Genomic DNA, 53,797 nt, shown 5'->3' on the forward strand with positions numbered 1-53,797 from the left:
CTCCCGCATACCGGGGGTTACGCGAATGTCGGGTCAGTGGTCGGAGTAGCTGAAGTCGCCCATGGTCCAGGCGCTGACGTCCGCGATCGAGACGCGGTACATCCCACCCGTCTCCGGGATCCCCACCGTGCCCTGCAGGATGCGGGCCACATGGAAGTGCAGATGAGTGGGCGGCCCCTCGTGGAGTGTCGTGGCGGTGAAGATGGCGGCGAACTCGCCCAGGCGGGCGGAATCCGTCAGGACCTCCGACACCCGCTGCCTCCACACGGCTTCAGGTGCCAGCCGACCGGTGATGACAGCGCCACCGGTGACCACGGTCAGGGACATCTGATTGCTCTGCCCGGACTCCACCAGGGTGGCAACGTCAACGAGCAGCTCGTCAGGCTTCGACATGGGAGCCGATTTTATGCACCGGTCGTCCGGTTCTCTCGACCGGGAGGACTACCGGTCGAGAAGAGCGCTCACCGTCTTCCCGCCGGAGGCCCGACGGGTGACAGTGGTCGCTCGGGCGAGGCGGTTGACCATGGGCCAGCCGAATCCACCGGTACCGCCGTACAGGTCAGGGGTGCGCATACGCGGCGCGTGCGGGCTGGAGTCGTGCACGGCCACCTCGATGCTCTCCGCGTGGGCCGTCAGTTCCAAGGTGCAGGTGCCCCCGCCGTGGCGCACGGCGTTCGTGGCGAGCTCGGACACGACCAAGACCACGGTGTCTGCGGCTTCTGTGGCCATCGCCGGCTGAAGAAGACGGTCGAGGAAGACTCGCGCGGCATCGCGTGCATCTGCAACAGCCGCCGTGGAAAGCACGGTTGTGACGCTCTCGGCCATCGTGTTCATCAGGTCACCCTGGTCTCTCCATCGCCCACGTCCGGCCCTTGCCTACCTGATCCCTGTGCCCCACCCCAGGGCACGCCAACCCAACTCCGGTCTCCAAGAAGGGATCGAAGAGCAGTCGAAGCGCGACGCCAATCGACGAGACGTGGGGGACCCCGCGCGCTCGGCTGCGAACCTCCCGGGCCCCTGACCTGCTGTGCATGCTGCTCTGCACATCCTGGGCCAGCTGTGAAGGTCTAGCTCTCCTCGACGGGCTCGAAAATCTATGACGGCCGGAGTAGACATTGCGCGGTGGCGTGGTTATGGTTTCTCTCGTAGCCCAGAGAGACAGCAGGGCCTGGCAGAGACGAACTGCCGGGCAGCAGTATCCGCAGTTGCAGTTCGCAGGACGGTGCGGTGGTGGAGTTCCGAAGCCAGGGTTGTTGCAGGACGGCGACGGGGCTGACGACCGGACCGGGTGGCCCGCAGTGATCAGGGGCCGCCGAGAGAAGTACCGCAGTTAACGCAGTGGCAATACCCGTAAGTGCAGTGCGCAGTACCCAGCAGTGAAGTAAGTGAGCAGCACCTCGGTGAAGGCGTCGGCTGCGGACGCGCGCACCGGGAAGTTCGGCAGTGGGGTTCTAAGCCAGAGCAGACGCAGGACGGGCAACGGGGCTGGCTGCCGAAGAGTGGCGCTGACGCAGGCCACCAGCAGTACGCAGTACCGCAGTGAGTGCAGTTCCCGCAGTCCAGCAGTAAGCGCAGCAACCCGCAGTTCGCAGTCTCTTTGGTAAGCAGTTGATCACCGAGGGAAGAACGGAGGAGTTGAGGCGCCATCAGGATCGCCCGGGCGTAAGTCGTGAGTCCGGGTACCGCAGGACATCGATAGTGAGGTGGTCTCCGGTCAAGCAACCGCGATCCCCGCACAGCCTGTCCCCGTTCGGACGGGTCGGCGGAAACAGTAGGCCGGCGCAGGACTAGGGCCGGCAGATGGTGTAGCAGTTCCTTCGGGGCCCTGGTGTCGTACGCGCCAGGGCCCCTCCCCGCGTTCCGACCCCTTTCCCTACCTGTTTCGCAGTGAGGTGCGATGACAGCAGACGATTCGTTCGGCCGTCTCGACGACGACGGCTACCCCGCCTACACGATGGGCCGGGCCGCGGAGATGCTCGGCACCACCCAGGGCTTCCTCCGTGCTATCGGCGAAGCCCGACTGATCACCCCGCTCCGCTCCGAGGGCGGCCACCGCCGCTACTCCCGGTCCCAACTGCGGATCGCCGCCCGCGCCCGCGAACTCGTCGACCACGGCACCCCCATCGAGGCGGCTTGCCGGATCGTGATGCTCGAAGTCCGACTCGAGGAAGCGCAGCGCGTCAACGCCGAGTACCGTCGCGCAGCGGCCGAGGTGCATCCACGGACAGCGGCTTGAGGTGGGCGTGCCCGCTGGTCTCGGCGGGCACGCCCACCGTGCATGTCGGGTCGCGACGCGTGCTCGTTTCCCTCTGGTGACAGCCCGTTGTCGGCGTGTAGCGTCTGCGTCAGCTGTCGTGGTTCGGAAGTTCCCTTTGCCCACGCCTTCGTTGTGGGCGTTTTGCTGTGCTGTGCCGCAGGAACCAGGGCGATCACCTCCGCCTTCCGCACGTTGTGGGAGGCGTTCATCGACTGGAAGGCATGAGACATGGCTACGGGAACTGTGAAGTGGTTCAACGCGGAGAAGGGCTTCGGCTTCATCGCCCAGGACGGCGGCGGCCCGGACGTCTTCGCCCACTACTCTGCGATCAACTCCTCGGGCTTCCGTGAGCTCCAGGAGGGCCAGGTCGTGACGTTCGACATCACCCAGGGCCAGAAGGGCCCCCAGGCCGAGAACATCAACCCGGCCTGATCTTCACCACCCGCGGGCGCGGAGACCTGCGCGTAAGGCTGCCCCTGCAGCCCGTACCGGTCGACCCGAACAGCGGACGCCTGCGATGTCGGCGGGATCCGACGCGTACCGAATCAGGGCCGCGCAGCTGTTGCTGCGCGGCCCTGATCTGTGTCCAGGCCGGGGCCCGACCAGGTGCCCCGCACGCTCGAACGGCTGCGCGGCGTCGGCTCGGTGCGGTTCGTATTCCGGGGTCAGGTGCTGCGCCGGCCGCGGCTGTCCCGGCAGAGGTGGTCGGTGTGTCGGGTCATGGCGTCGAGGTGATCGACGAGAGCCGAGTCCTCGGGGCGCAAGTGAGGCCGGGTGTCGGTCAGAGGCCGGACGAGGCGGGCTGCGTCGTTGTCGGCCAGGGCCCGGTTCAGTTCGCCGACGGCCGCCGCGGCGGCGCCGGGAAGGCCGGTGAGGGCGGTGATCTGGCCGGCGAGCCGGCGTAGGTCGGCCGCGTTGTCACGGGCCCAGGCCGTGACAACGCGGTCTGCGGCACGTGTGTCACGGGTGGCCTGGACGCGCTCCTCGCCCGTGCTTCCGGCCGTGCCGGGGCGCAGTCGCAGGTAGCGGCGTTCGGCGGCCTGGCGGCTCGCGACCCCCAGGGGTCCGGCGAGGTCGGCCCAGCTCGCGCCCTGACCCCGGGCTGTTTCGATCAGGCCGCTCTCCCAACCGGCGAGCTGTTCACGGACCTCGCGCAGCATCAGCAGCGCGGCCAGCGCCGGGTGCGGGCCCGCGCCTGTCGGCTCGGTCGGGGGCGTTCCGGCAGAGGACCGCTGCGCGTGCCTCACGGCCTGGTCGATGGCCCGCAAGGCCGTCGCCGTAGCGGGAAAAGGGACCGGCGCGGCCGGCTGGCTGGCTTCGTTCATGACACTCTCCGCTGCTTGTCATCCTCCAGATGACGTCTTGCTTGTCATCGTTCCGATGACATGTTACAACGGGAGCACGTTGAAGCGCATTGGCAGTTTCTGCCTGAACCAACTGGAGGTGTTTCGCGATGTTGATGCGCACCGACCCGTTCCGCGAGATGGACCGGATCGTCCAGCAGCTGTCGGGTGCGTCCGGCACGTGGTCGAAGCCGTCTGTGATGCCGATGGACGCCTACCGCCAGGGCGACGTGTACGTGATCGCCTTCGACCTCCCCGGCGTGAGCACCGAGGCGATCGACATCGACGTCGAGCGGAACATGCTGACGGTGAAGGCCGAGCGCCGGCCCACGGGGAAGTCCGACGGAGTGCAGATGGAGCTCTCCGAGCGGCCCCTCGGTATCTTCTCCCGCCAGGTCATGCTGGCCGACACCCTCGACACCGAGCACATCGAAGCGGACTATGACGCGGGTGTCCTGACCCTGCGCATCCCGATCGCCGAGCGCGCCAAGCCCCGCAAGATCAGCATCGGCGGCGAGTCCGGCCGCAAGCAGATCTCCGGCTGATCGGCCCCACAGCGGCGGAGGACGGGGAACCGATCCCCCTCCGGCACCCCCGTCCTCCGCGCCCCTCGCCCCTTCACCCCTCCCCGGAGGTGACGTGATGTCGATACGCAGGGAGGCGTTCCTGGCCCACGTCCAGGAACGCGGCGAGTACACGACCCTGCTGGAAGCCGAACGGACGGCCCGCGTCGTCCTGGCCCTACTGGGCGCGCACCTGGTCGGCACCGTGCGGGCCGAACTCGCCGCCCGGCTCCCCGAGACGTACGCCCTGATCCTCCTCAATCCCCTACAGGCCGCCGAACCGCTCTCACCCGAACGCTTCGTCCGCGCGACCGCGGCCTGGATCGAAGGCGCCACCGAGAAGACAGCCCCGTGGGACATCGGTGCGGTCCTCTCCACCGTGGCCGCCGCGGCGGGTGACGTCCTCATGCGCGAGGTCCTGCTCCAGCTCCCGCCTGGCTACGACCTCCTCTTCGGCCACCCCCAGCCCACCTGACCGGCGCCGGCGGCCGGAACTCGAACCTTCGAAGAGAAAGGCAACCGCAGCACCATGTACGACCAGCCTCGACCGGACCGGCCCACCACCGCCATGACGTTCGACCAGATGCTGGAACGCGTCCGCTACGAGGGCGCCTACCCCACCCGTGAACGCGCGGAAGAGGCCGTCCGCACCGTGCTTGCCGCGCTCGGCCGGCAGGTCACCGGTGACGAGCGCGTCGACCTCGCCCAGTGCCTGCCCGTCGAAGCCGCCCTCACCCTGACCGCCCAGATCCCCGACATCGAACACCTCACCGGCTGGGGCTTCGTCAAGGACCTGGCCGCACGAACCGGCGTGAGCCCGGCCATCGCCCGTTGGGACACAGGCGCCGTACTCGCCACCGTCACCGTGCTCGCCGGACCCGACCTCCTTGCCCGCGTCCTCCATCGACTCCCCGACGACTACGCGCTCCTCTTCGGACAAGCGCAACTGCGCCGGCCTCAGCACGCCGCCGCCTGACCGGAACCGACTGCGCGCGGACACGCAAACGGGGCCGGGACCGCTCCTGCGGTCCCGGCCCCGTGCACACGAGCGGTCAGTGCTTGAAGGTGTCCTTGATCTTTTCCTTGGCCTCGCGGGCATCGCCCTTGGCCTGCTCCGCGCGGCCCTCCGCGGTCAGCCGCTCATTGCCCGTCAGGCGGCCAGCAGTCTCCTTGAGCTTGCCCTTGGCCTGCTCGCCCTTCGCCTCGGCCTTCTGCTCACCAGACACAGCTGATCACTCCCTGTTCGATGGAAAGGTCTTACAGAACCCCGTATGGCCTGCGGGGTCTCTCCTAAACAGACGGGCTGGCAATGGGGTGACGCTCGGGGCGAAGCGTTCGGCCATGGGCCAGCCGGCCTGGATGCCGCAGCGGTCCGCGCGGGGCCTCAAGGAGGTGACCGTGCCAGCGAGCCGGAGCGCGGTGGTGACTAGCCGAGCCGGGATCGTGTCAGGCCGGCCCGGTCAGGACGTGGCCGGCGTCGGGGAGCTCGTGGACGTGGGCGGCCGCGCCTTCCAGCGGCAGGAGAGGGAACAGGGGACAGTCGGCCGGGGTGTGGTCGTGGTCGACTTCCCACGTGGGCAGGGGTGCGGCGGGGGCGCAGTTGGTGGAGACGGCGTAGAGGTTGCCGAAGCAGCCCCGGCACACCAGTGCAGCGTGGTTCACGTGTGTACCTCCGGTTGAAACGACTCGGCTGCGCCATCCACGGAGCGGGCCTCCCCCGCCAGGTGGAGCTGGCGCAAGGTGCTTTCCGTCTCGCGCCTGAAGTGTTCGGTAGAGGCCAGACTCTGCCACAGCGGGTCGGGGAGGCAGGGGACGGTGGCGCCGCGGGCAGCCCATTCCTCGGCAAGCTGCGTGTACAGGGGTGTGCACTGATCCGGGGTTCCTCCGGGAATCCACCACGGGCGTGTGCCGGGCTACGGGAAGGCCTTCGGCGCGCTTGTTCCAGAAGACGGCCAACCGCTCTGCGCTTGCCGCTGCCGACCTGTCCGCCGCGGTTGGAGTCCGTCCAATGATCGTCCGTCACGTTAGTCAAAACGATTCTTCCCTCCTCCAGGACACCGTTTCCGGTGTGCGCGACGGTCTCGACCATTGCTCCGGCCCTCGACGAGGCACACAGTTGACCGCCCCAGCTGCTCCCTGTGCTGCGCTTCGACAGCTCCTAGGAGCCCGCGCGTTCGGAGTCGATTACCTTCTCGCCCGCCACGCGAAAATCTATGACGGCTGGAGTAGACATTGCGCGGTGGCGTGGTTATGGTTTCTCTCGTAGCCCAGAGAGACAGCAGGGCCTGGCAGAGACGAACTGCCGGGCAGCAGTATCCGCAGTTGCAGTGCGCAGGACGGTGCGGTGGTGGAGTTCCGAAGCCAGGGTTGTTGCAGGACGGCGACGGGGCTGACGATCGGACCGGGCGGCCCGCGGTGATCAGGGGCCGCCGTGAGCAGTACCAGCAGTTAACGCAGTGGCAGTACCCGTAAGTGCAGTACGCAGTACCCAGCAGTGAAGTAGTGAGCAGCACCTCGATGAAGGCGTCGGCTGCAGGCGCGCGCACCGGGAAGTTCGGCAGTGGGGTTCTAAGCCAGAGCAGACGCAGGACGGGCAACGGGGCTGGCTGCCGAAGAGTGGCGCTGACGCAGGCCACCAGCAGTAAGTAGTTGATCACCGAGGGAAGAACGGAGGAGCCGAGCACCATCAGGATCGCCCGGGCGGAAGTCTGAGTCCGGGTACCGCAGGACATCGATAGTGAGGTGGTCTCCGGTCAAGCAACCGCGATCCCCGCACTCCCGGCAGCGTGTCGGCCGGGTCGGCGGAAACACAGGGTCGGCGCAGTATCAGGGCCGACAGATGGTGTAGTAGTTCCTTCGGGGCCCTGGTGCCGTACGGCACCAGGGCCCCTCCATGCGTTCCATGAGAGAGGTTCAATGACAGCAGACGACTCGTTCGGCCGTCTCGACGACGACGATTACCCCGCCTACACCATGGGCCGGGCCGCGGAGATGCTCGGCACCACCCAGGGCTTTCTCCGTGCTATCGGCGAAGCCCGACTGATCACCCCGCTCCGCTCCGAGGGCGGTCACCGCCGCTACTCCCGCTACCAACTGCGCATCGCAGCCCGCGCCCGGGAACTCGTCGACCAGGGCACCCCCATCGAGGCCGCCTGCCGCATCATCATCCTCGAGGACCAGCTCGAGGAAGCCCAGCGCATCAACGCCGAATACCGCCGCGCCGCCGAATCAGCCGCGCCGCCGCCCTCGGCCTGAACCGAGCATGCCCGTCGACATCGGCGGGCCTCGGTCGTCGAAGGAGGGCTACTCGGGCGCGGACGCCTCCGCCAGGTCCGCCCCGGCCTCAGCACTGCGTGTGACCTGGTGGGTACCGTGCCAGTCCAGGCACATGACCGTCGCGTCGTCCTGGAGACGGCCGCCGTGGGCGTGAAGAATCTCCGCGACCAGAGCACGGGAGGCCTCGCGGGGGTGGAGATCGCCCGTGCGCACGATCAGGGAGGGCAGGTCGACCTCCACGGCGCGGCGCTCAAGCATGCCGTCAGTGAGCATCACGAGGCGGTCACCCGCTTGCAAGTCCAGCCGCTGCACCCGGTAGGGGCTACGCAGCTGGATACCGAAGGGGAGATCCACCTCGGGAACCACCTCCTCAACCCTCTCCTGTCTCAGGAGCAGCGGCCAAGGATGCCCCGCGTTGACGAACTGAGTGGTCCCGTCGAGCAAGCTGATGCGCAGCAGCTGCCCGGTGACGTAGCCCCGCCTACCATGGTCGATGACGGCCCGGTTGGCCTCCAAGGCCTGCACTTCGAGCTCGGCGCCGGCACGCCTGGCCCTGCGAAGGGCGCCCACTGCGAGGGTGGCGAGTAGCGCGGCTTCCACGTCGTGACCCATGGCATCGGTGACGGAGAGCTGCATGGTGTCGCGGTCTACGACGTAGTCGAAGGTGTCACCACCGACGTGCGTCGCCGGTTCCAGTGCTCCGGCGACCGTGAACTGAGCTGCTTCACATGCCAGTGAGGTGGGGAGGAGCCGGTGCTGGATCTCGGCCGCCAGGTTCAGGGGCCTCGTACGACGGCCCCACTGGTAGACGTCGGTGAAAGACCGGTTCGCGATAACGATGTAGGCCAGGGCATGCGCGGTCGCACCGATCTGCCTCATCGCGTCTTCGTCGGGGCGATCCGGTAGAAAGAGTTCGAGGAGGCCGATGGCGTCGCCGCGGTTGGTGACGGGCGCCACGACCCTGACCAAACTGTTGCTCTCCCGCTGGAGGGCTGGCCGCTGTGTGCGCAACACGTCCGCGTAGAGGGTGCCGGGCAGAGCGACGCGCTCAGGGGGCTCGTCGGACTCCACGCTGTCGGCTGCCCCGAGCCGCACCACTGACGACCCGGTGAAGTCGACGATCAGGAACGAAACCGCAGCAGCGTTCAGGCGGTCCCTGAGCATCCGTGCGACGACGTCCAGTGACTCGACGGGGGAGGCGGATTCCGCTGCCGCGAGCGTGCCCGCGAGGTCCATTTCCACCGACTGCTCGCCGCCGGCGCGCCCCTGATGGACGCCTGGATCTCGCTCCTCGGTTGGGGGCATGACCACTCCTCTCCTCCTCCGACACCGTGGGCCCGGCCCCTCCACGAGAACTGTTCCCTGACGCGCTTTCCGAGCGCCCGAGGCCTTACGGTCGGCCCCCACTGCCTCGTCGAGGCCATCCCGTCTGGGGTCGCAGCCTGTGACCACGGCCGGCACAGATCCGAGAAGCCCGCGGGGCCGACCGTCCTCAACCCTGCCCGAGGACCCGCACGCCAGGAGGCTGCTGCTGCCCGTGCGGGCCGCACTGCCTGACTGGTTCACCCGAACAGCAGGCATCGGCCCTACTCACGCACGCCGCCCGGCCACCGGCACAGCGCTCACGCCCGGAATCCTCTGAGGACCCGGTTGCGCGGCAAGCACCGGGGCATGGGGATGGACGAGTCAATCCGGCGGTGTGGCTGTGGCCGCCGCCTTCGGGCCGAGAGTGAGGAGACGGGGTTGTGAGCGGTGTGTGGATGTACGCACAGGACAGCGGCTACACGTCCCGGCAGTCACTGGTGGGGTTCACGGTTGAGGCGGCTGACGGAACCATCGGGCACGTGGACCGCCAGCAGGACCAGCCCGGCATGCAACATCTGGTCGTCGACACCGGCGTTTGGGTGTTCGGCAAAAGCATTCTGATCCCGGCCGGCGCCGTCGCCGGCATCGACGCCGAAACACGGACGGTAAAGGTGTCAGGGACCCGGGAAGAGATCAAAGCCGCTCCCCAGTTCACCACCGACAGCGAAACGGCTGACCACCGCTACCTGTCCGCCGTAGGCAACTACTACCTCTCCCTCCGCCGCCCCCTCGCACCCTGACCCGAAGCCAGCCGCCAACTCACCCGCCCAGGGCGACAGCAGCCCCGGCAAAGCATTGCCGTGCTCAGTAGACGGTGAAGGAGATGGCGATGTAGTGCGCGGTGAAGGCTGCCACGGTCAGGGCGTGGAAGACCTCGTGGAAGCCGAACCAGCGGGGCGAGGGGTCGGGGCGCTGAAGGGCGTAAACAACCGCGCCCGCACTGTAGAGAAGCCCGCCGGTCACGATCAAGGCGAGTACGGGCGCCCCACCACTGTCCAGGAAGTCGGGCAGGTAACGCACCGGTGCCCAGCCCAAGGCCAGGTAGCAGGGGGTGTACAGCCAGCGGGGAGCTCCGACCCACAGGACGCGGAAGGCGATGCCGGCCAGAGCGCCCGTCCACACGATCCACAGCAGGACGGACCGCTGGTCAGGGGGGAGAAGGAGCACGGCAAGCGGGGTACAGGTGCCGGCGATGATCAGGAAGATGTTGGCGTGGTCGAGGCGACGCAGAACGGCCTCACCGAGTGGTCCCCACGTGCCGAGGTGGTAGACGGCGCTCGTCCCGAACAGCATCCATGCGGTGACGGAGTACACGGAGCAGGCCAGGGTGGCGTGCGGTGTCCCCGCCAGGCAGATGAGGACGATGCCCGTGGCCAGCGATGCGGGGACCATTCCGGCGTGAAGCCAGCCTCGTAGCTTCGGCTTGATCGGCTCCACCAGATCGGCCGCTCGCTCGACCAGGTCGGCAACCGGGTGGGAGTCCTCGACTGCCTTGTCACGGTGCGATCCGGAGGGAGGACCACTTGCCTCGCATGCTCCGACCGTCGGTGCGGAAGACACACCGCCGGTTTCGACGTCGTCGCGGGACACTGCTTCCCTTCCTGCCTCGGACTGTTGGGCGTCACTGGCAACCACGTGCTCATGTTAGGAGCCTGCCAACAGGATCACTGCCCGAGGCCCGCATCGGACCACCGGGCTGGCAACGACGGACATGGGCTGTTCAGCCAGGCATGGTTCCGGTCCTGGAGGCCTGCCGCCAACTGAGGCCGTGGAAGTCGTGTAAGTCGGCGGGCCATGGGAACGATCAGGGCTTCCGAATGGGCCTCTCCGCTCTCCTACGTTCAAGGACCGCCGATGCTTCCCGAGTTCCGCTCCCTCGCATCCGCCCCCCTTTCCCACCAGCTGGAACAGCGACTGGGACTGGACCCACGCCTCGAAGCGGGCCGAATCGACGTGGAGCGCGTCGCCGACATCGCCGTCGTGGCGTCCGCCCACTCCGATGGGTACGCAGCCACCGCGCACCTCCTCGGACTGCTGGCCGCGCTCCCCGCTCCCACCGAGGCCGGAGAACGCTTCTGGTCGGACTTGTGGAGGTCCTCAGGCTCTCTCTACCTGCTGCCCGCCAACATTAAGACTTTCGTGCTGAGTTCTCTGGCCGGAGAAGGCACTGGTCTGGCCGGTCAGATCCTCTCGGCTGTCGACGAGATGACCCCGCCCCAGCGCATCGCAGCCGGAGAGGTGATCGGCCAGGCGCTCGCCGAATCCGACCACCTCCCCGACCTCAAGACGCAGGTCATCGGCGAGCTGTGGCTTCGGGATCTCGAACTCACCGCCTGGCGGGTCCTGCACGCGGACCACAAATCAGCTGATCCGGCTGAGCGGAATGCCTTCCTCGACGCATGGAGGCGTATCTGAGCGCCGGATTTCCTTTCGGCACAGCACGGCCGTAGACGGGCCATCTACGAGCGCCGCCGCTGCTGTTCGGGTCCATCGGCCCCCAGAGAGCCGGTGAGGGGAGGAAGGCGAAACGCTTCCCTCCCCTCACCCACCGATCGTCAAGCGCCCTTCGCCTGCCTCTTCACCGCTCCCTGACGCGGGCAGCGCGTACCCGGGCATCGATGCCCCCGGCGACCTCCTGCTGGCGTTCGTCGTCGGAGTGCTGGTAGATCATCGCGGCCTTCTCCGAGGACTGGCCGGCGCGGACCATCGTGTCCTTCAGCGTGGCGCCCGACTGCGTCGACAGGGTGTGGCCCGTGTGGCGCAGGTCGTAGAAGCGGAAGTCCTTCGGGAGGCCTACCTTCGCTCGGGCCTTGGCCCACTTGCGGCCGAAGGACGTGCGCCGGAACGGCGCTCCCTTCTCCCCCACGAACAGCAGCCCGTCGGGCTCCTTCTCCGCGAACCAGTCCAGGTGCCGCTTGACCTCCATGAAGAGGAAGGCCGGCAGGTGGATGGTGCGGACCCCCGCCGTGGACTTGGTGTCGCCCTTGACGCGGCGGCCGGTGTTCAGTTCCGGGGCCGCCTCGGTGATCCGCACGGCGAGAGGGTCCAGGGTGACCGAGGTCCGGCGCAGGGCCGCCTGTTCCTCCGGGCGCATCGGGCCGTAGGCGCAGAAGTAGACCATCAGTCGCCACCGCGGGCCCATGGCTTCGGCGAGGGCGTCGACCTGGGCGACGGTCGCAGTCGAGCGCTCCTTGGCCTGCTCGCTGCCCGCACCCCTGATGCGGCACGGGTTGCGGCGGATCAGCTCGTCGTCGGTCGCCGTCTCCATGATGGCCTTCAGCAGCCGGTAGGACTTGGCGACCGTCGTGCTGCCGGTGGCGGCCAGGCGTTCGGCCCGCCAGGTCCGTACGACCGGCGGGGTGATCTCGTCCAGGTCGAGGTCACCGAAGCCGGGGAGGACGTGGAGGCGCAGGAGGCGGCGGTACAGCTCGTCCGTGGTGGCGGCGAGGCCCCGCTCATCGACCCACTTCAGCGCGTACTCCTCGAAGTTGACCTTGCCCGCGTCGGGGTCGGTCCACAGGTTGCGCTGGATGTCGGCGTTGACGAGCGTGAGCCAGTCCTGTGCCTGGGTCTTCGTCTCGAAGGTCTCCGGGGCGGTGCGCCGGCTTCCGTCAGGTGCCCAGTAGCGGACCTGCCAACGGCCGGACGGGAGCTGGCGGGTGGTGCCGAATTCGCGCCGCCGCTGCGGCTTGCGGGCCGCCATCAGGCCGCCTTCCGGAAGCGGGAACGCGCTTCGCGGAGGGTGGGGACCGTGTGCGCGACGATGTACGCGGCCAGGACGCTCTCGGCGATACGGACGTGCTTGCCCACCTTCACGTAGCGGATGCGCCGCTCGGAAATGAGCCGACGGATGAAACGCACGCCGGTACCGAGGCGTTCCGCGACCTCATCGACGGCGAGGAGACGATCGCCAGAATTCACCTCCTCCCCGGCGTAGGTCCCACCGGCGATTCCATTTCCAATCTTCGCGCCCACCCCTTCAGGGGTGAGGGTTTTCCGGGCAGGGATTATCGGCGATCGACGCAAGGGTGTCCTCTCGTGAAATGGACATGGGTATGACACGGGCTGGATCGGTAGGTGCACCGACTGAACTCAATGGTCTGGAGAATCCCCGGTTTGGGAAACCGGGGATCGTCGCCTATATTGCGCCCAGCCCGGCCGCCTGGAGGCGTGCCGACGGGCTCCCGAGGAGTGCCCGAGGAGGCGTTCCGAGGGCTGCTGCGATGGCTACGAGGTCATCGACATCACAGCGACGGACGGTGCGCTCGATGCGGGAGAGCGCGGTGAAGGTCATGGGCCGGCCGAGGGCGCGGACGCGGGCGGCGAGCTGACGCTGGGAGTAGCCGCGGGCAACACGGGTGCGCTCGATGGCGCGGGCAGCTGACCGGCCTGCTGGGCCGATTTCAAGAGATCGCGGTGGCATTGGTGTGTTGTAACTTCCCGTGCGGCCCGATGGGAACCCTTTTCCTGTCTGCCGTGAGCGATGCGCCGACAGTCGGCGATGATTTCGCCAACCGGGATTCTGGGCCTACCGTTACGGGGCCGGAAAACCTTTTAGGAGTCTTAGAGCAAACTCTGGACTTCTGGGCCCGGGGTGTGGCTGTGTTGTCCACACCCCGGCCACGCCGGATTTCCCTGCCCAGTTTCCGAGAGGTGACCGCTAGCGCGGCGCCAACGAAGGAGCCGCCCCCTTGATGCCCAATACCCCCGACCCCGCCACGGCCCCGACGAAGGCGGTATGGCCGGCGGTCGCCGTCCCCGGCCAGCCCGGCACCCACCGCGCCCTCCCGGAGGCCGAAGTACCCGAGCCGAAGGCCCCGCCCGCTCCTCCCAGTTCCGGTCGCATCGGTCCCCGTACGCAGGGCGATCAGGTGCTGGCCGACCTGGCCGCGCAGATCGAGCGGTACGTGGTGCTGCCCAGCGCGGAGGCGCTCACGGCGGTGACGCTGTGGGTGGCGGCCACGCACCTGCAGAGGGTCTGGCAGCACGCGCCGCGCCTGGCGGTGGTCGGTCCGGCCAAGCGGTGCGGGAAGTCCCGCCTCCTCGACGTGATCACCGAGACGGTCCACGACCCGCTGATCACCGTGAACGCTTCGGCGGCGGCGATCTTCCGGTCGATCGGTGAGACGGATCCGCCGACCCTGCTGGTGGACGAGGTCGACACGATCTTCGGCTCGGCGAAGGTCGCGGAGAAGAACGAGGAGCTTCGGGGCCTGCTCAACGCGGGTTTCCAGAAGAGCCGTTACACGCTGCGTGTCGCCGGGCCGAACCACGAGGTGGTCCGCTTCCACACCTTCGCGATGGCCGCGCTCGCCGGCATCGGGGACCTGCCCGACACGATCATGGACCGGTCCGTGGTCATGCGGATGCGTCGCCGCAGGAATGGCGAGAAGGTCTCGGAGTTCCGAGCCTTCCGCGACACCCCCGCCCTGCACGCTGTACGCGACCAGCTCGCCGCGTGGCTACCCCCGCGCGGCAAGGAGGCGATCGCGCTGATGCCCGTCTCCATGCCGGTGGAGGACCGGGCCGCGGACACCTGGGAGCCGCTGGTCATCGTCGCCGACCTCGCCGGAGGCAACTGGCCCGAGCGGGCCCGCACCGCGTGCCGGGCGATGACCGCACACGAGGCCGCACTCGACCAGGACAACTCGCTGCACACCCGGATCCTGGTCGACATCCGGCGCGTCTTCGCCGCCTGCGACAACGCGGCGGCCCTGCCCACCAGGACCCTCCTCGCCATGCTCAACCGCGACGAGGAAGCACCGTGGGCCGGCCTCGGCACCCAGGGCGTGTGCCCGCGTCGCCTGCAGCTTCTCCTGAAGCCCTACGACATCAACTCCTCCACGCGCCGCTTCCCCGACGGGACCCAGGCCAAGGGCTTCACCCGCGCCCAGTTCGTGGACGCCTGGGACCGGTACTGCCCGCCCGAAGCCCCACCCGAGCCGTCCGGGGCCTGACCCGCCCCAACCCGTCCCACCCGTCCCACAAGCTGGCCGATCCACACCTACAACGCCGCACGCACCGGCCACAGTCCGGCCCCGAGGCCCCAAGCGCGCCCAGGGCCCTGACCCCCACCGACCCGTACCACTCGTATCAGCGCAGGTCAGAGCGGGGACGAGTCGTAAGGGCGGGACGGCTCCACCCGTACCTGCGCCCGCGCACAGGCCTTCGCCCCCGCCGGGACTCCCGCTGCCTCACCTGACCCTCCTGCACCCGTCCCACCTGTACCGGACGAGGCCAGCGCAGGGACACCTCTGGGCAGCTGGGACGAGTCCGACCCGTACCAGCACGCCACCCGTACCTGCCCTGACCAGGCACGGGACGAGTGGGACGAGTCCCGGCCCACCACAGCCACCCTCACCCATCGCCGCCGCACCACCCTGGGAGCACCACGCTTGACCTCGCCCGCCTTCTCCTTCTCCCCCGCCTCCTCCCCGGCTCGGCCCAGCCTGGCCGTGGCGATCCGTACCGGGGTCGCGCTCATGGCGCTCGGCGCGTTCGCCCTGTCATACGACGCCCTGCGTCAGATGGCCGCCGCCAGCCATGTCCACCCAGCCCTGACGTACGTCTTCCCGCTCCTCGTCGACGGCTTCATCGCCTTGGGAATCGGTGCGCTCCTCGTCCTGCACGCCGGACCCCTCCGCGCCCGCCTCTACGTGGCCTCGCTCGTGGCCCTCGCCACCGCCACGAGCATCTGGGCCAACGTGCTCCACGCCATCCGCCTCAACCAGCAGGCCCACCACAGCGGACTCCCGCTGGACGACATCACCGTGGGCGCCATCTCCGCCATCGCTCCGCTCGCACTGGCGGGCGCCGTCCACTTCTACCTCCTCGTCCAGCGCCAACCCGCCACCCGCCACAACACCGCACCCTCCGACGCCGCCACGCGCCACAAGGCTCAAGCTGTGCCTGAACCTCACCGGGAGCCGGCGGCCGAGGCTGCTGCGCCAAAGCCCGTGGAAGCAGGCCAAGACGTGGCCGAGCCCATGCGGAAACAAGAGGCGGAAATCGACACCCCGCCCAACGGCACGGGACGCAAGCCCAGCGCCACCTTGGAGCAGGCCGTCGAGATAGGCCGCACTGCGCAGCGCGGGCGCGGCGGACACGCCTCCCGCCGCCACATCGAGGACGCCATCCGCAGCAAGGGCTTCACCGTCAACAAGGACCTTGCCGAGGAGGCCAAGGACATCCTCCAGTCCGAACTGGACGAGCGCCCCGCCTCCGTGCAGTGAGCCGCCTCGGCCCACCCACACCGGTACCTCGGGTGGGCCGGCCCCCCTCCCCTTCACCCACCCGCCCGTAACGAGAGGCCCCGCATGCCCGACCCGCACACGCCAGACCGCACCCTCCACCAGCCGCCCAACACCGGGACCACAGCCCCAGACCAGGCAGCAAGGTATGGCGTTGGACCGTCCAAGGGCCGGTCCAACACCGCCTCCGCCCCGGGGGTGGCGGAGGCGGGGCTCCGGCGCGAGGGCGCACCGGAGGGGGAAGGGAGCGCCGCCGTGCCCGTACGCGCCGCCGACGAAGCCGCGCTGTACCGCGTCGCCCGCCGCCGTGCCCGTGACACCGAGCAGCGCAAGATGCGCGTCGACGTCCGTTACAGCCTCGACGAGCACACCGCGATCACCGCCGAGGCCCGCCGCCTGAACCTGGCCGGCGCGCGCCTCGTCGGCGCCATCGTCATGGCCCACCTGGAAGGCGACCTCACCCTGCCCGACCAGCGCACCAGCCACGACGACCTGATCGACGAGCTGGCCGCCCTGCGCACCGAGGTCGCCAGGATCGGCTCCAATGTCAACCAGATCGCCCACAAGCTCAACGCAGGCGGCCATCCACACTCTGGGGACACCGCCGTCCTCTCGGAAGCAGGATGGGTCCTCGGCCTGGCCCGCGAGACCGCCACATCGATCGATGTGGCGGCGGACAAGGCCGCCACGTTCAAGAAGGCGGCCTGATTGATCGCGAAGATCGGCAAGGCCGGCGCCAGCACTCACGGTGTACTGCGCTACCTCTACGGGGCGGGACGCGCCAACGAGCACACCGACCCCCACCTGGTGGCGTCTTGGGACGGCTTCGCCCCGGACCCCGGCCGCGACGAGGCCGCCACACTCGCCCAGCTCGCCACCGCCCTCGACCTGCGCGTGAAGCAGGCCGGCGACCAAGCCCCCGACAAGCACGTCTGGCACTGCTCGGTCCGGGCCGCCCCGGAGGACCGGATCCTGTCGGACGAAGACTGGGCGGTGATCGCCCGCCGCGTCCTGAACGCCACCGGCATCGCGCCCGCCGGCGACCCCGACGCCTGCCGCTGGGTCGCCGTCCGCCACGCCGACGACCACATCCACATCGTCGCCACCAAGGTCCGCGGCGACCTCACCCCGGCCCGTCACTGGAACGACCGCCCGCGCGCCGACAAGGAACTCGTCGCCATAGAGGAGGAGTACGGCCTGCGACAGGTCCCACGCGGTGACCGCACCGCAGCCCGGCGTCCCACCCGCGCCGAGCAGGAGAAGGCCCGCCGCACCGGCCGTACGGTCACGCCGGCAGAGAGGCTGCGCACCACCGTCCGCACGGCCGTGGCAGCTGCCACCGACACCGAGGAGTTCTTCACCATCGTCCGCGGCACGGGCGTCCTGGTAAACGTCCTGCACTTCCCGTCCGGCGACATCCGCGGCTACAAGGTCGCCCTCCCCGACGACACCAACGCCAAGGGCGAGCCCATCTGGTTCTCCGGCTCCACCCTCGCCCCCGACCTCTCCTACCCCAGGATCAGCGAACGCCTCGCACCCACCCGATCCGCCCCCGCGGACCAGCCCAGCCGTCGTCGTACGGCCTGGCAGCAGGTCACCGACGCGGCCACCCGCATCCCCGAGATCCTCGCCCAGGCCGACGACACCACAGCCCAGGCCCACATCACCGTGCTCGCCGAAACCCTCGACGCACTGCCCCTGATCGCTCCCGCCGACTACAAGCACCAGCTTGCCCAAGCAGCCACCGCCTTCGAGCGCGCCAGCCGTTCCCGCATCCGCGCCCACCCCCAGCAGGCCCAGGCCACACGGCGGGCGGTCAAGGCGATCGTTCGCGAGCCCGCCCCCAAGGACGGAGCCGTTCTCGCGATCCTCCTCGACGCCATCCTCCTGGCCGTCGTCGCAACACAGCACTGGCACCACACCCGCCACCACGACCAGCAAGCCGAAGCCGCCCGTCAGACAGCCGAGCACCTACGCAACACCTACCTGGCAGGCACCATCCAGCCCCTGGCAGTCGTCCACGAGCGCGGCCTCCACCTCGCCGTCTCGGTTGTGCAGCGGCAGGGCGTCATCGTCCGTCATGCCCTCCCGGACTTGGCCGACCAGATCCTTGCCGAGCCCGCTTGGCCTGCACTCGCCGCGACCCTTGCCGACGCAGAGATCGCCGGCCTCGCCCCCGCAACCCTGCTCGCCGATGCCGCCCGCCACCGCGAGCTCGACACCGCCACCTCGATCAGCGACGTCCTGACCTGGCGCCTGCACCGCCTTGTCCACGCAACGGGTGAGGGGCCCGCTCGCCCAGACTCCGGCAGCACCACCCGCCGGGGCCCGAGCGCAGCTGCCCCCGGGCCCTCGCGGCAGCAACCGCCCCGCCGAAGCAGCAGGTAGCCCGAAGGCTGCCACGGTCACTGGCGGCCTCCATGTTCCTTTGGGGAACACCTGCGGTGTTCCCCAAAGGAACATCCGGGTTGTTCCCCGAAGGAACAAGGCGCATCCCGCTGTCCGCTCCGCCGAGGGGCTAAGCAGCGGGCTCCTCCGCCAGGGTGCCGTCGCTGGTGGCGCCCCGCAGAACGTGGGCGATCTCCTCGGGCTTGAGGTCGATGCCGCCGAGCCCTTCCACGGTCAGAGGGATCTGCTCCAGCGCGTATTCGCCGCGGCCCTCGGCGCTGAACTCGGGACCGGTGCGGTCCTCGAAGGACCAGGTCGCGATGCGGGCGAGGTAGAAGAGCTGGCGCTCGTCGTCGGACTCCAGTGTGTGGAGGAGGCGGACGATGTCGGCCTTCCCCGCGATCTCCTCGTGGATCTCCCGATGGAGGGCGGCTTCCCTGGACTCGTCGCTGGGCTCGACGCCGCCACCAGGCAGCACCCAGTACTCCGGGATCTCCGGCTTGGTGCGGCGGATGACCAGCATCGTGTCGTCAGCGGTGACGAGAACGGCGCGAACCCGTTCGATCATTTCCTCATGCCTTCTTGCTTGTTGGCGGTCTTACCCCAGCGACGTGAAGTGTGGACATCAGGAAGCGTTCGAGCCGGTCTCGGCGACTGGAGGAAGAACCCCCGTTAATCCCTCCGCGCGCTGGCGCAGCAGTGGCGCCAGCTCCACGTACCAGCCGCGGCCGACGGCTTGGAGCATTTCGGCGAGGGCGATCTGTTCGCCGATCCGGCCGGCGGGGGTGTCGAGGACGTCGGCGAATTCGGTGCGGATGCGTTCGGCGACTGCGGGGACGCGGAGGCTGTTGACGTAGAGCATGGCCGGGTCGTAGCCGACGGGGACGGCGCCCCAGCGTTCCCAGTCGAGGATGACGAGGGGGTGGTGGGTGAGGTTGGCCCACTGGAGGTCGGCGTGGCCGGTGACGCGGTCGGTGATGGCCGGCGCGGGGATGCCGAGGAATTCGGGGAACACGCGGTCCGCCCAGGACTGGCGGATGGTCTCGCGGGGCGGCTCGGCGCTGCTGAGGGCGTCCAGGCTCTCCCGCAGCGCCGTCCACCAGGAGTTCGGGAGTTCCGGGTCCTCCGTGAGGTCGGGGGTTTCGGGGGAGATGACGGGCTGGGCGATGTAGTCGATCAGCTCGGCCTCGAAGACGTAGTCCCCGCCCTCCCACCGGTACAGGTCGTGGAGGTGGGGGCGGGACACCTTGTCCGAGACCCGTTCCTCGGCGAGCGCGATGCCCTCGTTCCGGGTGGTGGGGGTCTTTGCGGCCTCGCCGCAGTGGACCCGGAGCCAGTGGCCGCTCTCGGTACGGGAGCCGATGGTGCGGCCGAGCCACCCCCAGGACAGCGGCCCCCTCGGCGCGGTGGCCAGGTGCGAGGAGGCAGTGGCGAGGGCGGCCTCCATGCGGGCCCTGGTGGTCTCATCCTTGGGCGAGTACATCGGTGACCCTCCTGAGCTGGTCCGGTTCGAGCGGGGAGGCGATGGCCTCCTTGGCGGCCTTCCAGTGCTGCGGCGTACTGGCGGACAGCAGTACCACGTCGAGGCTCGGGCAGGACGCCGCAGCCAGGAGGCAAGCGGCGGCCGGGCTGCTGCCGGGGCGGATGAAGTCGGCGAGTTCGGGTGTGGCCAGGTCCAGGAGTTCACCGCCGTGCAGGGGCGAGGAGCCGAAGGTGAGCAGGCCGGCCGCGCGGGCCTGGACCAGCGGGCCCCGCCCGTCGAGGGCGAGCGCGATCGGGCGGGCCATGACGAGACTGACCGGCTGTTGGACGGCACCGAGGTGGTGTTCACCCGATCCGGCTGCCTGCTTGGCCAGACCGAGGAGTTCGGGGACGGTGAATGCCTCGTGCTGGAAGCCGGACCAGGTGGCCACTCCGTATCCGGCGATGCGGCCCGCGGTGGCGTACTCCTCCAGTACGGACAACACGTCGCGCAACCGTGCGTGCAGCACCGCACGGTCGGCGTGACCTTGCTCGGGGTTGTGGACGAACACGATGTCGGCGCGGCCCAGGGCCGCCAGCGAGCGATCGGTCTGCCATCTGGCGAAACCGGGGTGGAGGCTGTGGCCGGCGGCGGCTTCGGCAGGTGTGAGGACCCCGGCCGCCACCGCGGCCTCGCCTTCCAGCCGGGTGAAGAACCCAGTCTTCGTCGCGACCATCACGCGGGGGTGGTCGGTGATGACCGGGCCGAGTGTCTGCTGAGCCATGCCGTAGTTGGGTGCGGTGTCCAGCCACACCAACCCGTCGGAGCACACGGTGCGCGCCGCCTCCTCGACAGCGCGCACCCGGTACGTCCCGAGCCCGAGTGCGGCGGTCACCTGGTCGCCCCGATGACGGCGGCGGCCTGCCCGCCGACCAAGGCCGAGACGACCTCGGCGCACTGGCCGACGGTGAGTCCGGATTCGGCGGCCAGGTCCCCGAGCGTGATCGGCTGCCCAGCGGCGAGGCGGCGTAGCAAGGGCGCGGCCGGTGCCGCGAAGGTCCACTCGCGGCCGGCGCCGGAGAAGGTCACCGTCTCGGCGTCCTGGTCCACCCGGGACCGGGGCACAGTGCCCTGCACGGTGATCCCGGGCTCGGGCGGAACGGTCGTCAGGTACGGCAGGGAAAGGCGCGGCCGGCCCGGGTGCGTGGTGTCCAGCGACCTCTCCCACCTGTCCAGGACCGCCGGATCCTCCAGGGCGGCCAGCACCTCCTTGCGTACGGCGCCCAGGTAGTCCGAACGCTCCTCGGGGGTGCTGAAGCGGGGGACGTCGGAGCGGACGGTTGCGCTGGCCCGGAGGTCGTCGCACAGCCACCCGAGGAACTCGGCACCAGTCTGCGTGGCCAGCCCGAAGGTGAGGTGGAGTGATGCGGTGCCCTGGTCGGCGCTCACCGCGTGCCACCAGCCGCGCGGCAGGTAGAGCGCATCGCCGGCCGTCAGGACGATGTCCTCGATCGGCTCGCCCGTCGGGGCCTCGGGGGCTTCGACGTCGCGCCAGGCCGGGGCCTGTCGGGTGGGGCCGAAGATCTTCCACCGCTTGGAGCCTTCGAGCTGGAGGACCACGACGTCGTGGTCGTCCCAGTGGGTACCGAACCCTTCCTCGGCCGTCCAGGAGGCGTACGCGTTGGCCTGGACGGGCGTCCGGAAGAACCGTTCGAGGCCGGCGGCGGCTTCCCGGACGGGCGGGTGGATCTGGTCGATCGCATCGATGACGAGGGAGGCACCCTCGGCGAGGCGTGCGTGGAATTCGGCGGGCTGGGGCTGGTACCAGGACACCCCGCGCCGGTTCGTGCGCAAGACGGAATACGCGGTCGCGGGTACGGCCTCCCCGGCGCGGGAGAGCCGCATGCGGGGAGGCTCCAACCGGTGTGCGGCAACGATCTCGTTGATGTCGTCCCAGGTCAGCAGAGCGGGGACGGCGGTGTCGGCAGAGCGGATCACTGCGTGGACGCGGAAACACGTCTGGGCGAGGAACGTGTCCCCGCCCAGACGCTGCGCCCACGATGCGGAATCAATCACCGTGGGTCTCCTCGGTCGATCAGGTGTCGTTCATGTCCGACTTGCCGCCGGTGTTGTCGGACGCCTCTTCGGCGCGCGACCGTGCCGCGTTGATGCGGCGGACACCGATCAGCAGGCCACTGGCCTGCTCGGTGGGAGCGTTCTCGTTCATCCCGTACTCCTTCCTGGTCCTGATGGGGCCCGCAGGGGTTCCTGCAGGAAATCTGGGTGTGGTGCCGGGCGGGGGCCCGCGGGGTCAGCGCCCGGGATCACCTGCGACGGCCAGGGCGACCACGAGAGCGCTGACGGACGCGACGTAGAGCAGGACGGCCAGCTGCTGGCGCCAGCCCCACGAGGTTCTGCGGTTCAGCCGCGCTCCAAGCTGGAGGGGTCCTTGACGACCCACTCCATGCCGCCGCCCTCGGGCCGGGCGAAGACGGCGTTCGCGTACGAGACCCGGCTGGCCGGGTCCTCGTACTCGCCGATGAACTGGACGATGCCCCGCCGGTTCTCCAGCGGATCGAAGACCGGCGTTCCTTCGCTGACCCAGCCGGGCACGGTCTGTCGCTGACGCGGACGGATCTGAGGGGCCACGGCTCTCTCCTCGGTCTCGGGCTGGCGCTTGGCTCCGGGGACGCAGCGGGCCGCAGGTGCGACATGGGGTACGGCCTTGCGGCCCGCTGCGAGGGGGAGGCCACCTTCCCTGGCGGCTGTAACCAGTCAACTGCCGTACGCGTTTGGACGGATGGGCCAGACGGCATGGCCATTCCGGGGACATGGCCAGGTTTTATGGCCACGCTGGAATCCGGGCTCTGCGAACGGTCGGGGGATGGCGATGATGACCACGAACGAGGGCGACGGCGTGGAACCGATCGGGCCGCTGTTGCGGCGCCTGCGGATGGCTGGCGGGCGCACGCAGGAAGGCCTGGCGGCCGATCTCTCCGCCCGACGGGGGTACCCGCTGGAGCAGGGCGCGGTCTCCAGGTGGGAGACCCACGAACGGCTGCCGGACCCGGCTTCGCGGTCCCTGCTGGCCGCGGAGTTCGGCGTACCGGAGGAGGTACTGCGCCGGGCCGTGGCTCTCGCACGGCGCCTTCGCCGCCAAGAGCAGAGGAACCAGACCGACCAGGAGAACGAAGTGTTCGACCGCCGCGGATTCATGACGGCTTCGGCCGGCGCCGGGATCGCCGTCATACAGCCCTCTTCGCTGCTCTCGTCAGGACGGAGGATCGGAGCGGACGTACCACGGCAGTTGAGTCAGCGCACCGCCCGACTCCGGCGCCTGGACGACTTCGTGGGCGGCGGAGACACCTACCAGATGTACGTCCGGGAGCTGGAGGCCACGACCCGGCTGGCCGACGAAGGGGTCTACAGCGAGGCGACCGGCCGGGGCCTACGCGGCATCATCGCCGAACAGGCCCAGCTCGCCGGATGGGCGGCCTACGACGCAGGCCAGTACGAGGAGGCCCGCGGGCACTACATGACTGCCCTGGCCGCATCCCGCGCCGCCGAGGACAACGCCTTGGAAGGCAACTCGCTGGCCTTCCTCGCGTATCTGGAATGGACCGCGGGCGGCAACGCCGGTATCCGGTTCGCCACGGCCGCGTACGAGGCGCTCGGGTCGGGGACTGCACCCGTCGTACGGGCACTGCTGGCGGACCGGCTGGCCTGGCAGCACGCGACCTCGGGGAACGCCCGGGAGGCGGACTACGCCCTGGGCCTCGCCGAGGAGGCCATCCACGAGCCCGGCGACGGGCCGGGCCCCGACTGGGCGTACTGGGTGGACCGCGACGAGATCGCGATCATGACGGGCAGGTGCTGGTCGGAACTGCACCGGCCCCTGCGGGCGATCCCAGCGCTGGAGGACGCCCTGGGCCGGTACGACGACTCCCGATCCCGCGACAAGGCGCTCTACCTGTCGTGGCTCGCGGCGGCCTACCTGGACGCCGGCGAGATCGAGCACGCGACAGCGATCACGACCCGGGTGTTCGACCTCTCCGAGGGACTCGCCTCGATCCGGCCGATGGTGCGGGCCCGCCTGATGGCCAAGCGACTGGAGCCCCACCGGTCGCTGGCCCCCGTCAGCGCGCTGCTGGAGCGGGCCAAAGGCTAGCGAGTGGCCCGGGTGATCCAGTCCAGGTACTCGGCACGGCCGGCGTCGATCGCGAACGCGATGACCTCAGGCGAGTCGTAGGGATGGTTGTCCACCAGGTGCTTCTCCAGCGCCTCGCGCCGGTCACCGGCCGTACGGAAGGTCACCTGGAACTCGGTGCCCTCGCAGACCTCGCCGAGATGCCGGTACGTCGTCTCGATGGGCCCGGTCACCTGCCCGGAAGCGGCCAGATTCGCCCCCACTGCCGAGCGCGACAGCTTCCGCGCGGCGTCCTGATTGTCCACGGTCGTGATCACGATCAAGAAATCAGCCATGGGTGCAACGTACCCGGCCCCGGCCACGCGCCTGGATGGAAGGATGTGGACCGGCGGAACTTCACCGTCGCATCCAGCAGATACGCCGTGTCCGCGCCTGGCCTGCCCGACGTGGCTGCCGTGCGGCGGTTGACCACTTCCAGCCCCGCTCGGCCGACTGCTTGCGCGAGCAATCCCGAACGCCGGGCACCCACCAGTGGCGACGGATTGCGGACACGCTGCAGGCCTCGCACCGCCGGTGGGGCAGCCCCACGAAGGCCGTGCCCCAACCGTGCCCTTAAGCACGGTCAACAGCGGTCAGAACCGGAGTGGAGAGACCCCTCGAAACCCACCGCGAAGAACGGATTCCCGCAGGTCAGACGGCGCATGGGTGCGATCCGCGCCATAGATTCCCAAGCTTATAGCGCGGGTTCGATTCCCGTCATCCGCTCCATAACAAAGCCCCAGGTCATCAACCTGGGGCTTTTGTGTTGCCTAGACCTCTCTACCCCTCCCGTGCCAGATCCGTGCCAGATGCCTTGGCACGCATGGCCTGCACCCGGGCATCGATCCCGGCGGCGACTTCGCGCTGTCGCTCAAGGTTGGAGTGCTGGTAGATCATCGCCGCCTTCTCCGAGGAGATCGCCGAAGAATGCGGCGTCGGCGAGAACGTGGTGCGCAGGGCGCAGGAGCTCCTGAGCTCACAAGGTGTGCTGGAAGGCCGCGCAGGTTCGGGCACGTACGTCGCTGAGCCCCGTAGGCGTGTGCGCGTGGTCCGGTCTTCGGCCCGTGAGCAGCCAGGTGGCTCACCGTTCCGTTCGGACATGCAGGCACTGGGCAAGCAAGGGCACTGGGCGAGCCGTACCGAGGCGAAGGTGCCCGCACCGGTCGAGATCGCCAGGCGGCTCGGCATCGCCGACGGCGACTTGTGCGTCCGGCCCGTCTACGAGTTCCTCGCCGACGGAAGGCCGGTGCAGCTGTCGACGAGTTGGGAACCGTACGAGCTCACCGCCGGCAGCCTCGTCGTGCCTCCCGAGGGCGGACCGCACGCAGGGGTGGGCGTCGTGAACCGCATGTCCGAGCTCGAAGTCACCGTCAGCCATGCGGTCGAACAGCCGGAGCCGCGGCACGCCACCGTCGAGGAGGCATCGCTCCTCGGGATCCAGAAGGCCGCACCCGTCACACACATCCGGCGGACCTACTCCAGCGACCAGGGCCGGCCCGCGCTGTGCGAGATCGTCTACGGGATCCCCGTCAGCCGGCAGTGAGGGGCCTGTCGTTGACGGGGCAGGGTGGAGATCTCGGCGCCACTTGTGTCCGGACGAGGCCAAGTAGGTTGCTGGTATGGGCGATAGTTCAGACGTCGGGCGGTTGAGCCCGGAAGGGCTCCAGCCGATGAACGCCCTGCTTCGCAGGTTCTGCACCCACGAGCTGGACCAGTGTGAGGCTCCCGGCCGGGGCTTGCCGGGATACCGCGCTGCTCGGCCTGATCGTCGCCGGCGTGATCGGCCTCGGGAACGGAACAACATCTGCGGGGCCGGAGCAGGCTCGGGTCAGGAGTTACCGGGCGAGGCCCTCTCATGTTGATACGCCCTTCGGGTGATGTGGCCGCCATCGGTGTGTCGCGGACGTCGCAGAAACGTTGATGCGGCGTGGAGACACGTGAACTATGGGAACGCAACGCGCTGCTGGCCGAGGCGTTCTGCAGGACGGACGAACGGGTGCGTCAGGCTCAGGCGGTGATGGACGAGGCACTGGCCAGCCGGACCAGGACACTGGCCGCGTTCGCCTTGACGGTAGGCAGCGACGCCGCCGTTGCCGACCTGATGGGGTTGAACGAACGCGAGGTACGTGTCGCACGCCGCACGGTCGGCAAGGACGACGCCCGTACCGTCGCCGACCAGTTGCTCACCCCTCCTGCCGAAACGTCCCCTCAGCCTCTTCCGTCTGTCAGCCCTCCTGCTGAAACGTCCCCTCAGCCTGCTCCACCCGTCACCCCTCCCGCAGAAACGTCCCACCAACCCGCTCCACCCGTCACCCCTCCTGCTGAAACGTCCCCTCAGCCTCTTCCGTCTGTCAGCCCTCCTCCAGAAGCGTCCCCTCAGCCTGCTCCACCGGTCACCCCTCCTGCAGAAACGTCCCCCCAGCTGCCTCCGCCCGTCCCGAATCGCGGATGGCATGCGCACGCGGAAGCCATGCGCGCACATATGCCCTATCCGCGCCCGGAGGCAGCGTGGCCTGCTCATACGCCTGTGTCCGAGAACAAGACTTCAGGTGCCCCGGTGGACTGGACGGCCGGGATGGACTCCGTATTGCAGTGGAGTTGGCAATCCGGCCTCGACCTTCAGACCGTTGCCGAAGAACTCGGCCTGAGCATCAAGGACCTACTCCTGCGATCGCAGATTCTTGCCGCCGAAGGACGGCTGATGGCGCAGCTCCCCCCGGAGCACGAGGCGAGCCAATCCGGCCGTCACCGCCGGCACGCCTTCATGCCGTACGCCCCCGTCCCCGACAGCCCGGAGGCTCTGTACAGCTCGTACAGCTCGACAAGCCCCTACATCTGAACCGCCACCGCATCACTCCCGGGCCCGACCTGCCTGCCTGCCTGCCTGCCCTGAGATATGCAGTGCCAAGACTTGCTTGACGTCATTGGCTCTGGACTCGCTTGACGGTCATGGGAGGTGTTTGGCGGGTCCGTCTTACGTCAGCAACGGTGGCTCCCGACCGTGCCACTCTCATGCCAGCCAGAGCGGGCAACAGCGGTCAACGGCGGGTGCCAGGGCGAGCCCCAGGGTTCGCCCTGGCACCCGTTTGTAATGGTCAACGGCCAGATGGGGCGCGGAAGAACGGTGATCCCCAAGCTTATGGCGCGGGTTCGATTCCCGTCATCCGCTCTTGAGAGAAGGCCCAGGTCAGCGACCTGGGCCTTCTTCATTGTCTGGGCCTATCCGATCTCGACGCGCCCTCCACGCACCACAAGTCGCCGCTCACCGGATCGAGTTCGTCCGGGCCGCCGGAACTCCTCCTACCGGAAGGCCGGCAGGTTGCGCGCGACCCAGTCACCGAAGGACCTGGCCGGACGATGGAGCACGCTCTCCACGTCGGGGCTGATCTCCAGCTCGGCCGGCAGCGGGACACCGAGGACGTCCAGCGTGCCGCCGATGACTTCCTCCGGCATGAACTGCGCCATGTGCGCGTGCGCGTCCTCGCGGGACAGTTCCACGAAGGTCACCTCCTCGCCCAAAGCCTTGGATATCGCCGCGGCCTGCCACCGCGGGCTGATCGCCTCGGGGCCGGTCAGGTCGTACGTACGGCCCGCGTGGCCGTCCTCGCGCAGCACGGCGGCAGCGACCCCGGCAATGTCCGCCGGGTCGATGACGGGCAGCGCCACATCTCCGAACGGGGCGAAGATCGTGCGCTTCGTGCGGACCGACTCGGCCCAGGCGAAGGCATTGGAGGCGAAGCCCCCCGGGCGCAGGATGGTGAAGTCCGGTCCGGACGCACGCACGACAGCCTCGAACTCGCGCAGGCGGGTGTGCGAGGGGGCCTCGGGGCGGGTGGAGTTGATCTGGGAGGAGAGCAGGACGACCCGCTCGACCCCGGCCGCCTCGGCCACGTCCAGCAGGGCCTTCGGGCTCTCGCCGTGGCCGTTGAGCTCGCCGCCCAGCAGGACGAAGAGGGCGTCGGCGCCATCGAGGGCCGGCCTCATGCTCGCGGCATCTCCGACGTCGGCCCGGACGTGCCGAACTCCGGCCTGAAGCCCAGCGGGGTGCGGCTGCCGCGAGACGGCCACGACCTCCTCGCCGGCCTCGGCCAGCAGCGGCACCAGTGTCCGCCCGATGTTGCCGGTCGCACCCGTCACCACGATCATTGCGATCCCCCAAGAAAATTAGTTAGTCGGCTGACTCGATGAGACTCTAAGCGAGCATCCGGGCGCTGTCTATAGTTGGTTGGGTGACTGACTCAGTGAAGCCCCGGGTGGCGCGGGCCGCCGACAAGCGCCGACGACTCACGGCCGCGGCGGCTCAGGTCCTGCACGAGCAAGGCGTCGAACGGACCACTCTCGCCGACATCGCGCGTGTGGCCGACGTCCCCGTCGGGAACGTCTACTACTACTTCAAAACCAAGGACGAGCTGGTCCAGGCCGCGCTGTCCGAGCACAGCGCACACCTGGACGAACTCACCGGCGCCCTGGACCAGCTGCCCGACCCGCTCGACCGCCTCAAGGCCCTGATCGAAGCCTGGGTCGGCCGGCGCGACATCGCCGCCCGCTACGGCTGCCCCACCGGCACCCTGGCCGTCGAACTCGACAAGCGCGCGGACGGGACCCTCGACGCGGAGGCCGGCGCAGTGATCCGACGCCTGCTCGACTGGGCCGGACAGCAGTTCCGCGCCCTGGGCCTGCCCGACCCGGACGACCTCGCCGTCACTCTCGTTTCCGGCTACCAGGGCATGTCGCTCCTGGCCAACGCCCTGCGCGACCCGGGCATCATGATCCGCGAGGGAGCCCGCCTCCTCGGCTGGCTCGACTCCCTGGAGGCTCCCCGCCGGCCCCGCTGACCGGCGAGCACCACGGACACATCCCGGTCCACCGTGCGACCGCACTCCGAGCGGGGCGTGCCGTTGCGTGCCGGCCGGAGCAGTGAACAACGGTCAACACGCTTATAGCGCGGGTTCGATTCCCGTCATCCACTCAATAGAGAAGGCCCAGGTCGCAGACCTGGGCCTTCTCTATTGTCTAGACCTCTCTGCGCTACCAGGCGCCGGCGATCGGGACGTCGCCCGGGTTGCCGTAGACGAAGCTCGACGCCACGGAGCCGTTGTCGTTGGAGAGGCTGAACTTCTGGGTGGCCGGCTCGTAGACGCCGATCGTGTCCACGCCGTCGCCGTTCCAGTCACCGATCAGCGGGGTCCAGTTCGGGTTGCCGAACATCGCGTTGCCGAGGGTGTTGCCCGAGAGGTCACCCTCGTAGAACGTGGCGTTGCTCGGCCGGTAGACCGCGATCGCGTCCTTGCCGTCGCCGTCCCAGTCACCCGCCAGCGGAACGTCGCCCGCCACGCCGTACACGAAGCTCGCCGCGACCGAGCTGTTGTCGTTGGAGAGGTAGAACTTCTGCGCGACCGGGTCGTACGCGCCGACCGAGTCCTTCCCGTCGCCGTTCCAGTCACCGACCAGGGGCATCCAGTTCGGGTTGCCGAAACGGACCGAGACGGCCGCCGAACCGTTGTCGTTCGAGAGGTGGAAGTCACCCGTCGACGGGTCGTACACGCCCACGGTGTCCTTGCCGTCACCGTTGAAGTCACCGATCAGCGGCTTCCAACCCGGGTTCCCGAACATCGCCGAACCCAGCGTGTTGCCCGAACCGTCACGCTCGTAGAACGTCTGATCCGACGGACGGTACACACCCGCGTTGGCCGGCTTCGTGTCGTCGACGATGTTGTCGTAGCGGAGCGCCTTGTAGAGGCTCGTCGGCCAGCCGGCCACCGAGCTGCTGTTGATGTTCGCCGTGTACTTGCTGGTCGGGACCTTGCTGTTCTGCTCGGCGTAGTACGTGAAGGTGCCCGCCGCCTTGTCCTTCCAGCCGCCGAACAGGATGACGTGCTGCTCGGTGTAGTTCAGGGCATCACCCGGGAGCATCGAGGACTTGCTGATCTCGGACGAGACGTCGGGCAGCGTCCAGGTGGTGTACGACTGCGTGGCGTGCCAGGCCATGGACACGTAACCCGAGCAGTCCTCGCGGTAGTTGGTGCCCGAACCGTCGGTGTGGTAGCCGGACTGGTTGTACGGGACCGCTTGGTCCACCCAGTACTGGGCGCGGGCCATCACCTCGCTGCGGCTGATCTTTCCGCCCTTGGAGGACGCGGCCTGGGCGGGAGCGGCCGCCACGGTCGTCAGCGCGGTCGCGGCGAGGCCGGCGGAGATCAGGGTGGAGGTGCAGCGAAGGACCTTGGAACGCGTGGTGCGGGACATGGGTGTCTCCTGGGAGTGAGTCGGGAAGCGAGCGGGGGTGGTGCGGTGGTGCGGTGATGCCAAGTCGGTGGGTGGACGTCAGCCGGCGAGCATGGCCAGCACGGCGGCGTCCGAGCGGAGGTCGTAGGACGACGGCGCGGCGGAGTCCCACTCGTCGAAGGTGAGAAGCGTCAGTACGGCGCCGCGCTGGACCACGTAGATGTGGTTGGTCTGAGCGCCGGATGCCGAGATGCCCTGGACACCGCTCCAACGGCGGGACCATGCACGGCCGTTGTCGGTGGTAGCCGTCTGCTGGACCGCGGCGTCGGGGGTCAGCTTGTACTGCTTCTGCAGCGCCTGGCTGGTCTGGGCACAGGAGTTCATGCCGTTGAGGACCTGCTGGTACGCCGACTTCGCCGCCGCCTCGTCCTTGAACGAGAGGGAGTTCTGGATGGCCGGGGTCTTGTGCGAGCTGATGAAGGCCTGCTGCCGCCAGTTGGTGGCGCCCGCCACCGATACGCACTCGTTGAGCTGGAACTCCTGCGTCAGCGGCTGGGTGACGGCCGGCGCCAGCTCCTTCCACTTCTGCTGGGCGTTGTCCGGGAGCTGGGCCGGCTCCACCCGCTCGGCCTCCAGGGCCTGGACGGCGACACCGCCGCCCTTGACCGCCTTCGAGCCCTTGTCCTTGCTCTTGTCCGCACTCTTGGCCGGGCTCTTGGCCGGGCTCTTGCCGGCCGTGGCGGACGCGCTCGGGGTGACGGCGCCGGTGGCGGGCTGCTCCGACGGCGTCTGTCCCGCGGGGGTGGCGGCAGGTGCTGCTTCGGCGCTCGCCGAGCCGGCCGCCGTCGCGCTCAGCGGGGCGTCCGAGGCATCGGCGTGCTGGGCCAGCCCGTAGACGGTGGCGGCGGCAAGGACGCCCGCAGTGGCGAGCACGGCGGTACGGACGCGACGGGGCGCGGCGGTGCGGGACATGACGGGGCTCCTGGAATTAGGCAGGCCGAAGAGGGCCTCGGTTCAGGGAAGTCGGGGCGCTGAGCGGAGAAGGCGGCGTCAGCGGTGCGTCGCGGTGGCGTGGTAGCCGTGCGAGACGAGGGGGGCATGGGCGCCGGCGAGGATGGCGTGGGCCTGGTCGAGGGCTGCTGCCTCGGAGGCGGCTCGCAGAAAGAGGTAGACGTCCATGCCTTCGTCGGTGGCCTTGGCCCGCAGGTGCTCCAGGCCGTGGGACGGGGCGGTGTACGCCCAGATCAGATCGGCGACGAGGGCCGGCGCGCTGTCCTGGGCCGGACCTTGGGGAGTCCCGGAGAGCGAGGTGCGGATGACGTGCATCAGGGTCAGTCCCAGTTGATGCTGTTGGTGCCGGCCATCAGGGCGGTGTCCCAGTTGATGCTGCCCGGACCGGACGCAGTGATCTTGGTCCCCCCATCGGTAACGGCGGTCGAGGCGGTCGTGACGGCTCCGGCGCAGAGCAGGGCGGAGAGGGCGGTGGCAGCGGCGATGCGGGCGGTGCGGGACATGGGATCCCCTGGTTCGAAGGTCGTGGAGCTGGTTCGGGTGACTGCTGCTGCGCGCTGCTCCGGATCGTCCTTGCGGCTCTGGCCCGAGTCAGGGACTCTCGCCCCCGCCGTTCCGGTGATCACCATGTTGCTGCCCTCCTGACCTGCACAGAAGGGTTCTGAGATGGCACCAAGACGCCTGTCACCTTGGTGCCACTCGTGGCTTACGATCACGGAACCGGCCGCCCGCACGAGGGGCCGACGTTCAGCTGGGGGGCTGAGTAGTGCTGCAATCGCTGGGTTTGGGACCGGACGTGGAAGCCGTGTACCGGGGGATGCTGGCCGATCCGTCGGGGGGTGTCGTGGAGCTGTGCGTACGCCTCGGTCTCACCGAGACGCAGGTGCGGGACGGCCTGGACCGGCTCGTCGACCTCGACCTGCTGAGGCCGTCTCGGGACAGCCCTGGCGCGCTGCGCGCAGTGAGCCCCGAGCTGGGCCTGGAGCTGTTGCTACGCCGCCAGGAGGAAGACCTGATCCGCCGTCAGCAGGAGTTGGCCCGCAGCAAGGCGGCCGCGGCCCAGGCCGTATCCGAGTTCGCGGAGCTACGCCCGAATACTGCGGTCGACGGCGCGGAACGGCTCGTGGGCATGGACGCCATCCAGAGCCGGCTCGAAGAGCTCGCACACGGGCTGACGCGGGAGTGCCTGGCGATCCTGCCCGGTGGTGCGCTGTCCGAGGCCAGCCTGGAGGCGTCGCGTCCGCTCGACCGGCGCGCCTTGGGCCGCGGCATCGAGATGCGCTCGGTCTACCAGGACAGCGCACGCAACGATCGGATGACGCTGGCCTACGCCCGGTGGCTGACGGAGGAGGGCGGCCAGGTGCGCACCAGCCCGCTGCTGCCGCCCCGCCTGCTGATCTTCGACCGGACGGTGGCCGTCGTCCCGATCGACCCCGCCAACTCCCGCTTGGGCGCTCTGTGCACCAGCGCGCCAGGCATCGTGGCGTCACTCCTGACCTTGTTCGAGCAGACCTGGGGCTCCGCCGTCCCCCTCGGCGCGGACCGTCCCCGCCCCACCGACTCCAGACCTTCCGCGGGCGAGGTCGAACTCCTCAAACTGCTGGCCTCCGGAATGACGGACGAGGCGGCCGGCCATCGACTCGGTGTGTCCTTGCGCACCGTCCGGCGCCAGATGTCCGCGCTGATGGAACGCCTGCAAGCCACCAGCCGTTTCGAGGCCGGCTTGAAGGCGGCCCAGCAGGGCTGGCTCTGACCCGTGCTCCTGGAGGGCGAGGGCAAGGGTCCCCGCACAGGGCGCGTCCTCGCCACCGTCACCCGAGCGTCGAAAAAGGCCCGGGTCGGCGACCCGGGCCTTCTTCGTCACCGAGCCGATGGGTGGTGACGCCGCTGGTGCGCCCCGCGGGAGCGGGGCGCACGTCAGCTCTGTTCGGTGGTGTCCTCGGTCGCGGCGGCGGCTGCCTTCTCGCGCATCTTGCGCACCAGCTCGGCCTTCTGGTCGGCGGCGTTCTTGCGGTCGAGGTTGCGGTGCGGACCGTTGTTCTGGCGTTCGGCGCGGGAGAGCTTCTTGCGCTGGCCGCCGCCCTGGCCCACGGGGTTGTTGATGTTCTTGCTGTCGGTCATGGGTTCTCCCGGTGGTGATGTGAAGTGATCTACGGATTCGTCGGTGGGAGACGGACCCGGCGATACAGAAGGACGTCGGGAGGGGTCCGTCACGCTCTCACTCGTGAATCGACGTCTGGAAGAACATGCCGAAGACGTTACCCGCTCCCGTCGGCCCCGCACACCAAGCGCCGAGCGGTGATCACCCGGGAGCCGGGTCACCTCGGAGCCTCCGGGGACGCGACATCACGGCTCACGGTCTCCCGGCGCCACGAGCCCCGACTCGTACCCCACGATCACCAGCTGCGCCCGGTCGCGCACCCGCAACTTCCCCATGATCCGGCTCACGTGGGTCTTCGCGGTGAGGGGACTCAGGGCCAGCGCGTCGGCGATCTCCGTGTTGTTCAGGCCCCGGGCCACGAGGGTGAGGACCTCCCGTTCCCGGTCGGAGAGCGGGTCGAGGGCGGCCGGGGCCGGGGCCGTCCGTGGGGTCGTACCCGGGGTGCGCAGCACCCGGGCGATCAGCCGGGCCGTCGGGCCCGGTGAGAGGAGCGACTCGCCGCCGGCCACCGTGCGGATGGCGGCCAGGAGCTCCGCCGGCCTGGTGTCCTTCACGAGGAAGCCGGACGCTCCGGACCGCAGCGCTTCGACCACGTTCTCGTCGGTGTCGTAGGTCGTCAGGACCAGGACCTTCACCCCGGCCAGGTCCTCGGTGGAGGCGATCAGCCGGGTCGCCTCGATGCCGTCGGTGCCCGGCATCCTGATGTCCATGACGACCACGTCGGCCCGCTCGGTGCGGGCCAGTCGCACGGCCTCCCGCCCGTCGCCGGCCTGCCCGACGACCGCCATGTCGGGGGCCGATCCGACGAGCATCGCGAAGGCGGCCCGTACGAGCGTCTGATCGTCGGCGAGCAGCACCCGGATGACGCGGCCTGGACCGTCGGGGGCGGGTGGGGCGGTCACGCGGACACCTCCTGGGGACGGGGCGAGCGCGGTGGGAGGGGCAGGCTCGCCGCCACCTCGAAGCCGCCGCCGGCGCGGGGGCCCGTCCGTAGGGTGCCGCCGACACTGCGGGCCCGCTCGCCCATGCCGACGATGCCGAAGCCCGGGGCGGCGCAGGAGGCCGCTCCCGGGCCCCGGCCGTCGTCGCCGACGGTGAGCCGCAGCGCCCCGTCCGCCACCGCCACGCGGACCCGTACGGTGGCGGCGGGACCCGCGTGGCGGACCGCGTTGGTCAGCGACTCCTGGACGATGCGGTAGGCGGCCGCCCCCACCGCCGGCGGAACATGGACCCCACCGGTGTCCACGGTCAGTTCCGCCGAGGCCGTACGGGCCAGATCGGGCAGCCCCGCGAGGTCCGGCAGCGGCCCGTGCTCGTCGGCGCGGAGCACGGTCAGGGTCGTACGGAGCTCCGCGCGGGCCTCGCGGCAGGTGTCGGCGATGGAGTCCAGCGCCTCGGCGATCGCCGCCCGGTCGAGCCGGTCCGGGTTCACGGTGAGGACATGGGCGGCGACCGACGTACGGACCCCGATCAGCGTGATGCTGTGGGCCAGCAGATCGTGCAGGTCGCGGGCGATGCGCAGGCGCTCCTCCGCGATCCTGCGGTCGTTGGCCTGCCCGATCCGGATGCGCTCCTCGGCCAGGTACTTGCGGTAGTTGCGGACGGCCACGCCGAGCACGAGGGCCGCCACCAGCCAGCCGGAGGTGCGCAGGACGTCCAGGACGCGGTGGACGCCGTTGGAGGACATGGCGCTCACCGCGAACCCCACGACGCACACGCCGACCGTCACCGTGCGGCGGACGGTGCCGGTGGCGGCCACCGTGTACAGGGCGACCACCCCGGCCGGCACCGGCGCCGCGTGGGCGTTGTCGAGCAGTTGGTACGGGGCGATGCAGGCGACCGTCGCGATCACCACCGCGAGCGGCCGGCGCCTGCGCCACACCAGGACCAGGACCGCGCAGGCCAGCAGGGCCCAGCCGAGCGCGTCCGGTCGCATCGCGGTGTCGGCGTACGCCAGGGCCCCGCAGAGCAGGGCGACACCGGCCGCGAGCACCGCGTCGTTCCGGGTCGGGTGCGCGGCCGCCAGGGGGTCCTGGTGCAGTGCGCGCAGTACGCGCTCGGCCGCGCTCGGGGGTTCGGTCACTTCTGCCACCCGGACATCGTCGCCCTCATCGGTGGTCGCCGACCAGGTCGGGCGCGGACGCGGCCCCGGGGGCGGGCGCGCTCCCGGGCGCGGGTGCGCTCCCGGGCGCGGGTGTGGCTTCGGCCGGGGTCGAGCGGCCGGGTGGCCGGCCCGGCCACCACACCGTGCGGCCGAGCAGCACGCTCGCGCTGGTCACCAGGTAGGTACGGACGAGGAAGGTGTCCAGGACCACCCCGACCGCGACGACCGTGCCCAGCTCCACGAACATCACCAGCGGCAGCGAGGCGAGCACCGCGAACGTCGCCGCCAGCACGATCCCGGCCGAGGCGATCACCCCGCCGGTGGTACGGAGCGCGGTCAGCGCGGCCTGCGCCGGCTCGGCGCCGGCCCGGGTCTCCTCGCGGGTGCGGTGCATCAGGAAGATGCCGTAGTCGACACCGAGGGCGACCAGGAAGACGAAGGTCAGCAGGGGCAGCCCCGGGTCGACGCCGGTGAAGCCGAACACCGGGCCGAAGAGCAGTCCGCCGAGCCCCAGGGCCGCGCCCCACACCAGCACGACGGCGGTGACCAGGAGCAGCGGGGCGACCAGACTGCGCAGCAGCAGGACGAGGACCAGCAGTACCGAGGCGAGGACGAGGGGGATGACCAGCAGGCGGTCGTGGGCGTTGGTGGTGGCCAGGTCGAGCTGCCGGGCGCTCGCGCCGCCCACGTGCGCGCCGTCGAGTTCGGTCCGTAGCCGTTCGATGGTGGCGCTCTCCGCCGCGGACTCCGGCGCGGCCTCGGCGGTGACGGCGATCTCGGTCCAGCCGCCGCCGCTGCGCCCCCGCTCGGCGCCCGCGACGCCGTCGAGGGAGCCGGCTTCGGTGAGGATCCGGTCGGCGGCCCCGGTGGGCGCCATGACCTCGATGGGCCGGGTACCGCGGTCCGGGAAGGCCTCGGCGAGCGTCGCCATGGCGGCGATCGACTCGGGCCTGCTCGTGAAGCTGTCCTCTCGCCCCAGCGCACCGGGCAGATTGAACACGCCGAGCGCCAGTGCGCCCAGCAGCACGACCCCTGTCACGAGCACGGCGACCGGCCGCCGGCCCGCCGAGCTCCCCATCGCGGCGAAGACACCCCGTCCGCGCTGGTCGGGTTCGCTGCCGTACGCGGGGATCAGCGGCCAGAACACCCGCCGTCCGAGCAGCACCAGGATCGCCGGCAACAACGTCGTCATCGCGATCAGCGCGCACACTACGCCCACCGCGCCGACCGGGCCGAGGCCGCGGATGTTGTTGAGGTCGGCGGCGAGCAGGCAGGCCAGGCCCACCACGACCGTCCCGCAGGAGGCCAGCAGCGCCGGCCCGCAACCGCGCAGCGCGGTGCGCATCGCGTCGTACGGGCGGGGGGTACGGCGCAGTTCGTCGCGGTAGCGGGCGACGAGCAACAGCGCGTAGTCGGTGCCCGCGCCGAACACCAGGACCGTCATGATCCCGGCGCTCTGGCTGGTCACGGTGAGCCCGAAGCCCGAGGCGAGCCCGTACACGGCGGCCCGCGCGCAGACCGCACCCGCCCCGACCACCAGCAGCGGCACCAGCCAGAGCACCGGGCTGCGGTAGGTGAGGATCAGGAGCAGGGCCACCACCAGGCCGGTCGCCAGCATCAAGGTCCCGTCGACGGAGCCGAACACCTCCTTGGCGTCGACCTCGACGGCTCCGTCGCCGCCGACCCGCACGGTCAGCCCGTCGGTGCCGCGCGCGTGGGCCCGTACGGCCTCGACGAAGGCCGTCTTCGCGGAGTCGTCCGTGCCGGGCGCGGTCGTGGACACCGCGTACATGAGGGTGGCGCCGTCCTCGGAGGCGACGCCGGGTCCGTGGCGGGTGGCGGCGAAGTCCTGGGGGTCCTTCGAAGTGGCCAGGGACGCGCGGGACTTGGGGGGTGTGGGGGACTTGGCGGAGCCGGCTTCCGGCGCGGTCGGCGTACCCGGCGGGACCGTGACGGCCGCGAGCTGCCGTTCGGCGGTGGCCCGGTCGGCGGCGGTCAGTCCGCCGTCGCGGTGGTAGACGAGCAGCACGCCGGTCGCCTCGCCGCCGGGCAGCTCCTCCTGGAGCCGGGCCACCCGCGTCGAGTCGGCTGCTGACGGCAGGTAGTCCGCCGGCCGATCACGCTGTACGTCCGCGAGTGCGCCCGCGAAGGATCCGGCGACGGCGATCGCGAGCACCCACAGCACCACCACCGCCCACGGAATCACCCTGCCGTATCCGGCGGTTCGTGCTGTCTGCCCCATCTCGGGCCCCTCCGCATGGACTCAGCCCGGTGGCCCTGACGGCCCGCCCGGTCGCCTCTCCAGCGTCCCGCCCCCGAAGGACCGTTCCCTCACGCCCGCGCAGGAGATCGCCCCTACTCCCCCGGGCGTCCGGGTCCCTTGCGTACTCCCCCGGGAGTAGCCCGCCACCGCCGACTCCGCGGAGTGGCGCGTCAGCGGGCCGCCGGAAGTGCGCGCCGGGCCGGGCTGCTCGTACTTCCGGACGGGCTCACGGACGCCCTGACGCCGTGGTCCGGAGCACCCGGCGCGACCGATCGGACGACCGAGCCGGCGCTGTGGAGCACATGAGGAGCCGCACCAGCCGGCACATTCCCGCGAGAAAGGTGTTATCGCCGCGGTGCTCGCGGGTCTCCTTCAGTGTCAGGCCAGGTGGGCCGTCACCTTCGAGGAGATGCGATGCAGTTTCACGACGATGAGTTCACACACGGTGCGGACGTGAACGGTGCCGGTTCGCGGTCCGACCGGCGCGGCCGGGCGCGCGCCGCGGGCAGGGCCGCCGGTGGCCACCGCAAGGGCAGTCGGAGGGCTCCCCTGATGGCGGCGGCCGCCGTCGTCCTGCTGGCCGGGGTCGGGAGTGCCTACGCCCTGATATCCGACGAGGCTCCGGAACGGACGGCGGCGACGGGCTCCCCCGCGGCACTGGCCGGCCGGCCGGACGCGGTGGACGCCGTGGACGGCACGCCGAATGCCACGGCGTCCGCCGGCGCCCCGGCCGATGCGACGGCGAGCCCGCAGGCCACCGCGCCCGCCTCGGCGTCGGCATCGGCATCGGCCTCGGCCTCGGCCTCCGCGCCCGCTCCCACTGCGCAGTCCAAGGACGGAGAGCAGCGCTCCGGAGCCCCGGCCACGGAACGCAGCACCAAGGCCGGCACCCCGCCGACCCGCAGCGCCTCGGGGAGCGGTCCGACGGGACCGGACCCCAAGGTGCCCGGCGCCCGCACCACGACGCAGGACGTCGCGACGGCCCAGTCGCTGTCCCTGCAACTGCTCAACAACGAAAGGGCAGCCGTCGGCCGGCCGCCGCTCGCGCTCAAGCAGGACCTCAGCGCCTTCGCCCGTAAGTGGGCCGAGCACATGAGGAACAACGGATTCGCCCACTCCTCGTCGGACGACCGTGCCTACCTGAAGACGGGCTCACGCACCTGGACCGGCGAGAACATCGTCTGGTTCAGCGATGCCTCGATGACCGCCCAGGAAGCCGCCGAGAAGTTCCAGTCGATGTGGCGCCACAGCTCCGGCCACTACAAGGCACAGGTCAACCCGGACTTCACCGAGGTCGGCGTGGGCCTGTACCACGACTCCTCCGGCTGGTGGGGCGTGCACAACTTCTCCGACGGCAAGTGACGCGGTCCGCTGCACCGCAGGAGGCGGCCGCGCGGGCGGCCGCGGGCCGGTCCGGGCGTTCCTACATACGTGCCCGGCCGGTCCCGCCTGGGCGGGAGTGACCCCCCGCCCGTACCCCGCATGCGGTTCCGGGGAACCACCGCTCATGGCCGCTCCGTCTCGTCGCACGAACGGCCGTACCACCCCACCGCCGTGAGCACCGACACGACCGGAGCCGACGAACATGCGTACACGCCTTCTGCTGGGCCTGGCCCTCCTCTCCACCGGACTCCTCGCGGGCGCGTTCGGGTACGGGGCGGCCAACCTCGTCCCCACCTTCAACGCGGTACCGCTCGACATACGACTGTCGTTCCACACCGAACTGATGAAGATGAACGGCATCACCATGCAGGCGGCGATGGGCATCTCGATCGTCAGCTCACTGACCCTCGCCGCCCTGACCCACGGGCGTACGAGGCTGCTCGCGGGCGGGGCCGGCCTGCTGGCCCTCACGTCCCTCCTGGTCACCCGCTTCGGCAACGTCCCGATCAACAGCCGGATCAAGGAGTGGGCACATTCCTCGGCCCCCGCCGATCACACGGAGATCCTGCGGCACTGGGAGATGTTCAACGACATCCGCACCGTCGCCGCCGTGATCGCGTTCGCGCTCCTGATCTCCACCGCCCTGAGACCCCCGACCCGCGACCGGCTCCGCACCGACGCCGGGTGACCGTGGCCGTGTCCGCGGCCGGTGCGCGGGTCGGGTCGGGTCGGTCAGGCCGTGGGAGCCGGTACCGCGGGCTCCCAGGCGAAGCCGTCCGGGTCGGTGAAGGGCCCGCCGGCGCCACCGATCACGAGCCGGTGGGAGCCGGAGCCGTCGATCGGGACGCCGACGTCCTTGGCCAGGGCGCGGCGCCCGTACAGCGCCAGCTTGAAGGGGCTCGACGGGGTGGCGAACTCGACGTACTTGCTGCCGAAGCTCTTGGCCACCGCGAGGCCGTGCTCGACGTAGAACCGCTTGGTGGCGGACACGTCGGCCACCCCCAGCAGGAGCACGACGTCGTCGATCTGCCCGGTGGCCGGGCCCATGTCCCGCTTCGCGGACGTCGCGAGCTTCCAGATCGTCCCGTCCGGGGCCTGCACGATCGCGGCGTAGCCCCAGAAGGACTTCGCGGCGGGCTTCAGGGTGGTGGCACCGGCGGCGAGGGCGGCGCCCGCGAGGGCGTCCACATCGGCCGGCCGCGGGACGGTCAGCGAGAGCGCGAACCCGCGGAAGCCGGTCGTCGGTGCTTCCGAGGCCCGCAGGCGGACCTGCACGTCGGGAGCGAAGGCGGTGTAGAAGCGCTGGGCGGCGGCGGTGTCGGCCACCTCGAGGGTGAAGCTTTCGGTGGAGGTCATGGACATCACGCTAGGTGGGGGGCCGGGGCGGACGCTTCTCGAATCCTGACCGGTTCGGCCGGACCTCGCGCGGTACGCGGATACGCGTCCGGAGCCGTCCCGACCAGCTCGGTGAACCGGGCGTGGAAGATGCCCGGGGTCGCGCAGCCGACGGCCCGGCCGACCTCGGTGACCCCGAGGTCGCCGGCCCGCAGCAGGGCCGTCGCGCGCTGGATCCGGCGCGCCGTCAGATAGGCGTACGGGGAGGCCCCGTAGGCCAGCAGGAACCGGCGGCCGAGGTGCCCGGCCGCCATGTCCGCGGCGCGGGCGAGCTCCTCGACGTCGAGCGGACGCGCGTACTCCCGGTCGATCCGGTCCCGGACGCGGCGCAGCCGCGCCAGGTCCTTCAGGTGCGATGCCTCGATCAGTGCCTGTCTCCACGCGGGACGACACACGGCGGACCCCCTTCGTCGACGGAACCGGTCAGCGGATTTCCTGGATGCGGATCAGGTTGCCCGCGGGGTCGCGGAACGCGCAGTCGCGGACGCCGTACGGCTGCTCGGTCGGCTCCTGGACCACCTCGGCGTCCCCGGCCTGGATCTTCTCGAAGGTGCTGTCGAGGTTCTTGGTGGCGAGCAGGATCCAGCCGTAGGTGCCCTTGGCCATCATCTCGGCGATGGTGCGGCGCTCCGCCTCGGTGATACCGGGGTCGACCGCCGGCGGGGCGAGCAGGATGGACGTGCCCGGCTGGTCGGCGGGGCCGACCGTGATCCAGCGCATCTTGCCCTGGCCGACGTCGCTGCGGACCTCGAAGCCGAGGACGTCGCGGTAGAAGGCCACGGCGGCGTCCGGGTCGGTCTGCGGGAGGGTGCTCATGTGAATGCTGATGTCCATGTCCGTCACGGTAACTACGTACGGACCAAGGGCGCTTCTCGAATCCTGATCGATCCGGACCCGCTCCACCGGGCCTCGACCCGACCTGCCGCGTCTCCTTCCGGGACGCCCGCCGACCCGGCCCGCCGGGGGCCGGTCCGGTGCCTGTGATCACTACGGATTGCGGCCGGGCGAGGGACGGGGGAGCGAGTCCTGCGACCACCGTCGGCGCAGCTCAGGGCGGTGTCGTCACCCGCGCGGCCCGAAGCTCGGGTGATCTTCCCGGTGTGCGGCGCCCGCCGCGTCGACATAGGTCTGTGCTCGTAGGCGTCGTCGGCGTCCTGTGCTCCCGCACGGACACCCGCCGCTCCAACACCTCTGGTGAGGAGTCACATGTCACGTATCAAGCGCCGGTCCGCGCGCCGGTCGGCCGACCGGACCGCCCGCCGGACCGCCCGCCGGACCGCGATCTCCGCCCTCGCGGCCACCGCCGCCCTGGTCGCCGCCGTTCCGGCGGCCGCCCACGACGGTTCGTCCCGCCCCGAGGAAAGAGCGACCCTCGGCGCCGAACATGCCCAGGAGCATACGAAGATCCGCGAGCAACTGCTCAAGCTGGGCGGGTACTCCCAGCTCGCCCGGATCGACAGCCTGAACTCGCTGACCCGGTCCCAGGCGGACGTCAACGCGCGGTTCCACCCCAAGGCGTTCGGGCAGTTCGCCGAGTACTTCCAGTCGCCGGACTTCGCCGCCCACATCGCCATGCTCCCGACCGGCAAGGTGCTGCTCTTCTCCTTCGAACGCATGGAGAGCGACCCGACCGAGGAGCCCGCCCCGACCAACACCCTGGGCAAGGCCAACGCCGGCCGCGCCTTCCTGTGGGACCCGCGCCGTGGAACCGGGGCAGATGCCTTCAAGAAGGTCACCCCGCCCGAACTGGTCGTGCCGGACGGAACGGGCGAGAAGCGCCCGGCGCCCTTCTTCTGCGCCGGACACGCCTTCCTGCCCAACGGCATGGTCGGCGTGTTCGGCGGCAACCTCGGCTACGGAGGCGGCGCCGGCGCCAAGCTGTCGCTGGTCTTCGATCCGTGGACCGAGGGCTGGTCCGTGAACAAGGACATGGAGGTCGGCCGCTGGTACCCCTCCGTGGCCACCGCCCCCGACGGCCGCCTGCTGATCATGTCCGGGCACACCGACCAGGGCTGGGGCACCTCCACCTCCGTCATCGAGCGCTTCCCCGCCAAGAACCACCCCGTCCCCTTCGAGAAGACGGTGGTCCCGAGGAACGTCCCGACCGACACCCTTCAGGTGGACGCGCCGTTCGGCGCCGACAGCGACTACCCGCACCTGTTCACCCTGCGCGACGGCAAGGTGTACGGCTTGGGCCGCCACGCCACCCGGCAGTGGGCCTTCGACCCCGTCGCGGAGACCCGTACGGACCTGCCCGCGCGCCCCGACGGCGTCCACCGCGGCTACGGCTCCGCCGTGCCGCTGCCCGCGGGACTGCGCGGCCCCGACTCCGTACTGGTCCTCGGCGGCGACCGGGACGACCCCAACACCTACCGGCTCACGAGCGGCGGCACCTGGGAGAAGCAGCAGCCCCGAGCCTTCGGCCGGACGCAGGACGACACCCTGCTGCTCCCCGACGCGAGCCTGCTGACCGTCAACGGCGCCTACGGCATCCGGGACTACGGCAACGGCGACTACAACCCCAAGTCCGATCTGAAGTACCGCCAGATCGAGACCCGCAACGCCCTCGGCGAGTGGAAGCTGGGCCCGGCACAGCGGCTACCGCGCGGCTACCACTCCAACGCCGTCGTACTTCCGGACGGACGGGTCATGGTCACCGGCGACGAGCTGCAGCAGCTCGCCAACGACCCGAAGATCGACGACGACATGAACGGCAGCATCGAGATCTTCGAGCCGGCCTACCTCCACCAGGGCGGCCGCCCTGCCCTCGACCGCGTCCCCGACGGACGGCTGCGGTACGACACGGCTTTCAACGTGGGAACCTCCACGCCCGACAGGGTCAAGAAGGCCGTCCTGCTGGCCCCGACCACCGCGACGCACGCGCTCAACACCAGCCAGCGCCACGTGGAGCTCGGCATCGTGAAGCGCCAGGGGAACAACCTGCGCCTGCAGGCACCGCCCTCGGCCAATGACGTCCCGCCCGGCTACTACATGCTCTTCCTGCTGGACGAGAACGGGGTTCCGAGCGCGGCCAAGTGGGTCTCCTTCGGATAACCGGCCCCCCGCAGCACATCGCGACCCCGAGCCGTCGGCCCGGGGTCGCGATGTGCTGCGGGGCGTTGCCGCCCGTGGGCGGCAACGGTGTGCGCGAGCGGTGGTCGTCAGCGGTGGCGCAGCGCGTTCTGGGCGTCGACGTACTTCAGCATGAGGCGGGCGAAGTCGAGGCGTTCGCGCTCGCTCCAGTCGGCCGTCACGTACTCGAAGGCCGCGCGCTGGTGCCGGCGGAAGCGGTCCATCATGTCCCGGCCCTCGGGGCTGAGGTGAAGGATCGTCCGGCGGCCGTCCTGCTGGGAGGCGGCGCGCACGAGGTAGCCGGCGGAGATGCTGTCGGAGACCATGCGGCTGGCCACCGAGGGGTCGACGGCCAGGTACTCGGCCACGGCGCCGACGGTGATCTCGCGACCGTCGCCCTGCTCGGCCTCCAGCACGATGTTGAGGACCAGGGTGCGGCTGAGGTCCTTCTGGGAGATCGGGTTCTCGACCTCCAGGAGCGAGGAGCGCCGCAGTTTCCCGAACGCCGGACCCACGGCGTCCAGCAGTTCCTCGTCGGTCGCCGGCTCGTGCTTCGTCATGCCCTCATCGTACATATGTGAGTCACCACAGACATGTGTTGACATGAAAACGTGTGCATGTGAGCATGCATATGTCATCACGAACGAATGGAGTCTCTCGTGACCACCCTCATCACCGGCGCCCGCGGCAAGGTCGGCGGGGCGGTCGCCGGCCGCCTGCACTCCGCCGGCCTCCCCGTCCGGGCCGCCAGCGCCCGCCCCGCCGAACTGAACGTTCCCGCCGGGATCGAGACGGCCGAACTGGTCCTCGACCGGCCCGAGACCTTCGCCGCCGCGCTCCGCGGCGTCCGCCAGGTCTTCCTCTACCCCGAGCCCGCCGGCATCCACGACCTGATCAAGGCCGCCGAGGCCGCCGGGGTCGAGCACGTCGTCCTGCTGTCCTCGTCCTCGGTGCTCGCGCCGGACGCCGAGAGCGACCCGCTGGCGAGCCACAGCCTGCGGGTCGAGCGCGCCCTCACCGACTCCCACCTGACCTGCACGTTCCTGCGCCCCGACGCCTTCGCGAGCAACTCGCTGGGCTGGGCGTGGTCCATCGGCCGGTCGATGCCGGTCCAGCTCGCCTACCCGGACGCGCGGATCGCGCCCATCCACCCCGAGGACATCGCCGACATCGCCGCCCTGGCCCTGACCGGGGACTCCCTCACCGGCCGCTCGCTCACCCTGACCGGCTCCGAGTCGCTGTCCTTCCGCGAACAGGTCGCCGTCCTCGCGCAGACCCTCGGCCGAAAGATCCCGGTCGAGCACATCAGCCGGGCCGAGGCCGAGGAGCAGATGGGCCGGCACCTGCCCGCCCCGATGGTGTCCTCGCTGCTCGACCTCTGGGAGGCCGCCGACCACGGCCCGGCCGCCATCGGCGAGACCACCGAGACCCTGCTCGGCGTACCCGCCCGTACCTTCCGACAGTGGGCCCAGGAGAACGCGGACGCCTTCACCGGCCGCTGACCCGCGGGCCCGCCGACCCTTCAGGAGCAGAACATGGAGCCCATCGGCTACTGGCTCAACCGCACGGACCAGGCCCTCACCGCGTCCATGGACGCCCTGCTGGCCGACTTCGGCCTCACCCGACTCGCCTGGCAGGTCCTGAACGTCGTCGAGAACGACCCGCGGGCCACCGACACCACCGTCCTGACCACCCTGGCCGCGGGCGCCGACGCCGAGCAACTGGCCTCGGCCGTCGCATCGGTGCTCGCCGGCGGCTGGGTGACCCGCCCGCGGCCGGGCCACCTCGCCCTGACCGACGACGGCCGGGCCCGCCTCGCCGAGGCCGCCCTTCGCGTGGACGCCTTCCGCGAGCTCTCGGCGCGGGGGATCACCCGCGAGGAGTACGTCACCGCCGTCACCGTGCTGGAGCGCATGACCCGCAACCTCACCGAGCCGCGAGCGGGGTCCGCGGCTCGGCCGTGACCGGCCGCGGGGAGGACTTCGAGCCGCGCAGCACGGTGACGGCGACGGCCAGGGCGACCAGGATCAGGGCGGCGCCGACCGCGAAGGCCAGGTGGTAGCCGCCGGTCAGCGCCTCGGGTCCGGGAGCGCCCGCCGCGGTGAGGGACTCCGTACGGGAGGCGGCCAGGGTGGAGAGGACCGCGATGCCGAGCGCCATACCGATCTGCTGGGTGGTGTTGAAGAGCCCGGAGGCCAGGCCCGCGTCGGCCTCCTTCGCACCGGACATGCCCAGCGAGGTCAGCGCGGGGAGGGCGAGGCCGAAGCCGGCGGCGAGGAGCATCACCGGGAGCAGGTCGGTGAGGTAGTCCGCGCGGTCGGCCTGACCGGGTACGCGGGTCAGCAGGCCCAGTACGCCGACCAGGAGGACCAGACCGGTCAGCAGGACCTTGCGCTCGCCGAAGCGGGAGTTCAGGCGGGCCGAGACGGTGAGCGAGACGAGTCCGATCACGGCGGCCGCCGGCAACATCGCGAGACCGGTCTCGGCGGCGGAGTAGCCGAGCACGTTCTGCATGTAGAGCGCGACGAGGATCTGGAAGGAGAACAGCGCGGCGACCATCAGCATCTGGACCAGGTTGGCGCCGAGGACGCTGCGCGAGCGGAAGATCCGCAACGGCATGAGCGGGTTGCGCGCCGTGGCCTGGCGGACGAGGAAGGCCGCGAGCAGGACGAGCGCGAGGGCGCCGAACCCGAGGGTGTGGGCCGAAGTCGCCCCGTAGGTCTCGATCTTGACGACCGTGTAGATCCCGAGCATCAGGCCGGAGGTGACGAGCAGCGCGCCGAGGGTGTCCGCGCCCGCCTTCAGGCCCAGTCCCCGATCGCCCGGCAGGGCCGGGAGGGCGACGAGGAGCACCGCGACACCGATGGGCAGGTTGATGAAGAAGATCCAGTTCCAGGTCAGCGCGTCGGTGAGGACACCGCCGAGGACCTGCCCGATCGAGGCGCCGGCCGCGCCGGTGAAGCTGAACACCCCGATGGCACCGGCCCGTTCGCGCGGCTCGGTGAAGAGGGTGACGAGGATGCCGAGGCCGACGGCGGAGGCCATCGCGCTGCCCGCGCCTTGCAGGAAACGGGCGGCGATCAGGACCTCGGGCGAGGTGGCGAGCCCGGCCATCAGCGAGGCGGCGGTGAACACCGCGGTGCCCGCGAGGAACATCCGCTTGCGGCCGATCAGGTCGCCGAGGCGACCGGCGAGCAGGAGCAGCGCGCCGAAGGCGATCAGGTAGGCGTTGACGACCCAGCTCAGCCCGGCCGGGGTGAAGCCGAGGTCGCCCTGGATGGCCGGCATCGCGACCGTGACGATGCTGCCGTCGAGGACCGTCATCAGCATGCCGGTGGCCAGGACGCCCAGGGCGAGCCGACGGGAGCGCGGGGAAGGAGCGGGAGGAGCGAGGGGGGAAGGGGCGGTGGCGGGGGCAGGCATGGCGGTCTCTCCCGTTCGTCGAGGACAACAAGAAAGACCGTAGCAGATAGTTTTGTTGCAGACTATCTTTTACGGATCTACCGCTCTGCGAGCTTTCGCGATCGCTGCCGACTACCCCTTCTGACGCGCCCGCCGGGCCGGCCGCGGGCCCTCGACCGGGGTCTCCAGATGCCCCGTGACCAGCCGGTTCAATGCCCGGAGCAGCACCTCGCGCTCCTCGTCGGGCAGGGCGCCGAGCGCACCCTCGTGGACCTGGTCGACGATCTTCCGGCTCTCCTTCGCGACCTTCGCCCCCTCCTCGGTCACCGCGATGACCCGGGCCCGCCGGTCCGTGCTGGACGGCCTGCGCTCGGCGAGGCCCGCCTTCTCCAGCGCGTCGACGGTGACCACCATCGTGGTCTTGTCCATGTCGCCGATCTCGGCGAGCTGTGCCTGGGTGCGCTCCTCCTCCAGGGCGTGGACGAGCACGCAGTGCATCCGCGGGGTGAGCCCGATCTCGCCGAGTCGCGCGCTCATCTGCGTCCGCAGCACGTGACTGGTGTGGTCCAGGAGGAAGGACAGGTCCGGTTCGGTTCGCGTGGGCGCCATGGCTGTCATGCCTGCCAGGGTAACGAGAATCGATCCGTCGCGGATTATCGGCAACCGGACCACAGTGAGGGGAGGTGGGGAGCTTCGAGCCTCCCCACCTCCCCTCCCCCGCTCAGGCCAGGATCTTGGCCTTGGCCCGGTCGAATTCCTCCTGGGTGATGTCGCCCTTGTCCTTGAGGGCGGCGAGCTTGTGCAGCTCGTCCGCCGAGCCCGTCCCGCTCCCGGCGGTCTGCTGCACGTACGAGCGGAAGGCCGCCTGCTGCTCCTCGGCCTGCTTGCGGTCCCGCTCGTGCATGCCGTGCCCGCGCGCGATCAGGTACACGAAGACGCCGAGGAACGGCAGCACGATCACGAAGATGATCCAGCCCGTCTTCCCCCACCCGCCGAGGGTGTGGTCACGGAAGACATCGGTGATGACTTTGAAGAGGAGGAAGAACCACATGACCCACAGGAAGAACCACATCATCGTCCAGAAGACGTTGAGCAGCGGGTAATCGTCCATGCTCGACTCCGATCATGCGCGGTCATTCATTCATACAGGCGACTGACCCACTCCGCATGCGCAGAACCGGCTCCGGTCGCGCGACGGGCTCCGGCCCGTTCTCCTGAAGCCATGGAACGCAACGCGGCCGATCAGCGCCGGCTCACCCTGCTGGGCCACCTCCTGCGCTCGGTGCTCGCGGTCGCCCTGCTCACCGGGCTCTACTACGTGGTGCCCCTGGAGGGCGGCTTCGGCATCACCACCGTGCTGACGCTCGTCCTCGGCCTGGCGATCTTCGGGTTGCTGACGGCCTGGCAGATCACCGCCATCTCCCACGCGCAGTTCCCCCGGATGCGCGCGCTGGAGGCGCTGTCCACCGGTGTACCGCTGTTCCTGTTGCTGTTCTCCGCGACGTACTACCTGCTCGCCGCGCAGGACCCCGCGTCGTTCTCGGAGCCGCTGAGCCGTACGGACGCCCTCTACTTCACGATCACCACGTTCGCCACCGTCGGGTTCGGGGACATCGTCGCCACCACCCAGGGCGGGCGGGTACTGGTCACCTTCCAGATGGTCGCCGACCTGGTCCTCATCGGAATCATCGCGAAAGCCCTGGTCGGGGCGATCAAAATCGGCATGCACAGGCGCAGTTCGCAGACCCCCGGCCTGGACGACTAGGCCGCCTCCTCCTGAGCGGCGAAGTGCGCCCCCGAGGTGGACCATCGAGGAAGCGGAAAGGAAGTGAGCCATGCCGCAGTCGCGTCCTCGATCCGAACCGCCCCCCGGCGGAACGCAGCCGCAGGAGGCCGACGTCCTCCGGCAGACCCTCCGCAGCCCCGGGTACCTGAAGCTGCTGCTCTTCTGCGCCCTCATCAGCATCCCGGTGTCCCTCGCGTCGTTCTGGTTCCTCGCCGCGCTGCACAACATGGAGCGCGCGATGTGGACGGACCTCCCGAAGGCCCTGGGCTGGGACACCCCGCCCTGGTGGTATCCGCTGCCCCTGCTGCTCGTCGCCGGCATCGTGGTCGGCCTGGTCGTCCCGCACATGCGCGGCAACGGCGGTCACCTGCCCGCGGCCGGTCTGCACACCGGCGGAGCCTCGGCCTCCTACCTTCCCGGCGTCATCATCGCGGCGGTGGCGAGCCTGCCGCTCGGCGCGGTACTGGGTCCGGAGGCCCCGCTGATCGCCCTCGGCGGCGGACTCGCCCTGCTCTTCCGCAACCTCGCGCAGGTACCGGTGACCCCCCAGGGCACCGCGCTCGTGGGCGCGGCGGGAGCCGCCGCGGCCATCGCCACGATCTTCGGGAACCCGCTGATCGCCGCGGTGCTGCTGATCGAGGTGGCGGGTGTGGGCGGACCACAGCTGTTCGCGGTGATGCTGCCGTCCCTGCTGTCCGCCGGGGTCGGGGACCTGGTCTTCACCGGCCTCGGCCGCTGGACCGGGTTGAAGATCGGGAGCCTGAAGCTGGAGCTGGGCGTACCCGTGCCCCACCTGGACGTGCCCGACGTGCTCTGGGCGGTGCTCATCGCCGCGGCCCTCGCCCTCGCCCTGCACCCCGTTCTGACCGGAGCCCGGCTGATCGCCGCGTACGTCCTCGAACGGCCGCTCCTACGGACCGTGCAGTGCGCGCTGGGCACCGCGGCCTGCGCCGGCCTGTACGCGCTCATCACCGGCCTCTCGCCCGCCGATGTCACCGGGTCGGGCCAGGCGATGATCGGCAGGCTGGCCGCCGACCCGCATTCCTGGGGTGTGGGTGCGCTGATCGGCGTACTCGTCTTCAAGGGCGCCGGCTACGCCATCTGCCTCGGCAGCCTGCGCGGCGGTCCCATCTTCCCGGCGCTCTGCCTCGGCGCCGTGGCGGGCGTCCTGCTCGGGCCGCTGCCCGGACTCGGCATCGTGCCGGCCATGGGGGCGGGCATGGCCGCGACCGCCGCCAGCGCGCTGCGGCTGCCGGTGAGCAGCGTGGTGATGGTGGTCCTGATGCTCGGCGGCACCGCGATGATCCCGGTCGTGATCATCGCGGCCGTGGTCGCCTTCGTGGTGACCGAGCTGCTGCCCGTGGGACCCCCGATCCCCGAGCTGCCCGCCGTACCGGCGAAGCCCACCGCGCCCGCCGCTCCTGCCGCTCCTGCCGCGAGCTAGCCACCGACGAAGAGGACCCCGCCCGGGAGCCGGGCGGGGTCCTTCGTGCGCCGATCGGTCGGATCGGTCAGCAGCGCAGGCCGGTGGAGGCGGCCGTGGCGGCCGCGTCCAGGCTCTCGATCTGCGGCTGCAACTGGGTGCGCGCGTCCTTGCCGGTCGTGTCGCCGGGCAGGTTCTGGTAGCTCTTCTTGAGGTCCTCGGCGGCCGACTGGACCGCGGCGCGCTCCGCGTCCTTCAACTGGCTCGCGTTCTCCTTGACGTTGTCCCAGTCCTTCTGGACGGCCTCATAGGCGTCCTTGACCTGGTCCTTGGTCGCGTTGGCGGGGTCCAAGGCCTTCAGCTTGGCGTTGTCGGCCTTGAGCGCGTTCAGGTCGGTGCACAGATCCGCGGCGGCCTTGGTGGCCTCCTCCGCGGGCGAGGAGCTGTCGTCGGAACACGCGGAGAGACCGAGAATCGCGCCGACGCAGAGCACACCGACCACCGGGAAACGCTTCATGGGGATGGACCTTCCTCAATCTGACAAACCGGCTGTACGGGATCTTCCGGTACATCCGTAAAAATATGCAGACAAAGGAACACTCCGCATCCGCACCGCTACGCGATCAGGGGATCAGGGCCGGATGTTCTGGTTCAGGTGGAACAGGTTTCCCGGGTCGTAGGCGCGCTTGACCGCGACCAGCCGGTCGTAGTTGCCCTTGTAGTTGGTCCGGATCCGATCCTGGTCGTCGTCGGCCATGAAGTTGATGTAGCCGCCCTCCTCCGAGTGCGCGGAGGTCGCGTCGTAGTAGTCGCGCACCCAGGCCGTGGCGCTCTCGTTGTCCGCGGGGTCGGGCCACATCCCGGCGATCACCGTGGCGAACGAGGCGTCCCGGTAGGCGAAGGCCGTCGCGTCCGGCGCGACACGGTGGCAGGCGCCGTTGATCGGATAGATGTGGACCGTCGAGTTCACGGCGGGCAGGCCCGGCGCGTGCCGCAGGTGCGCGTCGATCACGTCGTCGGTCAGCTCGGTCACGAAATTGGCCTTCCAGTAGTGCTGGAGGCCGGGCGGTACGAGCGCGTCGAAGGCGCTGTTGAGCGCCGGGTAGGGCATCGGGCCCACGTGCTCGGCGACCACCGGCGCGAAGTCGTGGAAGGCCTGGAGGGCGCGCTCGCCCTCGTCGAGCGGCCCGGTCCAGCACGCCACGATCAGCGCGAAGGTCTCACCGTGCCGGTCCTCCGGGATGAACGGGAGCGGCGGGGCTATCTGGAAGGCCGGGAACCCGCCGAGTTCCTCCGGCGCGTCGGCGATGAGGTCGGCGAAGGAACGCAGCACGGTGGGCGCGTCCGCGAGCTCGAAGAGCATCGGTCCGCCGTAGATGTCCTTGACGGGGCTCAGCCGGAACTCGAACGAGGTGACCGCGCCGAAGTTGCCGCCGCCGCCGCGCAGCGCCCAGAAGAGGTCGGCGTTCTCCTCCTCTCTCGCCACGACGAGCCGGCCGTCCGCGGTCACCACATCGGCCGAGATCAGGTTGTCGCAGCTCAGGCCCAGCCCGCGGGCCAGGTAGCCGATGCCGCCGCCGAGGGTGAGGCCGCCGACGCCCGTGGTGGAGATGATCCCGCCGGTCGCGGCCAGCCCGAAGGCGTACGTGGCGGCGTTGAAGTCGCCCCAGGTCGCCCCGCCCTCCGCGCGGGCCGTGCGCCCCGCGGCGTCGACGCGGACCCCGCGCATCCCGGACAGGTCGGCCACCACGCCGCCGTCGCAGGTGCCGAAGCCGGGCACGCTGTGCCCGCCGCCCCGCACCGCCAGATCGAGCCCGTTCTCGCGGGCGAAGTCGACCGTGGCCATGACGTCCCCCGCGTTGGCGCAGTGCACGACGGCCGCCGGCCTCCGGTCGATCATGGCGTTGTGGACCTTGCGCGCCTCGTCGTAGGACTCGTCGTCCGGGGTGACGACCGCGCCGCGTACCCGTTCTCGCAACTGGTCGATCGAGAGCTTGCCCATGGCCATCGCTCCTCGTACATCACGTCGTTCCACGCTGCGTCGCTGCGCCGCTGCGTCGCGGCTGCGTCGCGCTACGGCTGCAGGTGGCTGAAGCCCACCTCGAAGCGTTCGACCGAGACGATTCGCTGGCCCTCCCGCTGCGCCGTCCGCTCGCGGATCCGGGCGGCCTCTTCCTCGCTGTCCAGCATCGTCCGTTCGTCGTCCCACAAGGTCAGCGTTTTGGCCACGCCCGTGGCCCGGTCGACGAGGTAGTAGACACCCCGGAACCCGGGAACGTCCTGGACCTGCCTGACAATCGCCTCCGAATGCGCGCTCGCGTCTCCCTCCGCGGGCACCGGTGATCCCTGGTAGGTGCTCAGCCTCGCGAACATCTGCGGCAGTCCTTCCTCGCAGGGCCACCGGTCGGGGAACAGGCGGCTCCACGACCAGCGTGCTCCGGCGCGCCGGAGCCCGCATGCCGGAGCGGCGCGACAATGGTGAGGACGGACGCGTGCGCCGTTGCGCTGCCGTCGCTCCGGCCGTTGTCGAGAGGCGGGACGTCGAGGTGCCGTACATAGCAGTGACCGCCCTGAGTCATGTCGGGCTGGTGCGTGAGCACAACGAGGACAGCCTGGTCATCGGACCGTGGACCCTGTGCGGGACCGTGACCCAGAATCCGCAGACCCTGGTCTTCCCCTTCGGTCGGCCGCTCGTCGTCGCGGTCGCCGACGGCCTCGGCGGCCAACCGGCCGGCGAGGTCGCCAGCGAGCTCGTGGTGCGCCAGCTCTCCTCGCTCGGTCCCACGCTGGACGGCCCGGAAGCCGTCGGTGACGCGCTGAGCCTGTGCAATCGCGCCGTGTACTCGGCGACCGAGGGGCGGCCGGAGCTGGCCACCATGGGGACCACGGTCGCGGGCGCCCTCGTCCTTGCGGATTCGCTGCTGATGTTCAACGTCGGCGACAGCAAGGTCTTCCACGCGGGGCCGGACGGGCTGCGCCAGGTCAGCGTGGACGACAGCCCGCCGCCACTGCCCGGGCACCGCACCACCTCGGCGGTCACCCAGGTCCTCGGCGGCAGCCGCGGGTACGACGAGATCACTCCCCACATCGAGGCCTTCCCGGTGTCGGAGGGCGACCGCTACCTGGTGTGCAGCGACGGGCTGACCGACCCGGTGCCGAACGAGGAGATCGAGGGGCTGCTGCGGGTGCACGACGACGGCCGGGCCGCGTTCGAGCTGTGGCGGGCCGCCATCGACGCCGGCGGCCCCGACAACATCACGCTCGCCCTGCTGCGCATCGGCGCCTAGGCCGTCTCTTTCGGATCTTGTCGGCCGAGCCCGCGGCGTCCGGTGCCGTGCCCGGCAAGGCGGAGGGGCGCCCGCGTACTGGACGTACTCGGTCGCCCCGACAACGCGGCCGGGTGCGGTGCCGGGCGTCGCGGGCCCGGCAAGATCCGAAAGAGACGGCCTAGGCCGTCGTCTTCCGGAGCGTCAGGGGGTCGT

Annotated in this window: 62 protein-coding genes (1 of these 62 only partly in view); 25 read left to right on the forward strand and 37 right to left on the reverse strand. The window is 70.2% G+C overall.

Features of this window, described 5'->3' with window-relative positions; translation table 11 throughout:
- Positions 1–33 precede the first annotated feature (33 nt).
- Complete coding sequence (locus BCL76_RS09850) at positions 34–393, reverse strand: hypothetical protein (protein ID WP_109779104.1); 360 nt, start codon at positions 391–393, stop codon at positions 34–36.
- 48 nt (positions 394–441) lie between these two features.
- Entirely contained in the window at positions 442–834 is a 393-nt protein-coding gene (locus BCL76_RS09855) for an ATP-binding protein (RefSeq protein ID WP_109779105.1), read from the reverse strand.
- A gap of 1,063 nt (positions 835–1,897) precedes the next feature.
- Here BCL76_RS09855 and BCL76_RS09860 point away from each other — a divergent pair.
- Together BCL76_RS09860 and BCL76_RS09865 are read left to right on the forward strand one after the other, a co-directional pair.
- Positions 1,898–2,236, forward strand: a complete 339-nt coding sequence (locus tag BCL76_RS09860) for a MerR family transcriptional regulator (protein WP_109779106.1) — start codon at positions 1,898–1,900, stop codon at positions 2,234–2,236.
- Positions 2,237–2,485: 249 nt separating this feature from the next.
- Entirely contained in the window at positions 2,486–2,689 is a 204-nt protein-coding gene (locus tag BCL76_RS09865) for a cold-shock protein (protein WP_109779107.1), read from the forward strand.
- Positions 2,690–2,922: 233 nt separating this feature from the next.
- Here BCL76_RS09865 and BCL76_RS09870 read toward each other — a convergent pair whose 3' ends face one another.
- Complete coding sequence (locus BCL76_RS09870; RefSeq protein WP_109779108.1) at positions 2,923–3,582, reverse strand: HSP18 transcriptional regulator; 660 nt, start codon at positions 3,580–3,582, stop codon at positions 2,923–2,925.
- A gap of 128 nt (positions 3,583–3,710) precedes the next feature.
- Here BCL76_RS09870 and BCL76_RS09875 point away from each other — a divergent pair, with 128 nt between their 5' ends.
- From BCL76_RS09875 to BCL76_RS09885, 3 genes are all read left to right on the forward strand, one after another.
- Entirely contained in the window at positions 3,711–4,145 is a 435-nt protein-coding gene (locus BCL76_RS09875; protein ID WP_109779109.1) for an Hsp20/alpha crystallin family protein, read from the forward strand.
- 97 nt (positions 4,146–4,242) lie between these two features.
- Positions 4,243–4,638: a DUF2267 domain-containing protein gene (locus tag BCL76_RS09880; RefSeq protein WP_109779110.1), complete on the forward strand. Its 396-nt coding sequence runs from the start codon at positions 4,243–4,245 to the stop codon at positions 4,636–4,638.
- A gap of 54 nt (positions 4,639–4,692) precedes the next feature.
- Positions 4,693–5,139 carry a DUF2267 domain-containing protein gene (locus BCL76_RS09885; protein WP_109779111.1) on the forward strand — a complete coding sequence of 149 codons (447 nt, stop codon included), beginning with the start codon at positions 4,693–4,695 and terminating at the stop codon, positions 5,137–5,139.
- 76 nt (positions 5,140–5,215) lie between these two features.
- Here the strand turns inward: BCL76_RS09885 and BCL76_RS09890 are convergent, their stop codons facing one another.
- Positions 5,216–5,389 (reverse strand): CsbD family protein, encoded by a 174-nt coding sequence (locus tag BCL76_RS09890; protein ID WP_109779112.1) that lies wholly within the window; start codon positions 5,387–5,389, stop codon positions 5,216–5,218.
- A gap of 220 nt (positions 5,390–5,609) precedes the next feature.
- Positions 5,610–5,825 carry a hypothetical protein gene (locus tag BCL76_RS09895; protein WP_109779113.1) on the reverse strand — a complete coding sequence of 72 codons (216 nt, stop codon included), beginning with the start codon at positions 5,823–5,825 and terminating at the stop codon, positions 5,610–5,612.
- 1,254 nt (positions 5,826–7,079) lie between these two features.
- Here BCL76_RS09895 and BCL76_RS09900 point away from each other — a divergent pair.
- The gene (locus BCL76_RS09900) at positions 7,080–7,418 is read left to right on the forward strand and encodes a MerR family transcriptional regulator (protein WP_109779114.1); all 339 of its coding nucleotides are present in this window, start codon (positions 7,080–7,082) and stop codon (positions 7,416–7,418) included.
- A 48-nt stretch (positions 7,419–7,466) separates the two neighbouring features.
- Here BCL76_RS09900 and BCL76_RS09905 read toward each other — a convergent pair whose 3' ends face one another.
- Positions 7,467–8,675, reverse strand: a complete 1,209-nt coding sequence (locus tag BCL76_RS09905; RefSeq protein ID WP_109779447.1) for a PP2C family protein-serine/threonine phosphatase — start codon at positions 8,673–8,675, stop codon at positions 7,467–7,469.
- Positions 8,676–9,184: 509 nt separating this feature from the next.
- On the opposite strand from BCL76_RS09905, the gene BCL76_RS09910 reads away from it, so the two are divergent.
- Positions 9,185–9,544 carry a hypothetical protein gene (locus tag BCL76_RS09910; RefSeq protein ID WP_109779115.1) on the forward strand — a complete coding sequence of 120 codons (360 nt, stop codon included), beginning with the start codon at positions 9,185–9,187 and terminating at the stop codon, positions 9,542–9,544.
- 64 nt (positions 9,545–9,608) lie between these two features.
- On the opposite strand, the gene trhA is transcribed toward BCL76_RS09910, so the two are convergent.
- Entirely contained in the window at positions 9,609–10,394 is a 786-nt protein-coding gene (gene trhA / locus BCL76_RS09915) for a PAQR family membrane homeostasis protein TrhA (protein WP_109779116.1), read from the reverse strand.
- Between the two features lie 264 nt (positions 10,395–10,658).
- Here trhA and BCL76_RS09920 point away from each other — a divergent pair, with 264 nt between their 5' ends.
- Positions 10,659–11,219, forward strand: coding sequence for a hypothetical protein (locus BCL76_RS09920; protein ID WP_181382497.1), 561 nt, complete (start codon positions 10,659–10,661; stop codon positions 11,217–11,219).
- 163 nt (positions 11,220–11,382) lie between these two features.
- Here BCL76_RS09920 and BCL76_RS09925 read toward each other — a convergent pair whose 3' ends face one another.
- The 3 genes from BCL76_RS09925 to BCL76_RS09935 all read right to left on the reverse strand — a co-directional run bounded on the left by BCL76_RS09925 (position 11,383) and on the right by BCL76_RS09935 (position 13,227).
- Positions 11,383–12,507, reverse strand: coding sequence for a tyrosine-type recombinase/integrase (locus tag BCL76_RS09925; RefSeq protein ID WP_109779117.1), 1,125 nt, complete (start codon positions 12,505–12,507; stop codon positions 11,383–11,385).
- A complete protein-coding gene (locus BCL76_RS09930; RefSeq protein WP_109779118.1) occupies positions 12,507–12,725 on the reverse strand; it encodes an excisionase family DNA-binding protein in 219 nt (72 codons plus the stop codon). Before BCL76_RS09930 ends, BCL76_RS09925 begins: the two co-directional genes overlap by 1 nt.
- Before the next feature lie 217 nt (positions 12,726–12,942).
- Positions 12,943–13,227, reverse strand: coding sequence for a helix-turn-helix domain-containing protein (locus BCL76_RS09935; RefSeq protein ID WP_109779119.1), 285 nt, complete (start codon positions 13,225–13,227; stop codon positions 12,943–12,945).
- A 271-nt stretch (positions 13,228–13,498) separates the two neighbouring features.
- Here BCL76_RS09935 and BCL76_RS09940 point away from each other — a divergent pair, with 271 nt between their 5' ends.
- The 4 genes from BCL76_RS09940 to BCL76_RS09955 all read left to right on the forward strand — a co-directional run bounded on the left by BCL76_RS09940 (position 13,499) and on the right by BCL76_RS09955 (position 18,442).
- Entirely contained in the window at positions 13,499–14,761 is a 1,263-nt protein-coding gene (locus BCL76_RS09940; RefSeq protein ID WP_109779120.1) for a DUF3631 domain-containing protein, read from the forward strand.
- 438 nt (positions 14,762–15,199) lie between these two features.
- Positions 15,200–16,036 carry a DUF2637 domain-containing protein gene (locus BCL76_RS09945; protein WP_258309500.1) on the forward strand — a complete coding sequence of 279 codons (837 nt, stop codon included), beginning with the start codon at positions 15,200–15,202 and terminating at the stop codon, positions 16,034–16,036.
- Between the two features lie 273 nt (positions 16,037–16,309).
- The gene (mobC, locus tag BCL76_RS09950) at positions 16,310–16,762 is read left to right on the forward strand and encodes a plasmid mobilization relaxosome protein MobC (protein WP_309136815.1); all 453 of its coding nucleotides are present in this window, start codon (positions 16,310–16,312) and stop codon (positions 16,760–16,762) included.
- Positions 16,763–18,442, forward strand: coding sequence for a relaxase/mobilization nuclease domain-containing protein (locus BCL76_RS09955; protein WP_109779122.1), 1,680 nt, complete (start codon positions 16,763–16,765; stop codon positions 18,440–18,442).
- Positions 18,443–18,572: 130 nt separating this feature from the next.
- Here the strand turns inward: BCL76_RS09955 and BCL76_RS09960 are convergent, their stop codons facing one another.
- The 6 genes from BCL76_RS09960 to BCL76_RS09980 all read right to left on the reverse strand — a co-directional run bounded on the left by BCL76_RS09960 (position 18,573) and on the right by BCL76_RS09980 (position 22,553).
- Entirely contained in the window at positions 18,573–19,010 is a 438-nt protein-coding gene (locus BCL76_RS09960) for an NUDIX hydrolase (RefSeq protein WP_109779123.1), read from the reverse strand.
- A 57-nt stretch (positions 19,011–19,067) separates the two neighbouring features.
- Positions 19,068–19,925 carry a hypothetical protein gene (locus BCL76_RS09965; protein ID WP_109779124.1) on the reverse strand — a complete coding sequence of 286 codons (858 nt, stop codon included), beginning with the start codon at positions 19,923–19,925 and terminating at the stop codon, positions 19,068–19,070.
- Complete coding sequence (locus BCL76_RS09970) at positions 19,906–20,799, reverse strand: aldo/keto reductase (protein ID WP_109779125.1); 894 nt, start codon at positions 20,797–20,799, stop codon at positions 19,906–19,908. Before BCL76_RS09970 ends, BCL76_RS09965 begins: the two co-directional genes overlap by 20 nt.
- Complete coding sequence (locus BCL76_RS09975) at positions 20,796–21,980, reverse strand: cupin domain-containing protein (RefSeq protein WP_109779126.1); 1,185 nt, start codon at positions 21,978–21,980, stop codon at positions 20,796–20,798. Before BCL76_RS09975 ends, BCL76_RS09970 begins: the two co-directional genes overlap by 4 nt.
- 19 nt (positions 21,981–21,999) lie before the next feature.
- Positions 22,000–22,131, reverse strand: coding sequence for a hypothetical protein (locus tag BCL76_RS39635; protein ID WP_258054030.1), 132 nt, complete (start codon positions 22,129–22,131; stop codon positions 22,000–22,002).
- 194 nt (positions 22,132–22,325) lie between these two features.
- The gene (locus tag BCL76_RS09980; RefSeq protein WP_109779127.1) at positions 22,326–22,553 is read right to left on the reverse strand and encodes a hypothetical protein; all 228 of its coding nucleotides are present in this window, start codon (positions 22,551–22,553) and stop codon (positions 22,326–22,328) included.
- A 235-nt stretch (positions 22,554–22,788) separates the two neighbouring features.
- On the opposite strand from BCL76_RS09980, the gene BCL76_RS09985 reads away from it, so the two are divergent.
- Entirely contained in the window at positions 22,789–24,072 is a 1,284-nt protein-coding gene (locus BCL76_RS09985) for a helix-turn-helix domain-containing protein (protein WP_109779128.1), read from the forward strand.
- On the opposite strand, the gene cutA is transcribed toward BCL76_RS09985, so the two are convergent.
- Positions 24,069–24,386, reverse strand: a complete 318-nt coding sequence (cutA, locus tag BCL76_RS09990) for a divalent-cation tolerance protein CutA (protein WP_109779129.1) — start codon at positions 24,384–24,386, stop codon at positions 24,069–24,071. The genes BCL76_RS09985 and cutA overlap by 4 nt on opposite strands.
- A gap of 596 nt (positions 24,387–24,982) precedes the next feature.
- Between cutA and BCL76_RS09995 the strand changes: the two genes are divergently transcribed.
- Entirely contained in the window at positions 24,983–25,633 is a 651-nt protein-coding gene (locus BCL76_RS09995) for a GntR family transcriptional regulator (protein WP_109779130.1), read from the forward strand.
- 984 nt (positions 25,634–26,617) lie between these two features.
- Entirely contained in the window at positions 26,618–26,929 is a 312-nt protein-coding gene (locus BCL76_RS38885; protein ID WP_181382498.1) for a hypothetical protein, read from the forward strand.
- Positions 26,930–27,390: 461 nt separating this feature from the next.
- Here BCL76_RS38885 and BCL76_RS10005 read toward each other — a convergent pair whose 3' ends face one another.
- Positions 27,391–28,236, reverse strand: a complete 846-nt coding sequence (locus tag BCL76_RS10005) for an SDR family oxidoreductase (protein ID WP_109779131.1) — start codon at positions 28,234–28,236, stop codon at positions 27,391–27,393.
- An 83-nt stretch (positions 28,237–28,319) separates the two neighbouring features.
- Between BCL76_RS10005 and BCL76_RS10010 the strand changes: the two genes are divergently transcribed.
- Positions 28,320–28,925 (forward strand): TetR/AcrR family transcriptional regulator, encoded by a 606-nt coding sequence (locus BCL76_RS10010; RefSeq protein ID WP_109779132.1) that lies wholly within the window; start codon positions 28,320–28,322, stop codon positions 28,923–28,925.
- 193 nt (positions 28,926–29,118) lie between these two features.
- Here BCL76_RS10010 and BCL76_RS10015 read toward each other — a convergent pair whose 3' ends face one another.
- From BCL76_RS10015 to BCL76_RS10030, 4 genes are all read right to left on the reverse strand, one after another.
- On the reverse strand, positions 29,119–30,336 hold the full coding sequence (locus tag BCL76_RS10015) for a VCBS repeat-containing protein (RefSeq protein WP_109779133.1): 1,218 nt from the start codon (positions 30,334–30,336) through the stop codon (positions 29,119–29,121).
- A gap of 78 nt (positions 30,337–30,414) precedes the next feature.
- Positions 30,415–31,287, reverse strand: a complete 873-nt coding sequence (locus BCL76_RS10020) for a hypothetical protein (RefSeq protein WP_109779134.1) — start codon at positions 31,285–31,287, stop codon at positions 30,415–30,417.
- A 78-nt stretch (positions 31,288–31,365) separates the two neighbouring features.
- Positions 31,366–31,641 (reverse strand): hypothetical protein, encoded by a 276-nt coding sequence (locus BCL76_RS10025; RefSeq protein ID WP_109779135.1) that lies wholly within the window; start codon positions 31,639–31,641, stop codon positions 31,366–31,368.
- A 5-nt stretch (positions 31,642–31,646) separates the two neighbouring features.
- On the reverse strand, positions 31,647–31,829 hold the full coding sequence (locus tag BCL76_RS10030) for a hypothetical protein (protein ID WP_109779136.1): 183 nt from the start codon (positions 31,827–31,829) through the stop codon (positions 31,647–31,649).
- 263 nt (positions 31,830–32,092) lie between these two features.
- On the opposite strand from BCL76_RS10030, the gene BCL76_RS10035 reads away from it, so the two are divergent.
- Entirely contained in the window at positions 32,093–33,079 is a 987-nt protein-coding gene (locus BCL76_RS10035) for a helix-turn-helix transcriptional regulator (RefSeq protein ID WP_109779137.1), read from the forward strand.
- Positions 33,080–33,243: 164 nt separating this feature from the next.
- Here BCL76_RS10035 and BCL76_RS10040 read toward each other — a convergent pair whose 3' ends face one another.
- From BCL76_RS10040 to BCL76_RS10055, 4 genes are all read right to left on the reverse strand, one after another.
- A complete protein-coding gene (locus BCL76_RS10040; protein WP_109779138.1) occupies positions 33,244–33,447 on the reverse strand; it encodes a DUF6243 family protein in 204 nt (67 codons plus the stop codon).
- Positions 33,448–33,672: 225 nt separating this feature from the next.
- A complete protein-coding gene (locus BCL76_RS10045; RefSeq protein WP_109779450.1) occupies positions 33,673–34,299 on the reverse strand; it encodes a response regulator in 627 nt (208 codons plus the stop codon).
- 86 nt (positions 34,300–34,385) lie between these two features.
- Positions 34,386–35,579 (reverse strand): sensor histidine kinase, encoded by a 1,194-nt coding sequence (locus BCL76_RS10050; RefSeq protein ID WP_109779139.1) that lies wholly within the window; start codon positions 35,577–35,579, stop codon positions 34,386–34,388.
- Between the two features lie 16 nt (positions 35,580–35,595).
- Positions 35,596–37,833 (reverse strand): MMPL family transporter, encoded by a 2,238-nt coding sequence (locus BCL76_RS10055; RefSeq protein ID WP_109779140.1) that lies wholly within the window; start codon positions 37,831–37,833, stop codon positions 35,596–35,598.
- A 435-nt stretch (positions 37,834–38,268) separates the two neighbouring features.
- Here BCL76_RS10055 and BCL76_RS10060 point away from each other — a divergent pair, with 435 nt between their 5' ends.
- Both BCL76_RS10060 and BCL76_RS10065 read left to right on the forward strand, forming a co-directional pair.
- Positions 38,269–39,216, forward strand: coding sequence for a CAP domain-containing protein (locus tag BCL76_RS10060; protein WP_146228350.1), 948 nt, complete (start codon positions 38,269–38,271; stop codon positions 39,214–39,216).
- A gap of 223 nt (positions 39,217–39,439) precedes the next feature.
- The gene (locus BCL76_RS10065) at positions 39,440–39,925 is read left to right on the forward strand and encodes a DUF1772 domain-containing protein (protein ID WP_109779142.1); all 486 of its coding nucleotides are present in this window, start codon (positions 39,440–39,442) and stop codon (positions 39,923–39,925) included.
- A gap of 44 nt (positions 39,926–39,969) precedes the next feature.
- On the opposite strand, the gene BCL76_RS10070 is transcribed toward BCL76_RS10065, so the two are convergent.
- From BCL76_RS10070 to BCL76_RS10080, 3 genes are read right to left on the reverse strand one after another with little or no spacing between them, the layout of a single operon-like run.
- Positions 39,970–40,593, reverse strand: coding sequence for a glyoxalase (locus BCL76_RS10070; RefSeq protein ID WP_109779451.1), 624 nt, complete (start codon positions 40,591–40,593; stop codon positions 39,970–39,972).
- 5 nt (positions 40,594–40,598) lie between these two features.
- Positions 40,599–41,027 (reverse strand): helix-turn-helix transcriptional regulator, encoded by a 429-nt coding sequence (locus tag BCL76_RS10075; RefSeq protein ID WP_109779143.1) that lies wholly within the window; start codon positions 41,025–41,027, stop codon positions 40,599–40,601.
- Between the two features lie 28 nt (positions 41,028–41,055).
- Positions 41,056–41,466, reverse strand: a complete 411-nt coding sequence (locus BCL76_RS10080) for a VOC family protein (protein WP_109779452.1) — start codon at positions 41,464–41,466, stop codon at positions 41,056–41,058.
- Positions 41,467–41,838: 372 nt separating this feature from the next.
- On the opposite strand from BCL76_RS10080, the gene BCL76_RS10085 reads away from it, so the two are divergent.
- The gene (locus tag BCL76_RS10085) at positions 41,839–43,686 is read left to right on the forward strand and encodes a galactose oxidase early set domain-containing protein (RefSeq protein ID WP_109779144.1); all 1,848 of its coding nucleotides are present in this window, start codon (positions 41,839–41,841) and stop codon (positions 43,684–43,686) included.
- Between the two features lie 107 nt (positions 43,687–43,793).
- Here the strand turns inward: BCL76_RS10085 and BCL76_RS10090 are convergent, their stop codons facing one another.
- Complete coding sequence (locus BCL76_RS10090; protein ID WP_109779453.1) at positions 43,794–44,264, reverse strand: MarR family winged helix-turn-helix transcriptional regulator; 471 nt, start codon at positions 44,262–44,264, stop codon at positions 43,794–43,796.
- A gap of 99 nt (positions 44,265–44,363) precedes the next feature.
- Here BCL76_RS10090 and BCL76_RS10095 point away from each other — a divergent pair, with 99 nt between their 5' ends.
- Both BCL76_RS10095 and BCL76_RS10100 read left to right on the forward strand, forming a co-directional pair.
- Positions 44,364–45,206, forward strand: a complete 843-nt coding sequence (locus BCL76_RS10095; protein ID WP_109779145.1) for an NAD(P)H-binding protein — start codon at positions 44,364–44,366, stop codon at positions 45,204–45,206.
- Between the two features lie 33 nt (positions 45,207–45,239).
- On the forward strand, positions 45,240–45,668 hold the full coding sequence (locus BCL76_RS10100) for a MarR family transcriptional regulator (protein ID WP_109779146.1): 429 nt from the start codon (positions 45,240–45,242) through the stop codon (positions 45,666–45,668).
- Here BCL76_RS10100 and BCL76_RS10105 read toward each other — a convergent pair.
- The 3 genes from BCL76_RS10105 to BCL76_RS10115 form a co-directional block, all read right to left on the reverse strand.
- Complete coding sequence (locus BCL76_RS10105; protein ID WP_109779147.1) at positions 45,631–47,127, reverse strand: MFS transporter; 1,497 nt, start codon at positions 47,125–47,127, stop codon at positions 45,631–45,633. The two genes, BCL76_RS10100 and BCL76_RS10105, sit on opposite strands and share 38 nt — an antisense overlap.
- Before the next feature lie 111 nt (positions 47,128–47,238).
- Entirely contained in the window at positions 47,239–47,724 is a 486-nt protein-coding gene (locus BCL76_RS10110) for a MarR family winged helix-turn-helix transcriptional regulator (protein ID WP_109779148.1), read from the reverse strand.
- Positions 47,725–47,827: 103 nt separating this feature from the next.
- Positions 47,828–48,217 (reverse strand): SHOCT domain-containing protein, encoded by a 390-nt coding sequence (locus BCL76_RS10115; RefSeq protein ID WP_109779149.1) that lies wholly within the window; start codon positions 48,215–48,217, stop codon positions 47,828–47,830.
- 111 nt (positions 48,218–48,328) lie between these two features.
- Between BCL76_RS10115 and BCL76_RS10120 the strand changes: the two genes are divergently transcribed.
- Both BCL76_RS10120 and BCL76_RS10125 read left to right on the forward strand, forming a co-directional pair.
- Positions 48,329–48,871 carry a potassium channel family protein gene (locus BCL76_RS10120; RefSeq protein WP_109779150.1) on the forward strand — a complete coding sequence of 181 codons (543 nt, stop codon included), beginning with the start codon at positions 48,329–48,331 and terminating at the stop codon, positions 48,869–48,871.
- A gap of 70 nt (positions 48,872–48,941) precedes the next feature.
- Positions 48,942–50,336, forward strand: a complete 1,395-nt coding sequence (locus BCL76_RS10125) for a chloride channel protein (protein ID WP_109779151.1) — start codon at positions 48,942–48,944, stop codon at positions 50,334–50,336.
- A 67-nt stretch (positions 50,337–50,403) separates the two neighbouring features.
- On the opposite strand, the gene BCL76_RS10130 is transcribed toward BCL76_RS10125, so the two are convergent.
- From BCL76_RS10130 to BCL76_RS10140, 3 genes are all read right to left on the reverse strand, one after another.
- Entirely contained in the window at positions 50,404–50,832 is a 429-nt protein-coding gene (locus tag BCL76_RS10130; protein ID WP_109779152.1) for a hypothetical protein, read from the reverse strand.
- A 114-nt stretch (positions 50,833–50,946) separates the two neighbouring features.
- A complete protein-coding gene (locus BCL76_RS10135) occupies positions 50,947–52,317 on the reverse strand; it encodes an FAD-binding oxidoreductase (RefSeq protein ID WP_109779153.1) in 1,371 nt (456 codons plus the stop codon).
- A 71-nt stretch (positions 52,318–52,388) separates the two neighbouring features.
- Complete coding sequence (locus tag BCL76_RS10140; RefSeq protein WP_109779154.1) at positions 52,389–52,688, reverse strand: hypothetical protein; 300 nt, start codon at positions 52,686–52,688, stop codon at positions 52,389–52,391.
- A gap of 173 nt (positions 52,689–52,861) precedes the next feature.
- Between BCL76_RS10140 and BCL76_RS10145 the strand changes: the two genes are divergently transcribed.
- A complete protein-coding gene (locus BCL76_RS10145; protein WP_109779454.1) occupies positions 52,862–53,602 on the forward strand; it encodes a PP2C family protein-serine/threonine phosphatase in 741 nt (246 codons plus the stop codon).
- Positions 53,603–53,785: 183 nt separating this feature from the next.
- Here the strand turns inward: BCL76_RS10145 and BCL76_RS10150 are convergent, their stop codons facing one another.
- Positions 53,786–53,797, reverse strand: the 3' portion of a protein-coding gene (locus BCL76_RS10150) for a 5-carboxymethyl-2-hydroxymuconate Delta-isomerase (RefSeq protein WP_109779155.1). It continues 354 nt past the right edge of the window; only the last 12 of its 366 coding nucleotides appear in the window; the start codon falls outside the window, past its right edge; its stop codon occupies positions 53,786–53,788.

Origin of the sequence: Streptomyces sp. CG 926 (assembly GCF_003148825.1) — a bacterium.
Classification (GTDB): domain Bacteria; phylum Actinomycetota; class Actinomycetes; order Streptomycetales; family Streptomycetaceae; genus Streptomyces.

Coding starts and splice junctions, on each gene's coding strand:
- BCL76_RS10130 (WP_109779152.1), bottom strand. CDS start 50,832: ATGAAGCGTTTCCCGGTGGTCGGTGTGCTCTGCGTCGGCGCGATTCTC.
- BCL76_RS09960 (WP_109779123.1), bottom strand. CDS start 19,010: ATGATCGAACGGGTTCGCGCCGTTCTCGTCACCGCTGACGACACGATG.
- BCL76_RS09860 (WP_109779106.1), top strand. CDS start 1,898: ATGACAGCAGACGATTCGTTCGGCCGTCTCGACGACGACGGCTACCCC.
- BCL76_RS09935 (WP_109779119.1), bottom strand. CDS start 13,227: ATGCCACCGCGATCTCTTGAAATCGGCCCAGCAGGCCGGTCAGCTGCC.
- cutA (WP_109779129.1), bottom strand. CDS start 24,386: ATGGCTGATTTCTTGATCGTGATCACGACCGTGGACAATCAGGACGCC.
- BCL76_RS10120 (WP_109779150.1), top strand. CDS start 48,329: ATGGAACGCAACGCGGCCGATCAGCGCCGGCTCACCCTGCTGGGCCAC.
- BCL76_RS10105 (WP_109779147.1), bottom strand. CDS start 47,127: ATGCCTGCCCCCGCCACCGCCCCTTCCCCCCTCGCTCCTCCCGCTCCT.
- BCL76_RS10005 (WP_109779131.1), bottom strand. CDS start 28,236: ATGATCGTGGTGACGGGTGCGACCGGCAACATCGGGCGGACACTGGTG.
- BCL76_RS09925 (WP_109779117.1), bottom strand. CDS start 12,507: ATGGCGGCCCGCAAGCCGCAGCGGCGGCGCGAATTCGGCACCACCCGC.
- BCL76_RS10060 (WP_146228350.1), top strand. CDS start 38,269: ATGCAGTTTCACGACGATGAGTTCACACACGGTGCGGACGTGAACGGT.
- BCL76_RS10045 (WP_109779450.1), bottom strand. CDS start 34,299: ATGCTCGTCGGATCGGCCCCCGACATGGCGGTCGTCGGGCAGGCCGGC.
- BCL76_RS09870 (WP_109779108.1), bottom strand. CDS start 3,582: ATGAACGAAGCCAGCCAGCCGGCCGCGCCGGTCCCTTTTCCCGCTACG.
- BCL76_RS09920 (WP_181382497.1), top strand. CDS start 10,659: ATGCTTCCCGAGTTCCGCTCCCTCGCATCCGCCCCCCTTTCCCACCAG.
- BCL76_RS10080 (WP_109779452.1), bottom strand. CDS start 41,466: ATGGACATCAGCATTCACATGAGCACCCTCCCGCAGACCGACCCGGAC.
- BCL76_RS39635 (WP_258054030.1), bottom strand. CDS start 22,131: ATGAACGAGAACGCTCCCACCGAGCAGGCCAGTGGCCTGCTGATCGGT.
- BCL76_RS10140 (WP_109779154.1), bottom strand. CDS start 52,688: ATGTTCGCGAGGCTGAGCACCTACCAGGGATCACCGGTGCCCGCGGAG.
- BCL76_RS09905 (WP_109779447.1), bottom strand. CDS start 8,675: ATGGACCTCGCGGGCACGCTCGCGGCAGCGGAATCCGCCTCCCCCGTC.
- BCL76_RS10040 (WP_109779138.1), bottom strand. CDS start 33,447: ATGACCGACAGCAAGAACATCAACAACCCCGTGGGCCAGGGCGGCGGC.
- BCL76_RS09885 (WP_109779111.1), top strand. CDS start 4,693: ATGTACGACCAGCCTCGACCGGACCGGCCCACCACCGCCATGACGTTC.
- BCL76_RS09875 (WP_109779109.1), top strand. CDS start 3,711: ATGTTGATGCGCACCGACCCGTTCCGCGAGATGGACCGGATCGTCCAG.
- BCL76_RS10125 (WP_109779151.1), top strand. CDS start 48,942: ATGCCGCAGTCGCGTCCTCGATCCGAACCGCCCCCCGGCGGAACGCAG.
- BCL76_RS10110 (WP_109779148.1), bottom strand. CDS start 47,724: ATGACAGCCATGGCGCCCACGCGAACCGAACCGGACCTGTCCTTCCTC.
- BCL76_RS09985 (WP_109779128.1), top strand. CDS start 22,789: ATGGCGATGATGACCACGAACGAGGGCGACGGCGTGGAACCGATCGGG.
- BCL76_RS09850 (WP_109779104.1), bottom strand. CDS start 393: ATGTCGAAGCCTGACGAGCTGCTCGTTGACGTTGCCACCCTGGTGGAG.
- BCL76_RS10030 (WP_109779136.1), bottom strand. CDS start 31,829: ATGTCCCGCACCGCCCGCATCGCCGCTGCCACCGCCCTCTCCGCCCTG.
- BCL76_RS10100 (WP_109779146.1), top strand. CDS start 45,240: ATGGAGCCCATCGGCTACTGGCTCAACCGCACGGACCAGGCCCTCACC.
- BCL76_RS10115 (WP_109779149.1), bottom strand. CDS start 48,217: ATGGACGATTACCCGCTGCTCAACGTCTTCTGGACGATGATGTGGTTC.
- BCL76_RS10085 (WP_109779144.1), top strand. CDS start 41,839: ATGTCACGTATCAAGCGCCGGTCCGCGCGCCGGTCGGCCGACCGGACC.
- BCL76_RS09940 (WP_109779120.1), top strand. CDS start 13,499: ATGCCCAATACCCCCGACCCCGCCACGGCCCCGACGAAGGCGGTATGG.
- BCL76_RS10070 (WP_109779451.1), bottom strand. CDS start 40,593: ATGACCTCCACCGAAAGCTTCACCCTCGAGGTGGCCGACACCGCCGCC.
- BCL76_RS10090 (WP_109779453.1), bottom strand. CDS start 44,264: ATGACGAAGCACGAGCCGGCGACCGACGAGGAACTGCTGGACGCCGTG.
- BCL76_RS09855 (WP_109779105.1), bottom strand. CDS start 834: ATGAACACGATGGCCGAGAGCGTCACAACCGTGCTTTCCACGGCGGCT.
- BCL76_RS09865 (WP_109779107.1), top strand. CDS start 2,486: ATGGCTACGGGAACTGTGAAGTGGTTCAACGCGGAGAAGGGCTTCGGC.
- BCL76_RS10065 (WP_109779142.1), top strand. CDS start 39,440: ATGCGTACACGCCTTCTGCTGGGCCTGGCCCTCCTCTCCACCGGACTC.
- BCL76_RS10135 (WP_109779153.1), bottom strand. CDS start 52,317: ATGGGCAAGCTCTCGATCGACCAGTTGCGAGAACGGGTACGCGGCGCG.
- BCL76_RS09900 (WP_109779114.1), top strand. CDS start 7,080: ATGACAGCAGACGACTCGTTCGGCCGTCTCGACGACGACGATTACCCC.
- BCL76_RS10015 (WP_109779133.1), bottom strand. CDS start 30,336: ATGTCCCGCACCACGCGTTCCAAGGTCCTTCGCTGCACCTCCACCCTG.
- BCL76_RS10020 (WP_109779134.1), bottom strand. CDS start 31,287: ATGTCCCGCACCGCCGCGCCCCGTCGCGTCCGTACCGCCGTGCTCGCC.
- BCL76_RS10025 (WP_109779135.1), bottom strand. CDS start 31,641: ATGCACGTCATCCGCACCTCGCTCTCCGGGACTCCCCAAGGTCCGGCC.
- BCL76_RS09965 (WP_109779124.1), bottom strand. CDS start 19,925: ATGTACTCGCCCAAGGATGAGACCACCAGGGCCCGCATGGAGGCCGCC.
- BCL76_RS10055 (WP_109779140.1), bottom strand. CDS start 37,833: ATGGGGCAGACAGCACGAACCGCCGGATACGGCAGGGTGATTCCGTGG.
- BCL76_RS09880 (WP_109779110.1), top strand. CDS start 4,243: ATGTCGATACGCAGGGAGGCGTTCCTGGCCCACGTCCAGGAACGCGGC.